This window comes from Qipengyuania polymorpha (assembly GCF_019711435.1).
Taxonomy (GTDB): domain Bacteria; phylum Pseudomonadota; class Alphaproteobacteria; order Sphingomonadales; family Sphingomonadaceae; genus Qipengyuania; species Qipengyuania polymorpha.
On record NZ_JAIGNK010000002.1, the window covers coordinates 277830 to 335500 of the forward strand.

The following is a 57671-nucleotide window of genomic DNA, read 5'->3' on the forward strand; positions in this document are numbered from 1 at the left end:
TCGGGCCTCGACTATGCCGACCCGGCGGTGTGGGAACTGGGCGACAACCTCGGCTGGGGCGGTGGTTATTGCTTCCCCGAGTTCGGCTGGCAGTGCGACAGCCAGGACGGCTTCGTCAATGAAGAGACCTCCGATGACAGCCTGACCGCGTTCAAGGCTGCTGCTCGCAAGGAACTGGAAAGCGCAATCAGCGGCGTTTCGGTCGGTGCGAAATACTCGTTCCGCGAGAAGGAACACACCCGCTTCGGCCAGTTCCTCACGCTGCGCATCTATCCCGACACGCTGCCCATCCCGGCTGAGTTCTTGCTCCCGGCCACCGACCTCGACTTCCTCGGGCTCGGCGGATCGATCAGCTACGATGCCCGCGGTATCGTGGACTCGGGTGTCTACTTCACCACGGTCGAAAACGAGCGCAATCGCCTGAGCGATGACTGGTCCGTCGACGAAGCGGTCTTCAACGCATTTGCCATGGCCGATCTCGATATGGATCTTGGCGGCATCTACCTGACCGGTAACTTCGGCGTGCAGGCGGTCCACACGGACCAGAGCTCGCTCGGCTACGCGACGACCGAATCCGGTGGCGAACTGATTGCCCAGCAGATCAACAAGGGTGACGAATACTGGGATATCCTGCCCAGCACCAACCTGATCTTCGAAGTTGCCGACAACACCAAGGTCCGCTTCGGCGCCGCGCGTGTCCTTGCCCGCGCTCCGATGGACAAGATGAATGCCAGCCGCCGCTTCGATTACAACGCGGCCAATGCCGACGAGACCGACATCCTCCAGTCGCCCTGGAGCGGGAGCGGCGGCAACCCGAACCTGCGCCCTTGGCGCGCATGGCAGTTCGACCTCTCGCTCGAACAGTATTTCGGCAGCGGCGGCTATGTGGCCATCGCACCGTTCTACAAGAAGCTGCTGAACTACACCTATGACGAGCTGACGGTTCAGGACTTCTCGGGCGTCGTCGCTCCGGGTCCGGTCCAGCCGATCCTCACGCAGGGCCTCGTCAGCACGCCGGCCAACGGCGAAGGCGGCAAGATCTACGGTATCGAGTTCTCCGCTTCGGTTCCGTTCGACACCTTCACCGAAGCGCTCGACGGTTTCGGCTTCATCGGCAGCGCCTCGCTGACCCGCAGCGAAGTCCGCAAGACCGCCGATTCCGACCCCGAGCAGCTGCCCGGCCTGTCGCGTGAAGTCATCAACGGCACGCTCTATTACGACAAGGGCGGCTTCGGCGCCCGTGTCAGCGCGCGCCACCGTTCGGCCTTCCTGGCGGAATCCTTCGCCATCGGCCTCTCGCGCCAGACTACGCAGGCAAAGGGCGAAACGATCATCGACGCACAGCTGTCGTATGACCTCACCAATGCCGGCATCGAAGGCCTGACCGTCTACCTGCAGGGTTCGAACCTGACCGACGAACCCTTCATCCAGTACTATAACGACGACCCCACCCAGTTCCGCCACTGGCACACCTATGGCCGGAACTTCCTCGCCGGGGCGACCTTCAAGTTCTGATGACGACCTGACCCGGTCCCGCTAGCCTTCGCGCTGGCGGGACCGACCGGGCTGTGGTCCGGTCGTGGGTCACCCGCACTTCTATTTCGGGAGGCAGAGATCGTGTCGACAGAACGAATCCGCAATGTGGTCATCCTCGGCGGCGGCACCGCCGGCTGGATGTGCGCTGCGCTGCTTTCCCGCACTTTCGCGAATACCGTTTCGATCACGCTGGTGGAATCCGATGCGCTGGGCACGGTCGGCGTCGGCGAAGCCACCATTCCGCCTATCCAGACCTTCAACCGCGCGCTGAAGATCGACGAAGCCGAATTCATCCGTGAAACGAATGCCACCATCAAGCTGGGCATCGAATTTCGCGACTGGGGCCGCATCGGCGACCGCTACATGCACGCCTTTGGCGAGCTCGGCCATCACCACGGCCTCTCACCCTTCATCCACTATTTCCTGCGCGGCAAGGCAGCCGGTCGCGACGAGAGCCTGTGGGATTTCTCGCTCAACGAACGTGCGGCGCTGGCTGGCAAGTTCGGCAAGCTGCCGCGCATAGACGGCACACCGCTGGCGGGCCTCAACTACGCCTATCATTTCGACGCAACGCTCTACGCTGCCTATTTGCGCAAGCTGGCCGAGGCTGGCGGAGTGGTGCGCCGCGAAGGCAAGGTCGCGAAGGTCGAGCGCCGCGCCAAGGACGGTTTCGTCGCTCGCCTCCTGCTGGAAGACGAAAGCACCATCGAGGGCGATTTGTTCGTCGATTGCAGCGGCTTTCGCAGCCTGCTCATCGGCGATGCGATGGAGGTCCCGTTCCTCGACTGGAGCCACTGGCTGCCCTGCGACCGCGCGCTCGCGGTGCAGAGCGAGAACATCGCCCAGCCCAAGCCGTTTACCGTTGCCAAGGCCCATGCGGCAGGCTGGCAATGGCGCATCCCGCTCCAGCATCGCACCGGCAACGGCCACGTCTATTGCAGCGCTGCGATGGGGGACGACGAGGCGGCGCGCGTCCTGCTCGATAATCTGGAAGGCCCCGCCATCGGCGAGCCGCGCCAGCTTCGCTTCCAGACCGGTCGACGGGAGAAATTCTGGGATCGCAACGTGGTCGCCATCGGGCTGTCGTCAGGCTTCCTCGAACCGCTCGAGAGCACCAGCATCCACCTCATCCAGTCGGCCGTCGGCAAGCTGGCCAAGCTGTTTCCGTCCGCCGATTTCGATCCGAGCCTCGAGCGCGAATTCAATCGCCAGATGGTCAGCGAATTCGAGCGCATCCGCGATTTTATCATCCTTCACTACCATGCCAACGAGCGCACCGATTCCGACTTCTGGAAAGACCGCGCGGCCATGCCGGTCCCTGAAACGCTGACCCGGCGCATGGAGCTGTTCCGCCAGTCGGGTCGCGTCTTTCGCGAGGAGGACGACCTCTTCCACGAGGTCGCCTGGAACCAGGTCCTCATCGGGCAGAACATCTGGCCGCGGACCTACGATCACATGGCCGATGCACTCGACGAGGCCGAGTTCAACGAGTTTCTCGACAATCTGAAAATCATCATGGGTGGCGCTGTCAGCAGGCTGCCCGACCATTCCCAATTTCTCGCCTCGCTGGGCGCCAAACTTCCGGAATTCGCATGACCAAGATCCAACCCAAGACATCCGGCAAGATATCCGGGCGCGTCGCCCTTTCGGCGCTGGCGCTTTCGCTCGCCGCCTGTGTTTCTGCGCAAACACCCCCGCCCGCCACATCGAGCAGCGCCTCGTTCCGCGACCGCGCGCCGGCGGAGGAAGTCGTGTATTTCGTCCTTCCCGATCGCTTCGAGAATGGCGACACCAGCAACGACACCGGCGATTTTACGGGTGACCGGCTCACCACCGGTTTCGACCCGGCACACAAGGGCTTCTTCCATGGTGGTGACCTTGCCGGCCTCACGCAGCGGCTCGATTACCTCGAAGGCCTCGGCATAACCGCGATCTGGTTCGCACCGATTTTCCAGAACAAGCCCGTGCAGGGCCCCGCTGGCGACGAAAGCGCAGGCTATCACGGTTACTGGGTGACCGACTTCACCCGTCCCGACGGCCATTTTGGCACGCGCGAAGAATTCAAAACCTTCGTCGATGCGGCCCATGCGCGCGGGATGAAGGTCTATATGGACATCATCACCAACCACACTGCCGACGTCATTCGCTACGCGGAAGGCGACGCGACGGGCTATGTCTATCGCAGCAAGGGCGACTTTCCCTACTCGCGCAAGGGCGGTGTCGATGGCCCCGCAATCAACCCCGGCTTCATGGGAGACGAGGACCGCAGCGCGGAGAATTTCGCCAAGCTGACCGACCCGACATACGCCTACACGCCGTTGGTGCCCGCGGCAGAGAAAGACGTGAAGGTCCCCGCCTGGCTCAACGATCCGATTTTCTATCACAACCGCGGCGACACCACATTTTCGGGCGAAAGCAGCCGTCAAGGCGACTTCGTTGGGCTGGACGATCTCTTCACCGAACACCCGCGCGTGGTCGAGGGCATGATCGATATCTACGCCGGATGGATCCGCGACACGGGCATCGACGGCTTCCGTGTCGATACGGCGCGCCATGTGAACCCGGAATTCTGGCAGGAATTCGTGCCCGCCATGCTCGAGACCGCGAAAGAGCGCGGCATCCCGAACTTCCACATCTTCGGCGAGGTTTACCGCGACGACCACGACAATGGCTACATCGCGCAATACACCCGCCGCGACGGCTTTCCCGCCGTACTCGACTTCGCTTTCCAGCAGGGCATCCGCGAGGTCGTGAGCATGGGCAAGGGCACCTATGTCCTCAACGAACTCTTCGACGGCGACGTGCTTTACGAAGGCGGCGAGGAAGCCGCGCTCGGCATGCCGACCTTCCTCGGCAACCACGACATGGGCCGCTTCACCACCATGCTGCGCTGGGATAATGAAGACATTGGCACCGACGAGATGCTGGCGCGCACGAAGCTGGCCCATGCCATGCTGCTCACCCTGCGCGGCTCGCCCGTTATCTACTACGGCGACGAGCAGGGCTTCGTCGGCGACGGCAACGACCAAGCCGCGCGCGAAGACATGTTCCCCAGCCGCACGGATAGCTACAACGACAACACGCTGATCGGCACGAGCGCCACCACTGCGACCAGCAATTTCGACACCGCGCATCCGCTCTACCGCCTGATTGCGGACTTCTCCGCCATCCGCCGTGCGCACCCTGCCCTCACTCGCGGCAAACAGGTGGTGCGCCATTACGGGCAGGAGGCCGGCATCTTCGCCGCCAGCCGCTTCGACCCTGCCGATGGACGCGAATACCTGTTGGTTTTCAATACAGCAGGCGAAGCCATGTCCGCCAATGTGACGCTGGGCTACGACGCGCGCAGCTTTGAAACGCTGGCCGGCACTTGCCCCTCCGCACCCAGCGCGCCGGGCAGCGCTGCCTTTACCCTTGCCGCATTTGGCTGGGCCGTCTGCCGCGTGGCGGAGACCGCCGAATGAAGCACGAAACCGCCTCCACGCTGCGTCCATGGTGGAAGGGCGCGACGATCTACCAGATCTATCCGCGCAGCTTCCGCGATTCCAATGGCGACGGCATCGGCGATCTGCCGGGCATCACCGAGCGCCTGCCGCATGTCGCCAGCCTCGGCATCGACTGCATCTGGATTTCGCCCTTCTTCAAGTCGCCGATGAAGGACTTCGGCTACGACGTCTCCGATTACCGCGATGTCGACCCCATTTTCGGCACGCTCGAGGATTTCGATACGCTGGTCGCCCGCGCGCACGAGCTTGGCCTCAAGGTCCTCATCGACCAGGTCTATTCGCACACCTCCGACGAGCACGCATGGTTCGAGGAAAGCCGGTCCAGCCGAGATAACCCTAAGCACGACTGGTATGTCTGGGCCGACGCCAAGCCGGACGGCTCGCCGCCCTCCAACTGGCAGTCGGTCTTCGGCGGCCCGGCATGGACGTGGGATGCGCGGCGCGGCCAATATTACCTGCACAATTTCCTGAGCAGCCAGCCGCAAATCAACATGCACAACCCCGATGTGCAGGACGCCATCCTCGACGTGATGCGCTTCTGGCTGGAGCGCGGGGTCGACGGCTACCGTATCGATGCACTCAATTTCGCGATGCACGACCCTGAATTGCGCGACAATCCGCCGGCGCCCGCGACCGACAAGCCGCGCACGCGTCCGTTCGATTTCCAGCTCAAGAAATACAACCAGGGCCATGCCGACATCCCGGCCTTCATCGAGCGCATCCGGTCGCTGACCGACGAATATGAAGGTATTTTCACCGTGGCCGAGGTCGGCGGCGATGATGCGATGCGCGAAATGCGGCTGTTCACCGATGGCGAGACGCATCTAAACTCGGCCTACAGCTTCAATTTTCTCTATGCCGAAAAGCTGACCCCGCAGCTGGTCTGCGCCTCGTTGCGCGATTGGCCCGACGAAGAAGGCCTTGGCTGGCCGAGCTGGGCGTTCGAGAACCACGACGCGCCCCGCGCGCTCAGCCGCTGGTGCGAGCCGGAAGAACGCGATGCCTTTGCGCGCCTGAAGACGCTGCTCCTGATGAGCCTGCGCGGCAATGCCATCCTCTATTACGGCGAGGAACTGGGGCTGACGCAGGTCGACATCCCCTTCGACCAGCTCCACGACCCCGAGGCGATTGCCAACTGGCCGCTGACGCTGAGCCGCGACGGCGCGCGCACGCCCATGCCGTGGAACTCGAGCAGTTGCGCCGGTTTCGGCAGCACCGAGCCATGGCTTCCGGTCGGCGAGGACAACCGCAACCGCCCGGTCGAGGCGCAGGACGCGGACGAGAACTCGCTGCTCGCCTTCACCCGCGCAGCCATTGGCCTGCGCAAGGCCAACCCGGCCATGCATCACGGCGCGGTCACTGACTGTCGGCACGAGGGCGACCTCCTCCTCATGACCCGCGAAGCCGAGGGACAGAAGCTGCAATTCCGCTTCAACCTCGGCAGCGAAACCATCGCCCTTGGGGATTGCCATGGCGAGACCCTGATGGCTATCAATGGCGCGAGCCACAGCGAATTGCCGCCCCACGCGGCGATTATAACGGAGATATCCGCATGAAACGCCTGGCACTTTTCCTGAGCGCCTCACTCTTGCCCATGTCCGCCGCGCAGGCAGAGACGGTCACCTCGCCCGATGGCCGCATCAAGGTCACGCTCGATGCCGATGGCGAAGGCATTCCCTATTACAAGGTCACCCGCGACGGCGTGCCCATCATCGCCAAGTCGAACATCGGCTTCAACTTCACCGATGCCGACCCGATGCGCCGCAATTTCGAAGTCGTGGCGTTTCGTGAGCAGGCGCATAATTCGACCTGGGAACAGCCCTGGGGCGAGCAACAGTGGGTGACCGACAGCCACAACGAACTGGCGCTCACCTTCCAGCAGAAGGACGCAGCCGCGCGCCAGATTACCGTGCGCCTGCGCGTCTTCGATGACGGCATCGGTTTCCGCACCGAATTTCCCGACAATCCGCAGCAGCGTTTCTACAACATCGCCGACGAGCTGACCGAGTTCAACATCGCCAGCGACGGCACGGCGTGGTCCATCCCGGCAGGCGACTGGAACCGCTACGAATATCTCTATTCCAAGACCCCCATCAGCGCGCTGTCGACCGTGCACACGCCGGTCACCATGGTGCTCGACAACGGCACACACCTCTCGTTCCACGAAGCGGCGCTGGTCGACTATTCGGGTATGTGGCTTAAGCGCATCGATGGCACGCGCTTGCGCGCCCAGCTTGCACCCTCCCCGCGTGGGCCCAAGGTCGTGCGCGAAGGCGCGTTCAATACGCCGTGGCGCACGGTGCTGATTTCGTCGAACGCCAAGGGGCTTTTCGAGAGCGACATCACGCTCAATCTGAACGAGCCGAACAAGCTAGGCGATGTGAGTTGGTTTGAGCCGCACAAATACATCGGCATCTGGTGGGGCATGCATCTCGATATCGAGAGCTGGGCCAGCGGCGAGAAGCACGGCGCAACCACCGAGAACGCCAAGAAATACATCGATTTCGCCGCCGAGCATGGCTTTCGCGGTGTGCTCATCGAAGGCTGGAACAAGGGCTGGGACGGAAACTGGTTCGGCAATGGCCGCGATTTCAGCTTCACCGAAGCCTATCCCGATTTCGATATCGCCGAAGTCGCCCGCTACGGCGAGGAGAAGGGTGTCCGCATCATCGGCCACCACGAAACCGGCGGCAATATCAAGGTCTATGAAGAGCAACTCGAAGACGCGATGGCCTTCTACGAAAGCCTCGGCATCGATGCCGTGAAGAGCGGTTATGTCGCCGATGCGGGCGGCATCATCGCTCCTGCCGGTGAAGGCGGCTGGGGCGAGACCTTCGTCTGGCACGACGGACAGGAAATGGTCCGCCACCATCTGAAGGTCGTCGAAGAGGCGGCAGAGCATCACATCGCAGTCAATCCGCACGAGCCCATCAAGGACACCGGCCTGCGCCGCACCTATCCCAACTGGGTGAGCCGCGAAGGCGCACGCGGGGCGGAATACGATGCCTGGGCCGTGCCTAAGAACGACCCGGGCCACGTCCCCGAGCTCATCTTCACGCGCTTGCTGGCCGGGCCGATGGACTACACACCGGGTGTGTTCTCGCTTGAAGGACGCGGTGCGACCGCTCCCGACCTGCCGAGTACGCTGGCACGCCAGCTGGCCTTCTACGTCACCATCTATTCGCCCATCCAAATGGTCGCCGACCTGCCCGAAAACCTCGTCAAATATCCGCGCGCGCTCGATTTCGTGAAGCGCGTGCCGGCCGACTGGGCCGAGAGCATGCTGGTCGACGGCAAGGTCGGTGAATACGCCGTCATCGCCCGCCGCGATCGCAACACGCTGAACTGGTATGTCGGCGCGGTCACCGACGAGGCCGAGCGCATGGCGAGCGTGCCATTGTCCTTCCTCGACCCGGGCAAGAGCTACAAGGCCACCATTTGGCGCGACGGCGCGACAGCCGATGGCCAGGGCGCCGACCGCCACGCGATGGAAGTCGAGACGCGCACCGTGACTGGTGAGGACACGCTCGAACTGCGCATCGCGCCTGCAGGCGGCTTTGCCATCGAATTCGTGCCGCAAGGGTGATCCGCTTCATCGCCCCGCTGGCCCTGCTGACCGGGCTTGCGGCATGCTCCCTGCCCTCGCCTGCCGAGAGCGGGCGGATGGTCGAGATTGCCAGTCTCGAGGCAGAGGGCTTGCCGCAGCAGCGCGTCACCATCTGGCTTCCGCCGGAGTATGACGCGCTGCCCGGCAGGCGCTATCCGGTACTTTACATGTGGGACGGGCAAAACCTCTTCGACCCGGCGCAGATGCATTACGGCAAGGCGTGGATGGTGCAGGACGTGCTCAAGGGCATGGTGGCCCGCGGCGAGGCAGAGCCGCATATCGTCGTCGGCATCTGGTCCCCGCCGGGCAAGGACCGATACCGTGTCTATGTGCCCCAATTTGCCCAGGATGCGCGAGGGGAGCTAGCACAGGACATCGCCGGGATGGCGGGTGGCCCGATAGCTTCGCAGCTCCAGCTCGACTGGGTGGCGGATACCCTCGTCCCACGTATCGACAGCGAATACCGCACGCGCGCCGATGCCGATGGACGGACCATCGCCGGTGCCAGCATGGGCGGGGTGATGAGCTGCTACGCCATCATCGAACGGCCCGATATCTTCGGCCGCGCCGGTTGCGTCAGCGCGCATCTGGCACTGGCGTCACCCGGCCTTGCGCCTGCCCATGCAGACCAGGTCGCAGCACTTTGGGACAATTACGTCGATGCAAAGCTAGGCAAGCCCGATGGGCGGCGCGTGTGGATGGATCACGGCACCGAGAAACTCGATAGCTATTATGCTCCGTGGCAGGTGATGGTTGCTCAGGATTTCGCCGAGCGCGGTTGGCAGGAGGGCGAAGATTACACCGCTCGCGTCTACGAAGGCGCCGAGCATGACGAAATCTTCTGGAACGCCCGCATGGCAGAGATGCTGCGCTGGCTATGGCGCGAAGACTGACTGCCCTGAACGAAAGCGGGCGGCAGGTTTTCACCTACCGCCCGCATGTTCTTACCTTACGAAAGCTCAGGGGACCGGTTGGTCGTCTTCCTCGTCCGTGTCGATGTCGGCACCTGCGGCCGCTTCGCCCTGAACGACCTCGCCCGACTGGAAGATGGGGCCTTCGGTGGGCAGCGTGGCAGTACCGTCAGCCGGGTTATCTCCCGCAATGACGATTGGCGTCTGCCCCGTCGCGGGCGGGATATCGACCGGAGCCTGCGCTTCGCCCGGTGCCGAGACCGGCGCAGTCGCGGGCATCGACCCGACCACTGTCTCGCCCGGCGCAACGGTCACGGCGGGGTCCAGCGGATTGGTATAACCCTGCACCGTCGTGGTCACGGTAGGCGGGCCGTATTGGGAATCCCAGGCGCGCAGGTCGACGCGGTATTGCTCGTAGGCGCGGAAGAAGTCCTCGAAGACGCTTTCGATGCGTGGCAGCGCCATGGAGGCGAATGTGTCGAGGTCGGTCGGCGTAATGGTCAGCAACTCGCCGCTGACCGTGTAGGCGACGTTGCAGAAATCCTTCTTCGCGGGCGGCAGCGCGAAGTAGTTGTAGACCTGCGTCATGTAGCTGTCCTGCACGTCGCGATAGGTCCCGCCGTAACGCTGGCGGAACTCGCTCTGCAGCGCGCGGTTTGCCGCCGACAGCTCGCGTGCGTTGCGCTTCAGGAAGGCGCCGTAATTGTCGACCAGCCCGGCATATTGCGGCTCGACGCAGTTCAACGCTGCGACATTGAGCGCAGAGCGCAGGTTCCATGTGGTCTGCGCAGGTGTGAGGTTCGCGTTCACCGTCTGGCGCACACCGGACGCGGCGACCATCGGGATGGTCATGCTGGTGGTCGCGCCCATGGGCGGCGTGGGCCGCGGCGGGATGACGACCGGTGCCGGCGGCGGAGGAGGAGGCGGCGGAGGCGGCGGAGGCGGTGGGGGTGTGGTGCAGGCGGCCACGACGGTCAGGGCCGCGGCAAGCGCGGCGATACGGATGGTTTGTGCTGACGTGCGGCTCATGGGTAGGCCGACCCTCCTCGATATCTTGGCTTCCATTGTCGCGCGCCATTCATTGACGGGACATGAAGCCCGTCTGTCCTAGCGCCTTGAGCAGGCAATGAAAATGCCCGGGGCGAGAGTTTCGCCCCGGGCACGATTTTCCGGTCCGCAGATGCGGCCTGCCGTTACTCGCGGTTGCCGAGGAACTGCAGGATGAAGAGGAAGAGGTTGATGAAGTCGAGATAGAGGCTGAGGGCGCCCATCACGACTGCCTTGCCGGCAAATTCGGTGCCGCGCAGGTACTGGTACTCTTCCTTCAGGCGCTGCGTGTCATAGGCGGTGAAGCCTGCGAAGATCAGCACGCCGAGGATCGAGATCACGAGGCCCATCGCACCCGACTGGAACACGAACGCGTTCAGCAGCATGGCGACGATGATGCCGATGAGGCCCATCATCAGGAAGCTGCCCCAGCCCGACAGGTTCTTCTTCGTGGTGTAGCCGTAGAGGCTCAGGCCAGCAAAGGCAGCAGCCGCAGCGAAGAAGGCCGAGGCGATCGATTCACCGGTGTAGATGGCGAAAATGGTCGAGAGCGAGAGGCCCATCAGGGTCGCAAAGCCCCAGAACATCGCCTGAAGCGTCGTCTTGCTGAAGCGCGCCACACCGCCAAAGGAAATCACGAGGATGAAGGCCAGCGGAGCCAGCTTCACCACCCAGCCGAGGCCATTGACCTGCAGCGAGCGGCCGTAAGGCGTCTGCACCACGGTGAACAGCGATTCGAACAGCGGGGTGTTGACGAACAGCATCGCGACGATGCCGGTCAACAGCACGCCCGAGGCCATCATGTTGTAGATCGACAGCATGTGCTGGCGCAGGCCAGCGTCAAAAGTGGTCCCGCGGGTAGCCGCGTCCCCAGCGCGCGGAACGGACGTGACGTCCGGACGGCGGTCGGTTTCGTTCCAATCGGCCATATTTACAAAACTCCCTTGTGCAGGGCGAACCCGTGCCCCGCTTCTGATAGCAATATCGGTGTAATAGCGCCTGATTTCAAGCGAAACCGGAAGGGATATGCCTAACGCAAAATCAAGGGTTTGCCTCAGGCTTCCCCTGCGGCATCCACCATCGCGGCCTTGAGCGCATCGCGCGGTTCCTTGTCGCCCCAAAGCACGAACTGGAAGGCGGGATAAAAGCGGTCGCATTCCTCGACCGCCATTTCCACCAGCGTCTGTGCCTGGTCGAGACCAAGCATCCCGTCGCCCCCGAGCAACGTCCCGTTGCGATAGAGCAGCACCCCGCCATTCGACCAGATGTCGAAATGGCCGAGCCACATCTGCTCGTTGGCCAGCGCCACAAGTTCCTGTGCCGCGGCCATTTTTTCGCCGCCGATGCGGACATCGGGCAGACAAAGGATTTGCAGGACGCGGTCTTCGCCGCGCCATATCCCGCGCAGCTGGTACTTGGCCCAACTGCCCTGGATTTCGCCGCAGATTTCCTCGGCATTGACCTCGCAGGGCCAGCCGCGCGCCTCGAACAGAGCGACCAGCATGTCGAGCGGCGCTGCGTCCTCTTCGACCTCGAATTGCCGTTCCACGGCGCGCATCAGTGGTTTCCCGTCCAAGCCATGTGTCCATTTGCAGAATGGTTAAGGCGCTTGGCAATCGCGGGTCTTGCCGGTGCTGGGGAGAACGCAAAGGGCTTGTGCAAAGGTTGTGAACAAGCTGCCCGATACGGATAGCGGGCGCCTCCCGCTCAATCGAGTTCTTCGATGGCCTCGCCGTCTTCGCTGGTGAAGGTGAAGCTGTCTATTCCCATCGCTTTCAGGCGGTTGACCATCTCGCGAGCCTCGGCGGGCGAATCATATGGTCCGGCAAGCAGGCGGTTGGCCTCGCCCCAGGTGACAACGAAGGGCCCCTTCCCGTCAAGCGAACCATCGGCCTTGCGGGCGATACGCCGCCAGTCGAAGCCCAGTGCATCGCGGTCGCGCCCGGTGGCGACCTGCACCCAGTTGCGCGAGGGATGTGAGGGCCTGGCCGCTTCGGGTGCGGGACTTGCGCCCGACAGCGCAAAGACTTCCTCACCCCGTGCGCTGGTGAAGGGGAAACTATCGACACCGATCGCCTTGAGGCGGTTCACCACCTCGCGTGCTTCGGCCGAACTGTCATAAGGGCCGGCAAGCAGGCGATTGGCTTCGCCCCAGGGCGCGGTGAAGGCCGATTTGCCTGCCAGCTCGCCTTGCGCATTGCGGCTGATGCGGCGCCAGTCGAAGCCAAGCGCGGAGATATCGCGCCCCGTGGCCACCTGCACCCAATGGCGCGCCGGAATGACCGGTGGCGGAGGCTCATTTCGTTCGCGCGGAGCCTCGATGGCGCGGATGTCGACCGCACCGGCGCGCGGAGCCGTCGAACCGTTGGCCGCGAGGTTGAAGTCGGCGAATGCGTCTTCGAGGTTCTCGCGCGGAGGTGGTGGCGTTGGCGGCGGCGGCGGCGGCGGCGGGGCCGGTCGGACCGGCTGAGCACCCAAGTCGATTGGCTGGGTCGCCGCATCACGCTGCACCGGAGGCAACTCGGTCGTGCGGCCTACCGGCGGCAGCTCCCCGCTGCGTGCCGGAGCGGGCGCGGAAGCCTGAGCGGGCGCGGAAGTCTGAGCGGGTGCAAGCTCGGTACGCGAAGCCTCGCGGCGCTCGCGGCGCTCCTGACGGCGTTCGCGGCGGCTGCCGCGCGTGTTGTTCGCGAGTTGCGAACCGAGCGTAGGACCGCTCGGCGCCAGGCTGGCATCCGCGCTTTGCGCCTGGGTCGGCGCGGGCGGGGAGTAGGCCGCAATCTGCGCGTCATCCTGCCCGATGGCAGCGGTGCGCGGGAACACACCCAACACGCCGGCGGCCGCTTGCTGCGCGGGCGTGAGCTGGGTCATGTATTTGAGATAGGGTTCGATGCGCGATGCCATTTGTGCCGGCATCATGTCGCGGGCAATCTTGATGGCGGCATCGGTTTCACCAAGGATGGCCAGACCGAAGGCACGCGTGCGGAAGGCGGCGTTGTCGCCCTGCTGGAGCAGCGGCAAGAGCGTGGCTTCGAAGCCTGCCTTGTCGCCCGAAATGGCATGGCTCAGCGCCAGATGGCGGCGGACCGCGTCGCCCGCTCCTCCTGCCAGCGCCATGCGGTAGAGTTCCTGCGCACTCTTGGCATCACCCACGAGGTCGAATGCGAGCGCGCGGTCGGCGGCCATGCTTTGCAGCGGAATGCCGCCTTTCTCGGCCTCGGCATAAAGACGCAGCGCTTCCACCGGACGGCGAGAGAGCGTGTAGGCGCGCGCAAGGCCCAGCGAGATGCGCGGGTTCGTCGGCGTCAGCGCCTGCGCGCGTCCGAAAAACCCGATGGCCGCGGCGACATCGCCAAGCGTAATCGCCGCATCGCCCGCATCGAGCAGCGCCGCGACATCATTGCCGTCACGCGCCAGCCGCTGCAGCGCGTTGCTCAACTCCTGCGAGCCAGGCGGCGGCAGGGCCTGCACGACCTCCTGCGCATGCGCAAAGGGGCCGCCCGCGAAGAGCGCAACTAGAGCGGCCGAGGTTGCCCAGCGTCTGGCTTTGCGAAGTGGCATGACGTTCCCCCAACGCACGGACACGCGCGTTGGTTCAGTCGGAATTACTGGTTGTTCTGGCGGCCGAGGAAACGCGGGATGTTGAGGCCGCCGCTGCCGGCTTCATCCTCGTCTTCGTCCTCGTCGTCATCGTGGCTGGCACTCGAACCGCGCGAGAGATTGGCCATGCGCTCGAACAGCGTGCTGCCCTGCGCCGAGCCGCCACCTGCGGGTGCGCCACCTCCGGCACCGCCGCCGGAACCACCAGCACCGCCACCTGCAGCGCCGCTGGAACCCATTCCGCCAGCACCGGCGTCGCCGCCGAAGTCTTCATCCGAACCACGGGTGAAGAGCGGCTTGCGCGCGGGCTTTTCGGAAAGCGGGCGTTGCTGCTCGGCAAAATGATCGCTGCCGAGTTCGAGCGCGCCGTCATCGGCAGGATCGGACAGGTCGAGCGGAGCGCCTGCGCCGCCATCAGCATCGTCGGTCCAGCCGTCGTTCTCGGTGGCGCCGTGGGCGAAGCCGCGGTCTTCGGCGGGCGGCGGAACCTGGCCGTCTTCGTCGTCATAGCGATCGAAGCGTTCGGTTTCCTCGTTGCGCATGCCGGCGAGCGGGTCGACGATGCCGTCGACATCGTCATCCTCTTCGTACTCGTCCTCATCGCCGTAATCGTTGCCGCCACCAGCAGGCGAGAGGCCGGCCGGGTTCATCAGCGGGCCTTCTTCGTCCTCGCTGTCATCATAGGCCTGCGCGGGCTCGGGCTCGTATGCGGACTCGGGCTCCTGATAGGCCACCGGCTCGGGCTCATATGCAGGTTCGGGTGCAGGCTCGGGCTCAGGCTCTGCCGAAAGGCCTTCGTTGAGTTCGAACGGCTCTTCCTCCGGCTCGCTTTCCTGCAAATCGAGCACCGGGCGCTGCGGTGCGCGCTGCGGAGCCATCGAGAAGTTGCGCGGCTGCGCGGGACGCGCGCTGCCGTCCTCGTCGATACCGGTCGCGACCACCGACACGCGGATCTGGCCGTCGAGGTCGGGATTGAAGGCGCTGCCCCAGATGATATTGGCATCTTCGTCGACCAGCTCGCGGATGTGGTTTGCGGCTTCGTCGACCTCGAGGAGCTTCATGTCCTCGCCTCCGATGATGGAGATGATGACGCCCTTCGCGCCCGCCATGCTGACACCGTCGAGCAGCGGGTTGGCGATAGCGCGTTCGGCAGCTTCGAGAGCGCGGTTGTCGCCCTCTGCCGTGCCCGTGCCCATCATCGCCTTGCCCATCTCGCTCATCACCGAACGCACGTCGGCGAAGTCGAGGTTGATGAGGCCCGGCATGACCATGAGGTCGGTAATCGAGCGAACGCCCTGCTGCAGCACTTCGTCGGCCAGCGCGAAGGCTTCCTTGAATGTGGTGTCGGCCTTGGCGACCAGGAACAGGTTCTGGTTCGGGATGACGATGAGCGTATCGACGTGCTTCTGCAGCTCGTCGATGCCCGCTTCGGCGCTGCGCATGCGGCGCGTGCCTTCGAACAGGAAGGGCTTGGTCACCACGCCCACGGTCAGCACGCCCTTGCGGCGAGCCGCCTCGGCGATGACCGGCGCAGCGCCCGTGCCCGTGCCGCCGCCCATGCCGGCAGCGATGAAGCACATGTTCACGCCGTCGAGCGCGTCTTCGATATCCTCGACCGTTTCTTCGGCCGCGGCCTTGCCCACTTCGGGACGCGCACCTGCACCGAGGCCGCCGGTAATATCGGGGCCGAGCTGGAGGCGCTTTTCAGCAGGAGAAGTTGCAAGAGCCTGCGCATCGGTGTTGGCGACGATGAAATCGACACCTTCGATTTCGCTGTCGATCATGTTGGCGATAGCGTTGCCGCCTGCCCCGCCGACACCGACCACCATGATCTTGGGGCGCATGTCGTCGCTGGAAGCGGGTCCGATATTGATGCTCATTGGGCGTTCCCTCGGGAAAGAATTCTGGCCTTGGCCGTGTTGCACACGCTTTTGGCACAAAGCGATTCACGCATGCAAAGGTTAAATCGCTTTATCCACCGTGCGTAACGGGTGAAATCGACTGTATTTGCGACCTTATCAGAAATATTCGCGCACTGCCTGGACCACGCGGTTAACCAGTCCGAGGCCTGAATAGCGCTTCGTGGGCTGGTAGCTGGGGCCGATGGTGCGGATATCGATGGGGTCTTCGGAGGCATAGAGGCAGAGCCCCGCCAGGGTGGCAAACCCGGGCGTAGCATGCGCTTCGGGCAGCCCGCGCAAGGCAGGCGCTCGCCCCCTGCGGACCGGGAGGCCGAGCGCGCCTTGCATGAATTCGGCGATACCGTGGAGTTCCGCCCCGCCGCCGGTCAGCACGACCTGCCCGCCGTTCGCGCCGGAAAAGCCCATGCCTTTCAAGCCCTTGCCGATTTCGGTGGTCATGGTGCCGAGCCTGTCGGTGACGACCGAGACCAGCTCTGCCCGCGCGATACGGTTCTGCTCGTCCGCCCCGCGCGCCAGCCGCTCGCCCGGTTCCTCGCCGGGGCCGTTGACGGGTATCATCTCGCGGTGGTCGCTGGGCGTGGCGATGGCCGAGCCGGCGACGCATTTGAGCCGCTCCGCCTGCCCGCGCCTGATGCCTAGCGAACTGGCAATCGCATCGGTGATGTCGTTCGAGCCGACCGGAATGGATCGCAGGCCCAGCAGCATCCCCCCCGCATGGACAGAGACATTCGTCACCTGCGCACCGATTTCGACCAGTGCCACGCCAAGGTCGCGCTCTTCCTGCGTCAGACAGGCATAGGCGGCGGCGAGCGGGCTGGCGACAACGCCTTCGACATCCAGATGCGCGCTCTGGACAGCCTCGATAAGGTTTCGCACCGGCGCGCCTTCGGCCAGCGTCACATGGATGTCGACGCCGAGAGATTCCGCATGGAGACCGATGGGATTGGCAATGCCATGCGCTCCGTCGAGCGTGTAATGCGCAGGCTGCGCGTGGAGGACCATGCGCCCGTCTGGCTGGATATGGTCGCGCGCGGCGAAAAGCAGGTGCTCGACATCGTCCTCGTCGATGCGGCGGCCGCCGATGGCAATCTCGACGCTGGCAATCTTGCTGGTGAGGCCTGCGCCTGCGCAGCCAATCCACACGCCCGAAACGCTGGTATTGGCGCTGCTCTCGGCCTGCTCCACCGCCGCGCGGATGGATTGCATCGCGGCGGCCATGTCGGTGACATAGCCGCGCTTGATGCCCTCGCTCTTTCGGTGCGAGGAGCCGAGCACGATCATTTCGCCGTCCTCGCTCTGGCCCATGACCATGGCCGAAATGCGGAACGAGCCGATGTTGACCGCTGCAAACACGCGGGTGATGCGCGGCATGGGTGTGTGCGGATTGCTGGCCATCATTCGGCCTCCGCCATGGCCTGCGTGCCGCGCGGGCACGGCCCGTCGGCGCAGCGCAGGAAGACCCGGTCGGGCACGCGCATGTCGATGGCGATGGCCTTGCCTCCGATGAGGCGATTGCGCCCGTCCATTTCGGCGAATTTGACCAGCGCGGCAGGCCCCTGGTCTTCGGAAGGCAGCAGCAGCAGCTGGTCGGTCTTGAAGGTGAGGTTCCACCGGCGGTTGCCGATCCACTCGGCAGCGGCAATCTGCGGGGTGAGCGCTGGCGCGGCATCAAGCAGGCGGTCCAATTCGGCCACCTGCTTCTGCGCGCCGGGGCCGGAGATGAGGAGCATCTCCTGCGCCTCCTTGGCCGAAATCGGTTCGAGATCATGCCCCGTCGCATCGACAAGGATGAGCCGGTCGGGCTTGACCACCACGGCATGCGGCTCGCGCTCGACGATGTCGATGCGCAGGAGGTCGGGGAGCTGGCGCGAGACGCGCGCGTCCTTGACCCAGGAAAGCTCCATCAGCCGTTCGCGAATGGCCTCTACATCGACCAGCGGCATGGGCCGGTCCTGCTCGCCCAGCACGCGCTCGTAGACCACCTGTTCGTTCAAACGCTCGACACCGGTCACCCGCACGCGGTCGACCTCGAAACCGGCGCGGCTGGCGGACTTCGCCAGCTCGGTCTGCGCAAGTTCGGGAAGCCCTGCATACTTCGCCACGTTCCAGGCGATAATCATGCCGATGGCGAGAATGGCGACGAGGAAGAACTTGTGCCACTGCTCCTCGGTAAAGGGCAGCGCGGACATCGCCCGATCGAGCAGGCCCGAGGTATGCTTCTTGGCCGCCCGTGCCTTCTGGCTGCGGCTGCGCGCAGCGGCGGACCGGCGGACACCGGTGGGCTTGCGGCTGACCTTAGCCATCGCGCCTCTTGTCCTCATGATAGCGCAGCGCGGCGGCAATGACGGTCTCGACCAGCTCGCCATATTCGATGCCGGCATACTTGGCCTGCTCGGGCACGAGGCTGAGCGGGGTCATACCCGGCTGGGTGTTGGTTTCGAGCACGAACAACCCGTCCTCGCCCTGCTCCTCGTCCCATCTGAAGTCCGTGCGGCTGGTGCCACGGCAACCCAGCACCTTGTGCGCCTTCAGCGCGATTTCGAGGCACAGGTCGCGGATGTGGTCGGGAATGTCGGCCGGGCAGATATGGTCGGTCATGCCGTCGGTGTATTTGGCGTCGAAATCGTAGAAGCCGCTCTTGGGCTTGAGTTCGGTGACGCCCAGCGCGCGCGAACCATCTTCGAAATCGACCACGGCGGAGGTCATCTCGCGGCCCTTGATGTAAGGCTCGGCGAGCAGTTCCTTGAAGTCTTGCCAAGGGCCCTTGGCATCGCGATTGATGGGATTGCCGTAATTGCCCTCATCGGTGACGATGGCGACGCCGACCGAGCTGCCTTCATTGACGGGCTTGAGCACATAGGGACGCGGCAGCGGGTCGCGTTCGAACAGGTCGGCGGTCTTGACGATGCGGCCACCGGGCATGGGAATGCCGTGCGGCACGAGCGCCTGCTTGGTCAGCTGCTTGTCGATGGCAATGACCGAGGTGGCGAGGCCGGAATGCGTATAGGGCACGCCCATGAGGTCGAGCATGCCCTGCACGCTGCCATCCTCGCCGGGAACACCATGGAGCGCGTTGAACACGACATCGGGCTTGGCCTCGGCGATGCGCGCGGCAACGTCGCGGTCCATGTCGATGCGCGTGACTGTGTGGCCGCGCTCTTCCAGCGCTTTGGCGACGCCTTCTCCCGACATCAGGCTGACGGGGCGTTCATTGGCCCAGCCACCCATCAGGACGGCGACGTGAAGTTTCTGCATATCAGGCATTCTTTAGTCCTTACGGTCGCCCCACACGCTGGATTTCCCATTCGAGCTCGACGCCCGAATTCTCATAGACACGGCGTTTCACTTCCTCGCCCAGCCCCTCGATATCGGCGCTGGTGGCATCCCCTGTGTTGATGAGGAAGTTGGTATGCTTCTCGCTCACCTGCGCGCCGCCCATTTTCAATCCGCGGCATCCCGCCGCATCGACCAGTTCCCACGCCTTCTTGCCCGGCGGGTTCTTGAAGGTCGATCCTCCGGTCTTGGTGCGCAGCGGCTGCGAATTTTCGCGCGCCTCGGCAATCTCGTCCATCGTCGCGCCGATGGCTTCGGGGTCCCCCGGCTCGCCCTGAAAGCGCGCGCGCACGACGACGGCCCCTTGCGGCAGGGCCGAGTGACGGTAGGAATATTGCAGGTCAGAGGCAGGCAGCGTGTGCATCGCCCCGCCCGGCATCACGACATCGCAATCGATGAGCACGTCGCTCACCTCGCGGCCATAGGCGCCGCCGTTCATGCGCACGAAACCGCCGACCGTGCCGGGGATGCCGCGCATGAATTCGAGGCCCGCCACGCCGCAATCGCGCGCCGCGCTGGCAACGAGGATGCCATGCGCCCCGCCCCCGCAATCGACAATGCAGGTCTCGTCGTCGATGGAGACATCGGCAAAGGGCTTGCCCAGCTTGATGACCACGCCCGGCACGCCGCCGTCGCGGACAATCATGTTCGAGCCGAGACCCAGCGCCATGACCGGCAATTGGCCATCGAGCCGGCGGAGGAACTCCTTGAGGTCTTCCATGTCCTCGGGCTCGAACAGCCAGTCGGCCTTGCCGCCGCTCTTGAACCACACCAGCTTGGCAAGCGGGGCTTGCGGAGTCAGCTTGCCGCGCAGGCCGTCGGTGTCGATGGGCGCGTCGATGCTGCCCTCGACCGAACAATCGGGAGCCATGCCGCTATCCCAGTTCCAGACGTCGTTTTCTTGGGGCGTCACGCAGCGCGTTCCTTCTCGACCGCTTCGGCGAGACCGGCGGCCCATTTGGTGATGTCGCCTGCGCCGAGGCAGACCACGAGGTCACCCTCCTCGATGTCGGCGGCGAGTTTCTTGGCGAGGTCGTCGCGGTCCTCGACCGTGGCGGCGTTGCGGTGGCCGCGCGACTTCAGCCCTTCGACCAGCGCCTTCGCATCGACGCCCTCGATGGGGTCTTCGCCCGCGGCATAGACGGGCGTGATGTAGACCTGGTCGGCTTCGTTGAAGCTGCTCTGGAAGTCGTCCATCAGGTCGCGCAGGCGGGTGTAGCGATGCGGCTGCATGACCGCGATGACGCGGCTGCGCGTTGCCTCGCGTGCGGCTTCGAGTACGGCGCGGATCTCGACCGGGTGGTGGCCGTAATCGTCGATGATGGTCGCCCCGCCGACACTGCCGACATTGGTGAAGCGCCGGCGCACGCCGCCGAAGCTGGAGAAGCCGTTGCAGATGACCTCGTCCGGGCAGCCCATCTCGATGGCCACGGCAATAGCTGCGAGCGCGTTCTGGACGTTGTGGCGCCCCGGCATGGGCAGGCACACGTTCTCGATGCGGCGGTCTTCCTCGCCGCGCTGGCGCACAATGACGTCGAAGCGGTTGCCGCCCTCGTGCGGCTGCACGTTCACGCCGCAGATGTCGGCCTGGAGGTTGAAGCCGTAGGTCACCACGCGGCGGTCGCGGACCTTGCCGATGACGGCCTGCACTTCGGGGTGGTCGATGCACAGCACCGCCGCGCCGTAGAAGGGCACGTTGTGGATGAACTCGACGAAGGCGTCCTTTACCCCGTCGAAATCGCCGTAATGGTCGAGATGTTCGGGGTCGATATTGGTGACCACCGCAATCGTGCCGTCGAGGCGCAGGAAGCTGCCGTCGCTCTCGTCTGCCTCGACAACCATCCAGTCGCTGTCGCCCAGCCGGGCGTTCGAGCCGTATTGCTCGATGATGCCGCCGTTGATGACGGTGGGGTCGATGGCCCCGCAATCGAGCAGGCTGGCAATCATACTGGTGGTGGTCGTCTTGCCGTGCGTGCCGGCCACCGCGATGGTGGATTTGAGGCGCATCAGCTCAGCAAGCATCTCGGCGCGACGCACGACGGGGATGCGGTTTTCGAGTGCGTGCGCGACTTCGGGATTGGTGCGCTTGACTGCCGTGGACGTGACGACAACCGCCGCGCCCTCCACATTCTCTTTCTCGTGGCCGATTTTCACCGCGATACCTTGCGAGCGCAGGCGCTCGACCGTCGGGCTTTCGCTGATGTCGGAGCCTTGCACGGTATAGCCGAGGTTGTTCATCACCTCGGCGATGCCCGACATGCCGATGCCGCCTATCCCCACGAAGTGGATAGTGCCGATATCGGTTGGTACGCCCTTCATTCCGCGCTCTCCCGTTTCGCGCCCAGAATCTTGGATGTCTGCCCTGCTGTCACGCCTTGTGTGGCGCCGCGAGCATTGTTTCCGCCCACGCGGATGACATCCATCATGTCCGCCCCGCCGAAGCTTTCGACGAGGTCGGCAAGGTCCTCTACGGCCTTGGGGCGGCCGCAGTTCCATGCGGCATGGGCGGCATTGGCGAGACCCTGCGGGTCATCGGCCAGCACGCGAATTTGCTTGGCGAGTTCCTTGCTTTCGAACTTCTCCTGCCGGATCATCCGCGCACCGCCCGCCTTGGCCATTTCGCGCGCATTGAAGGCCTGGTGGTCGTCGGTTGCGATGGGCAGCGGGATGAGGATGGCGGGGCGACCCACGGCGGTCAGTTCGGCAATCGTCGAGGCACCGGCACGCCCGATGAAGAGATGCGCATCGGCAAGGCGGCTCTGCATGTCCTCGAAATAGGTCGCCAGTTCCGCCGGGATGCCGTGGGTGCGATAGCGTTCGCGCACCGCGTCGAGGTCTTCGGGCCGACACTGCTGCGTCACCTGCAACCGCTGGCGAATGGCGGGCGGCAGCATGGCGAGGCCATCGGGCACGACTTCGGACAACACACGCGCACCCTGGCTACCGCCGGTGACGAGGACGCGCAGGAGGCCTTCTTCGCCATAAGACGGGAAGGGTTCATCGCGCAGCGCGAGGACTTCGGCGCGCACGGGATTGCCGACCAGATAGGTCTTTCCCTGATGCGCGGACTTCAGCCGCTGCACGTCGGGATAAGCGGTCGCGATCGCGTTGACGCGGCCCGAGAGCAGGCGGTTCACCCTCCCCAACACCGCGTTCTGTTCGTGCACAACGGTCGGGATGTCGGCCGAGGTCGAGGCGAGGATAGCGGGCAGCGAGGGATAGCCGCCGAAGCCGACCACCGCGCTGGGCTGGAAGCTCTCGAACAGGCGCAGCGCCATACGGCGCCCTTCCCACACGGCCTTGGCACCCTTCACCCATTGCAGCGGGTTCTTGCCGAAGCGGCCTGCGGGCAGGATGTGCGCGGGCATGAAATCGGGCTTGCCCGGTATCTGCGCGCCGCGCTCGTCGGTAATCAGCGCGACATGGTGGCCGCGCCGCTCCAGCTCGGTCGCCAGCGCGAATGCGGGCAGGATGTGGCCACCGGTTCCCCCGGCAGCCAGCACATAGTGGCGGCTCGAACCGGTCACTGGTGAATCTCGCGCGTCACGCGCGCCTCGGACGTCTTCATCGCGCCCCCCTGCCCGATGCCCAGCAGGTCGCCAAGTCCCCTTGTGGAGCTTTTGAGATAGGGATTGCGCCGCGTGATCGCGACGAGCAGCCCTACGGCAAGGCAGATGGCGATGGTGGAAGACCCGCCATAGCTCACCAGCGGCAGCGTCATACCCTTCGAGGGGAAGAGCTGGAGATTGACCAGCATGTTGATGAAAGCCTGCCCGCCGAACAGCGAGACGAGGCCCGTCCCGGCCAGCAGGGCAAACAAGTCCTCCTCGTCCACCAGCCGCATCAGCACGCGCAGGATGATGGCGAGATAGGCGAGCACGACGAAGCCGCAGACGATAAGGCCGAACTCCTCGCCGATGACGCTGAAGATATAGTCGGTATGCGCTTCGGGCAGGCTCATCTTGCGAAGGCCGAGGCCATAGCCCGCGCCTGTCCAGCCACCGGCGGTGAGAGTACGGCTCGCTAGGTCGACCTGGTCGAAGGCCACGCCGCCGCCGAAGAAGCTGTCGATACGGTGGCGCGCGTTGTCATAGAGGAAGTACGTCGCGGTCAGCAACGCGATGCTGCCTCCGGCAAGGATGCCGAGCCGCTTCCACGGCACGCCCGAAAGGATGACCATCACGAACCACACGCCGCCGAACAGGATGGTGCCGCCGAAATTGGGCTGCATCATCATCAGCGCGGCGATGAGGACGAGCAGACCGGTGGCGATAGGCAACACAGGCAGGTTCGGGTCGCGCATCCGCCACGAGAGGATCCACGCCAGCACGATGGCAAAGGCGGGTTTCAGGAACTCGGATGGCTGGAACTGCATGCCGAGATTGATCCAGCGCCGCGCCCCGTTGATCTCGACCCCGAAGAAGGGGACGAGGAAGAGCAGGCCGAGCATGCCTGCGCCCAGCAATATACCGAGCCGCCGTGCGTTCTCGCGGCTGAGCAGCGATGCACCGAACAGGACGCAGAGCGCCACCGCCTGCCAGGCGAGGTGGCGGTAGAAGAAGTACAGCGGGTCGAGCGTCTCGCTGGAGGTCGAGAGGCGGTTCGCGCTCGCCGGGCTGGCAGCCGCAACGGCGATGGTGCCGAACGCCATCAGGCCGAGGATCATGAACAGCAGCACGCGGTCGATCTCGCGCCACCAGATTTTCAACTGGCTCCAGCGCGACAGCTTGCCGCCCGGGATATGGGCAGGCTTGCGTTTGGCGCCGGGGACGAAGGGCTGCATGGCGGTCACTTCAGGCCCTCCACCAGTTCGCGGAAATGCTCGCCGCGCTTTTCGAAGTCTTGATATTGGTCGAAGCTGGCGCAGGCGGGGGAGAGGAGGACGGTGTCGCCTGCTTGCGCCGCGGCGGCAGCGGAGGTCACAGCGCGGTCGAGCGTTTCGCACTGCTCCACCGGCACGCGGCCTTCCAGCAGGGCGGCAAAGTCCGGACCAGCCTTGCCTATGGTGTAGGCGGCTTTGACGTGGCCTAGTTCGGCCTCGCACTCGCCCAGCCCCGGCTCCTTGGCGAGCCCGCCGAGGATCCAGTGGATTTTGTCGAACGCCGCGAGAGCGGGCGCGGACGCAGCGGTGTTGGTGCCCTTGCTGTCGTTGACGTAAGCGACGCCCGCGATTTCCGCGAGCCGCTCCATGCGGTGGGGGAGGCCGGAATAGGTTCGCAAGCCCGAAGCGATCTCTTCTTCAGAAAGGCCCACGGCCTCGGTGGCAGCTATGGCCATCTGGGCGTTCTCGCCATTGTGTGGTCCTTGAAGGCCCGGCCAATCTTCCTGCGATCCCAAGACGGTCGCATCGCGGTGGGTCTTTCCGTCTTCACCGAAAACACCCCAGACATCCCATGGATCGGTCATCACAAGGCGATCAAACGGCTCCAAGCGCCAGTGGTCTTCCGACTGCATTTCGAAGAGGCGCAATTTTGAGGCGCGATAACGTTCGAAATCCCCATCATACCGATCGAGATGGTCCGGCGTGATGTTCAGCAACACCGCCACGTCGCAATCGAGAGAATAGGTCAGGTCGATCTGGTAGCTCGACAGCTCCAGCACATAGACCCCGCCTTCCGGAAGCGGCTCCTGCTCGAGGATCGGGAGGCCGATATTGCCGCCCATAGTCGTCGGCACGCCTGCGGTCTTGAGGATATGGTGGACCAGCGCGGTGGTGGTCGACTTGCCATTGGTGCCGGTGATGCCGACGACCTTGTGTGGCGGCAGGTGCGGCCTCGCCTGTGCGAAGAGTTCGATATCTCCAATCACCGGCACGCCGAAGCTGTCGGCATGCGGCTTGATCGGATGGGTGTTGAGCGGGACGCCGGGGCTGACGATGACACCTGCATAGCCGGTGAGGTCCGCCTCGAGCGGGTCGCCAATGGCGCAGCGTCCATTGTAGGGCTCGCGCGCTTCCTCGCGGTCGTCCCACACCAGCACATCCGCGCCAGCCGCGAGCAGCGCCTCGACCGTCGCCCGGCCGGACCGCGCGAGGCCGAGCACCGCGTATTTCTTGTCCTTCCAGGCGGGCGAGGTGATCACGTGACCAGCCCCCTCCGACCCTCGCGATGCGAGGGCCACCTCCCCCAGTGGGGGAGGCTCTCGGCGAATGGAAACTCCCCCCTTGGGGGAGGTGGCGGCGCGCAGCGCCGACGGAGGGGGCAAGGCGCGATCATCTCAATTTGAGCGTCGCAAGCCCCAGAAGTGCGAGCACGATGGCGACGATCCAGAAGCGGATGACGACCTTGCTCTCCGACCAGCCGAGCTGCTCGAAATGGTGGTGGATTGGGGCCATACGGAAGACCCGCCGCCCGGTGCGCTTGAACCAGAAGACCTGGATGATGACCGAAAGCGCCTCGAACACAAACAGCCCGCCGACGATCGCCAGCACGACCTCGTGATGCGTCGCCACGGCAATCGCACCCAGCGCGCCGCCCAGCGCCAGCGAGCCGGTGTCACCCATGAAGACGGCGGCCGGAGGCGCGTTGAACCACAGGAAGGCAAGCCCAGCCCCCATAATGGCGGCACAGAAGATGGCCAGCTCGCCCGCGCCTTCGACATAGGGAATGCCGAGATATTCCGAATAGTCCACGCGGCCCACGAGATAGGCGATGACGGCGAAAGTGCCCGCCGCGATGATCACCGGCATGGTGGCAAGGCCATCCAGCCCGTCGGTGAGGTTCACCGCATTGCCCGCGCCGACGATGACCGTGGCAGCGAAGACGTAATAAAGCGGCCCCAGCTCGATGCCGAAATCATTGACGAAGGGCACGTAGACGAAGGTGTTGATCTGGCTGACGATGATGTAGCTCGCGATGCCCGCGACAGCGAACTCCATCAGCAGCCTGACGCGCGCCGACACGCCCTTGTGGCTGGCCTTGGTGACCTTGTCGTAATCGTCGAGGAAACCGATGATGCCGAAGCCGCCGGTCACGGCGAGGCAGGCCCAGATGAAGGGATTTGACAGGTCCATCCACAGCAGCAGCGAGATGAACAGGCTGACCAGGATCATCAATCCGCCCATCGTCGGCGTGCCGACCTTGGCGAGGTGGGTCTGCGGCCCGTCCTCGCGGATCGGCTGGCCCTTGCCCTGCCGCACGCGCAGCATGTCGATGAAGCGCGGACCGATGAACAGGCCGATGATGAGCGCCGTCAGCAGCGTCGCGCCCGCGCGCGCCGTCTGGTAGCGCACGAGGTTGAACAGCCCTTCGAAATTGAAATACTCGGCGAGGAGATAAAGCATCGGCCTCGTCGGCTCCTAACTTGCGCGGGTGAAGTGATCCACGAGCTTGCCCAGCCCGACCGAATTGGAGCCTTTGACCAGCACGGCATCGCCCGCAACGATCCCGAAATCCTCCAGCATCCCGATAGCCTCTTCGGCCGAATTGCAATGCTCCCACTCGAGCGGATTGCCAAGCGAATTGAAGGCGGGTTTCCCCAGTTCACGGGCCAGTGCGCGCATCTCGTCGCCCACCAGCAACGCATAGTCGACATCGGCTGCAATCAAGGGTTCTGACAGCGCCCCGTGAAACTTGTCGCCGAAGTCGCCCAGCTCCTTCATCGAACCCAGCACGGCGATGCGGCGGGTGGATGGTGTCTGGCCCAATTGCGCGAGCGTTGCGCGCATGCTGGCGGGATTGGCGTTGTAGCTTTCGTCGATGAGCAGGGCCTTGCCGCCGGGTACGTCGATACCATGCCGCGCGCCGCGGCCCTTCAGCCCGCCCATTTCGGCGAGCGCGAGACCGGCAGCGGCCATGTCGCCGCCTGCCGCACGGACTGCCGCCATGACGGCCAGCGAGTTGATGACCCAGTGGTCCCCCGGCTCGGCGACGGTGTAGCAGAGGCGACCGGAATCGAATTCGCAAGTCACGAGGCTGCCGCCATTGGCGCTGGGGATGGCGTCGAGCAGGCGCATGTCGGCATGCGGGGCGCGGCCGAAGCTGACGACCTTTGCATCCATCCGCAGCGCGGCGAGGCGCAGGCGCTCGAAATGCTCGCTGTCGGCAGGGATGACGGCAATGCCGCCCGGCTCCAATCCGGCAAAGATTTCGGCCTTGGCCTCGGCGATGGCCTCCATCGAGCCCAGGTTCTCGATATGCGCGGGCGCGATGGTGGTGATGACGGCGACATGCGGGCGGACCTGCGTGGTCAGGCCTTCGATTTCGCCGGCATGGTTCATGCCCATCTCAAAAATGCCGAAACGGCTGCGCGCAGGCATGCGTGCGAGGCTGAGGGGAACACCGACATGGTTGTTATAGCTGCGCGTCGAGCGATGCGCCGCGCCGCGGCTGGCGCGTTCGAGGCTGGCGAAGATGGCTTCCTTCACCCCGGTCTTGCCGACCGAGCCGGTGACGCCGATGATTTTTGCCCCGGTCCGGCTGCGGGCTGCGCGGGCGAGTGCTTTCAGCGCTTCGGTCGTGTCTTCGACGAGGATGTGCGGGTAATCCACGGGGCGGTCGACGATGGCCGCGGCTGCGCCGTTCTGGAATGCCTTGTCGAGGAAGCGATGGCCGTCCATCGCCTCGCCCTTGAGCGCGACGAAAAGGTCACCGTTCACAACGTCGCGGCTGTCCATTTCGACACCGGCGACCTGGAAATCGCAGCTCGCGGTCCCGCCGACGGCCTCGGCAATCGCCTTCGCGTCCCACAGCGTGAGCGGCAGGCGGTCGCGATCCTCGACCGGCCATTCCATATAGGCTGGGTGGCGCAGGATGGCGGCGCTCATGCGTCACCTCTGGCGATAAGCGCCGCGCATTCGCGTGCGACCTCGACGTCGTCGAAGGGATGGACCCGCATGTTTTCTCCCGATCCGATGATTTGACCCGTTTCGTGACCCTTGCCCGCGACGAGGACGATGTCGTCCTTCCCCGCCTCGGCAATGGCTGCATGGATGGCTTCGCGACGTCCGCCCACTTCGCGTGCATTCGGCGCGCCTTCAAGCACCGCGCGGCGGATTTCCGCAGCATCTTCACCGCGGGGGTTGTCGTCAGTGACAATGACGAGGTCGCTCGCCTTGGCCGCCGCCTCGCCCATGGGCGCGCGCTTGCCGTGGTCGCGGTCGCCGCCTGCACCGAAGACGGTGATGAGACGGCCTGTGACATGCGGACGCAGAGCCGCGATGGCTGCTTCCAGCGCGTCGGGCGTATGTGCGTAATCGATATAGACCGGAGCGCCGCTGGGCGCGATGACCGCGCGTTCGAGACGGCCGCGAACGGGCTGGAGCCGTGCGACGGCATCCCACACGCGGCTCGCGTCGATACCGGTGGCGAGCGCAAGACCAGCAGAGGTCAGCGCGTTGGACACCTGGTAGGCCCCGATGAGCGGCAGGTTGATGGTCCGCTCGGTCCCGTCATGCTCGACGGTTAGCGACTGGCCGAGCTGCGTCGGTTCGCGGCGGGTGAGGCGGATGTCCTCGCCCTGCTCGCCCACGGTCATGACCTTCAGCCCGCGGCTTTGCGCATGTTCGACGACGCGCTTGTTCCAGCCGCTGTCGCCCGCGCCCATCCACACGACTGCCGTCGCGCCATCCGAAACCACCTCGTCGAAGAGGCGCATCTTGGCGGCGAAATAGTCTTCCATGTCCGCGTGGTAATCGAGGTGGTCGCGGCTGAAATTTGTGAAGCCTGCCGCTTCGACCGGAATGCCCTCGTTGCGATATTGCGAGAGGCCGTGGCTCGATGCTTCGTAGGCGACATGCGTCACGCCCTCGCGAGCCAGCCCGCTCATGTTCGAGAGGAAAGTGACGATATCGGGCGTGGTGAGGCCGGTCGAAACGCTTTCGTCCGGCGTGGTGACACCCAGCGTCCCGATGCTCGCCGCGCGCTCGCCCGACATGCGCCAGATCTGCCGTGTCATTTCGACGCAGCTGGTTTTCCCGTTGGTCCCGGTGACCGCGACGATATGCTCGGGCACGGGCGTGAAGAACTGTGCGGCCATGTCGGCAAAGCACTTGCGAGGGTTGTCGCTGGCGATGTGGACTGCGCCTCCGACCTTCGCCTCGGGACGCGCGACTACGGCCACGGCACCCGCCTCGATGGCGGCGGGGATGAAGTCCTCGCCATTGACCTGCGTGCCCTGGAACGCGCCGAACACGGTGCCCGGCGCAACCTTGCGATTGTCGATGGCGAAGCCGGTCACGGTGACCTCACCGCCTTCGGGGCAAACGACGCCTGCCCTATCGCAAATCTTACTCAGCTTCATTCTGCGCCTCGGGAATAAGCGGGGTGATGGCGGAAATATCGATATCACGCGTGTCGTCGGGACGCACGCCGATGAGCGGGCCGATGCGCGGAACGAGGCGGCCCACGATGGGCGCAGCGTTCCATGCGGCGGTGCGCTGGTAGGAGCTGGCGAGCGTACCCTTGGGCTCGTCGAGCATGGCGATAACGACGTAGCGCGGACGATCCATCGGGAACGCGGCCGCGAAGGTCGAGACCAGAGCGGTGCGGCGATAACCCGCCTTGCCGCCCGGCTTTTCGGCCGAACCGGTCTTGCCGCCCACGCGGTAGCCCGGCGCATCGGCGTTGCGGCCGGTCCCGTAAATCGCGATGGCGCGCATCATCTGGCGCATGCGGCTGGAAGTCGAGGCCTTGAACACGCGGCGCCCCTTGGGCGCTTCGCCCGGGCCCAGCTTTTTGAGCGTGGCAGGACGGTAGACGCCGCCATTCACCATCGCGGCATAGGCGCTGGCGAGGTGCAGCGGAGTAACCGCGATACCGTGACCGAAGCCAACAGTCATATTGGTGAGGCGCGCCCATTTGTCGCCCGGCCACAGCGGGAAGCCCTTGGCAGGCAGTTCGATTTCCGGACGGCCGTTCATACCCAGGTCTATCATGTACTGGCGGAGGCGTTCCGGCCCCATCTCGTCGGCGATGCGCGCACTGGTCGTGTTCGACGAGTGGATGAGCGTTTCCACCGCGTTGAGATCGTCGCCCATCTCGTGGCTGTCACGGATGGTGAAACGGCCGACCTTGACCGGCGAGGCATCGAAACGCCGACCCAAATCGCGGATAACACCCGCGTCGATGGCTGCAGCCACGGTCAGCGGCTTGAAGGTCGAACCGAGTTCATAGACCTGGTTGGTCACGCGGTTAAACATCAGCTTCTGGCCTTCGGCATCGATCTTGTTGGGGTCGAACTCGGGGAGCGATGCGAGCGCGATGACCTCGCCCGTGTCGACATCGAGCACGATGCCGGCGCCGCCCTGCGCCTGCGTCAACTTCATGCCGCGGCGCAGTTCGTCTTCCAGCGCGCCCTGCACGCGGACATCGATGGACAGCGCCACCGGTGTGCCGCGGGTAAGCGGGCTGGAGAGATGCTCGTCGAACACCTGCTCCATGCCGACGCGGCCCTTGCCGTCGGCGGCGACATAGCCGAGCACGTGCGCCGCCATCTGCCCCTGCGGATAGTGGCGGTCTTCTTCCATCGGCATTTCGAGCGCGAGCTCGCCTAGTTCCTGCACCTGGTTGGCTTCTTCCGGCAGCAGGCGCTTGCGGATGTAGAATCCCTTGCCCTTGGCGAGGCGAGCAGCCGTGTCAGCCTCGTCGAGGTCGGGGAAGATGGCTTTGAGCTTCGCTGCGACCTCTTGCGGCGCGGCCACCAGCGGCGCTTCACCCTCACCCATCGCCTCGGGGTTGAACCACAGGGCATAGGCAGGGAAAGCGCGCGCCATGGGCACGCCGTTGCGGTCGACGATTTCGCCGCGGTCGGGCAGCAAGGCCGCTTCGAGCGACGTCGCCCGCGCACCTTCGCCGCCGGAGCCGAGATAGACGATACGGCTCACCGCCATCAGGGCGACGAGCGCGAAGGCCAGCGCTATCCACAAGACGCGCCAGCGCGCGAGGTCGAGCGATTTCTGGCGAATGCTGACGAGTTGCACCCGCCCGCTCGCCATCGCCATGCTAACCGCTCCCGGTCCACCGTGGAGAGCGGAGAATGCGTTCACCGGGCAGCCTCGGCGAGAGCGACGGAGGAAGCTGCGGGACGCGCAAGCCGCTGGGCAAGGCTGGAGGCAAGCTGGCGGGTCGGCTCTTCGGCGCTGACCGCAGCCACCGTTACCGTTTCGCCTGCATCATCGCTATCGAGCCAGTCGCCAAACAGGCTGTCATCCTCGAGAGGAGCTGTATCGGCCTTGGCAACCCGTATCATTTCAGGTGCATCCATGCCGCGCGGCGTGCCGAGTGCTGCAAGCTGGCGCTCGTGCTCGACATACTGGTCGGCGCGCGGGGCATCATAGCCGAACTCGACCTGGTTCCATGCCGCAAGCTGCGCCTGGCTGGCGCGAGTCTGAAATTCGGTTTCCAGCATCAGCTTCGATTTTTCCGCCGCGATAATCTGGCGCTCGAGCAGGCGCACCTCGCTCTTCACTGCGTTCACGCGGAACGTCAGCGCGAGGAAGATGGCGACACTGAAGCCCATCACCAGCAGCCAGCCGATTTGTCGGATGCGCGATGTCTGGGCCATTATGCGGCCTCCCTTGCCGGTGTCGAGGTACGGGTCGCGTGGCGCAGCACCGAGGAGCGCGCACGCGGGTTGCGGTCAATCTCTGCCGCGCCGGGCTTGATTGCCTTGGAAACTTTCGAAAAAACCGGATCGTCCTGCGCCACCATGGGGACGTGACGCGAGGCACTCGGGGTTGAGGATGCCTCGCGCAGGAAGCGCTTGACGATCCGGTCTTCGAGGCTGTGAAAGCTGACCACGGCAAGGCGGCCCCCTTCACGCAACAGGTGTTCGGCTGCCGACAACCCTTGGGACAGTTCGTCGAGTTCGCCGTTCACGTGAATTCTGATGGCCTGGAAGGTCCGCGTGGCGGGATCCTTCTTGTCATGTGGCTTATGGCCCAGTGCCTTGCGCACGACGCGGGCAAGTTCGCCGGTCGTTGCCAGCGGACGCGCCGCCACGATGGCGCGCGCGACGCGGCGCGACTGGCGCTCCTCGCCATACTGGTAAATGACGTCGGCAATCGTGCTTTCCTCGGCAGTGTTGAGGAAATCGGCCGCGCTCTCGCCGTCCTGGCTCATGCGCATGTCGAGCGGGCCGTCGGAGGAGAACGCGAAACCACGCTCCGCTTGGTCGAGCTGCATCGACGAGACACCGATATCCATCACCACCCCGTCGACACGCTCCACACCGGCGGCGCGCATGACGTCCAGCATTTCCGAAAAGCGATGCGAGTGAAGGATAAGGCGGGGCGGAGTACTCTCCGTCTCCCGCCAGTTGCGACCCGCTGCAATGGCATCGGGATCCCGGTCGAAAGCATGCACCGTCGCGCCGCGTTCGAGCAGCGCGCGCGTATAACCGCCCGCACCGAAGGTCGCGTCGATAAGGACGTCACCCGGCTGCGGGTCGAGCGCTTCGACGACTTCGTCGAGCAGGACAGGGATGTGCGGTGCGCCGGTCATTTGCCCCCACCCTTGCCGGATTTGGCCTTGGCATCGGCCAGCAGGCTTTCGCAGGCCGCCTTGGCGCTAGCCCAGTCGTCGCCCATTTCGGCGAGCTGGTCGGGGTTCCACAGCGTAAAGAAGCGGCCGCCGCCCTGAAAGTAGAGGCCATCCTCGATCTTGCCGAGGGCGCGCAGGTGTTCGGGCATGACGAAGCGGCCGCTGTCGTCGAAGGGCATTTCGATGAAGCCGAAGAGCTGGCTGGCACGGGTATCGCGGTCGAAATCCTTGCCCACGCGCACGGCGATTTCCTCTTCGCGATCGAGCTGGGCTTCCAGCTCTTCCTTGCGCGACAGGCCGAAGCCGACGAGGCAATTCCACGTGGGGTGCTTCATGAGGCAAAGGATGCGGCCGTCGGAGCTTTCCTTTACGGCCTTGCGGAACAGCGGCGGAAGCACAAAGCGGCCCTTATCGCCCGCAGGCGAGTAAGCTTGTCCGCTGTACCCTCCGAATTGCACTGCCCTGTCCCCAGTTGGCGTTTTCACCTCTTTCGCCGGACACACCTCCCCCGTCCGCAAAAGCGCGAGCTTTCGCGGCGCGCCCCACGTTGAGTGGTGCGCGCAAAGACACTGGCATGTCCGATGTCGTGATGATTTATCGCGGGAGACGCGGGGATGGAAGGGAAAATTGCGGGATTTTACGGGATTGACCTGCAAGCTGCTGATTTTTATCAGTATTTAATCTCGCAATCCTGTTGATATCCTTAACAGAGTGTAACGCTAGCCTACGGAAAACCAACGGGAATCAGCGGAGGTCCCGCGCCATCCCCGGACGAGTCCCGCGTTTTCCCGTATCGAGTCCCGTGATTTCCCGTGTGCTAGCGCGCAGCAAGCGGAACGAGCGGGTCGAGCAGCTTCCAGAGCGCTGTCTTGCGCGCTTCAGGGACTTGCTCGTCACCTTCCCAATCGAGCAAAGCAGCATCGGCGTAGAGGTAGGCCTCGCCCTCGCCGTTCACGCATTGGGCGATAAGGCCGTCTTCCAGCGCCGTGCAGCGCCGCGATGGTTCGCCTGTGTCCCGGTCCTCGAAGCGGCCTGCCAAATTGACCGGAAAATCCACGCCCGACTGGCGCAGCACGCGGTCGCCTTGTGGCTGTTCCTCATCAAACAGGAGCTCGACGCCCAGACGTTGGAAGATTGGCGAGAGAAGCACGACATCCTGCGGACGGCGACGGTCGCCGATGCCGAATTCCGAATGGCGCGTCAGCATGGGGTCGGCGAGGATCACTGCCCTCCCTCCATTCGCGAGATACTGGTCAAACGACACATTCTCCGACGGCGCGAGCGGGCGCGGCTGGGCGAGGAGCACGCGGTCCAGTCCTTCCAGCGCTTCGGGCTCGAGCGTGTCGAGCGGGACGATTTCGAACTTGGTTTCCAGTTCGGTGCGGACCCAGTCGGGCTCGGCCTCATTGTTCAGCATCTCGGTGATGTCACCCGCCTCACCCCAATAGATGGGGAGCGTGGTGAAGAGGCCGAGCTTGGGCTTGGCCACCTGCACTTCGGCAACCTCGGGCTGCTCGGGTTCCGTGCTGCCATTGCAGGCAGCGAGCAGGGCAAGCGATGCGGCGAGCAGCAGGCTATTGCTGGGGCGGAGGGGCATCTTGCGGGCCCTGTTCGGGTACGACAGCGGGAGACTGGGTGGGCGCAGGCGCATTGGGCAGGTCGGGCACCACACCTGCATCGACCAGCGGGTCCTGCTGGGTGGGCGCAACCGTAGGCTCGGTCGTCGGGGCAGCTCCCGGCACGGATGCTGCATCCACCTCGCGCGTGCGATCCTGGATGAGGCTGGCGAGCCCCACGAGCAGCACCATCAGCACCACCCCGCCGATGCCGATTTGCAGGCGCTGCACCGATTGCGCGCGCGTGCCGGCGAGCGGGACATCCGAAGCCTCGCCAATGCGGGGCGCGCTGCGACTAAGGTCGAAGGAACGTGGCATGCCGCGAAACTTGGGGCCTGCCGCGCCCTGCGTCAATCATTCTCGTCCAGCCAGTCGAACACCGGCAGGCCCTTCGAGCGCAGCCATTCTGCATTGTAGAGCGTCGAGAGATAGCGGAAACCCGTGTCGCAAAGGATGGTGACGACACGCGGGTTTTCGCGCCCCTCGGCCACCAGCTGCTTGCCCAGCTCGACCGCGCCAGCGACATTGATGCCGCTCGACAGGCCGAGGCACAGCCCTTCCTCGCGCAGCAGGCGGGCGACCCAGTTCAATCCTTCCTCGTCCGAAATGCGGAACTGCGTATCGATGGGCGCGCCTTCGAGATTGCCGGTGATGCGGCCCTGCCCGATGCCTTCGGCAACCGAAGATCCCTCGCCCTTCAGCTCGCCGTTGGCATAGTAATTGAACAGCGCAGCGCCATGCGGGTCGGTCAGCGCGATGACGACATTCTCGTCGAATTCCTTCAGGCCCATGCCGACACCGGCAATCGTGCCGCCGGTGCCCGCCGCGCAGGTGAAGCCGTCGATGCGGCCATCCATCTGCTGCCAGATTTCCTTGGCCGTGCCCTCGATATGCGCCTTGCGGTTGGCGGTATTGTCGAACTGGCCTGCCCAGATGGCGCCGTCAATTTCCTCGGCCATGCGGCGCGAGACGTGCTGGAAATGGTTGGGGTCGGCATATTTGGTCGGCGCGACCGTCACCAGCTCCGCTCCCAGCGCGCGCAGCGTTTGCATTTTCTCGCGGCTCTGGTTGTCGGGCATCACGATGATGGTGCGATAGCCCAGCGCATTGGCGACCAGCGCGATGCCGATGCCGGTGTTGCCAGCCGTCCCTTCGACGACCGTGCCGCCCGGCTTCAATTCGCCGCGCGCTTCTGCATCACGGATGATGTAAAGCGCTGCGCGGTCCTTCACGGATGCGCCCGGATTGGCGAATTCGCACTTGCCGTAGATATCGCATCCGGCCTCCGCGCTCGGCCCTTCGAGACGGACGAGCGGGGTGTTGCCGATCAGGTCGAGCGTGTGCCCGGTAACGGTATGATGAGTCATGCTGGCCGAGGTAGGCGCGAGAAATTCTTCGCGCAAACTACATGCTCTTTCACTTAGGAAAGCGGAGTCTTTGCTGCGTTCGGTGCCGGCCCACTCCCCTACCCGGCCACCCACGGGACCATCCTTATTGGGTGGCCGGGTGGGGAGTGGGCTGGTGCCGCAAGGTCAGGACGGAGGTCCTGACCGCACCCACAGGGGCGCCATCAATCTTCAGGGGCGATAGTAACCTTCAGCCCGTCGAGGTCGCCGGTGAAGGGAATCTGGCACGACAGGCGCGAGGTTTCGACGCGGTGGTCGGAAGATTCCAGCAGATCGTCCTCGTCCTCGCTCATGGCGGGCAGCTTGTCGGTGAACGCCGGGTCCACATGCACGTGGCAGGTGGCGCAAGAGCAGCAGCCGCCGCACAGCGCGAGCAGTTCGTCGAAGCCGTTGTCGCGAATGGCTTCCATCACGGTCAGGCCGTCCTCAACAGCGATTTCGGAAGTTTCGCCTTCGCGGGTGGTGACGATCAGCTTGGGCATCATTGCATCCTGTATTGCCTTGCCCGCCGCGCGGGCCCTATGCGAGGCGCTGCTATTCAATGCGGCAAAGGAAGGCAAGCCAAAGCCATGGGTCTCACCAATGCGCAGCTACGCGAGCACCTCGACGCGGTGGCGGCAGAGGACCCGGTGGTGGCCGGAGCCATTGCACGCGTCGGCTATCCCGAAGAACGCATCCGCCAGGTCGGCTACCGCACGCTGCTGCGCACCATCGTCGGCCAGCAGGTCAGCGTTGCCGCGGCCGCATCGGTATGGCGTAAGCTGGAGGCGGAACTGGGTGAGGACATGCATGCCCATGAACTGCTCGCCCGCGACTTCGACACCTTGCGCGCATGCGGCTTGTCGCGCCAGAAACAGGGCTATGCCCGTAGCCTGTGCGAGCTGGTGGACGGTGGCGAACTCGACCTCGAGAACCTGCCCGAGGACGACGAAGAAGCCATTGCCGAACTTACCCGCATCAAGGGCATCGGGCGCTGGTCAGCAGAAATCTATTTGCTCTTCGCCGAGGGCCGCCCCGACATCTGGCCCGCCGGCGACCTTGCGGTGCAAGCGGCATGCGGAAAGATGCTCGACCTCGCCGAGCGTCCGGGCGAGAAGGAAACACGCGCCTTGGCCGAAAAGTGGAGGCCCTATCGCGGGGCCATGGCCATCTTTACCTGGCATGCCTATGCCGACCCGGCATTGTAAACGGAAGAGGGAATACATGAGCACGCGCAAGGCAATCTTCGTCACCGGCGGCGCGTCGGGTATCGGCCGCGCCATCGCGCTCTATTTCGCCGGGCGCGGCTGGTTCGTCGGCATTGGCGATATCGACGAAGCGGGCATGCGCGAAACGCTCTCGCTGATGGGCGAAGGAAACGGCTTCCAATACAAGTTCGACGTGCGCGAACGCGAGGAATGGGACGAGGCGCTTGCCGCCTTTGCTGAGGCCTCCGATGGCCGTATCGACGTTCTCGCCAACAATGCAGGGATCCCCTTGGGCGGCGCGCTGGAGGAGAACAGCGTCGCCGAAATCGAACGCTGCCTCGACATCAATCTGAAAGGCGTGTTGTTCGGCGCGCAGGCTGCCTATCCGTGGCTCAAGCAGAGCGCCCCCGGCTCCTGCCTGCTCAACACCGCCAGCGCGGCAGGCATCTACGGCACGCCCGGCGCGAGCGTTTATTCGGCGACCAAGTTCGGCGTGCGCGGCATCACCGAGAGCCTGGATGGCGAATGGTGGGACGACGGGATCAAGGTCCGCTCGCTCTGCCCGAGCTTCATCGACACGCCGCTGCTCGACCACAACACCAATGCGCGCAGCAACGAAGGCATCCGGCAGCGGGTGAAGGATGCAGGTCTTGAAATCACGCCGGTCCTTGAGGTTGCGCAGGCAGCGTGGGATGCCGTGCATGGCGACAAGCTGCACACGACGGTCGGCAAGACCGCCAAGAGCCTCGCCTTCGGCGCGCGCTGGCTGCCCGGAAAAGTCCGCAAACAAACCCGCGCCTCGGCCCGTCCGCTCGGCAAATAAGGAAAACACGATGAAGACCCTGTTCGGCGCCGCCGCAGCGCTCGCGCTCGCCCTGCCCGCACCTGCATCGGCCCAGCCGCAAGGCGGCGAGCCCGTGGCTATCGGCACGACCTACACCATCCCTTCCAAGGTCTTCCAAGGCGAGCGGCGGGTGACCGTGCGGCTGCCCGCAGGCTATGCCGAGCAGCCCGACAAGCGCTTCCCTGTGGTCTATCTCATCGACGGCGGGCCCGAGCAGGACTTCCCGCACATCGCCGGCATCGCGCAGAGCGGCGACATCAACTGGAGCATCGAACGCTTCATCCTCGTCGGCATCGAGACGGTGAACCGCCGCGCCGAAATCACTCCTCCCGTCAGCGCGGCCAAGTTGGAAAGCTACACTCGCGTCTTTCGCGCAGCACCAGGCGGCGCGGGTAATTTCCGTAGCTTCATCGCTGGCGACGTGAAGCCCTGGGTCGAGGCCAATTTCCGCACCAGCGGGCAGGATGCGGTGATGGGAGAATCGCTTGCCGCGCTCTTCGTGCTCGACAGCCTCTTCGCGCAGCCCGAACTGTTCGACGACTGGATCGCCGTTTCGCCCTCGCTCTGGTACGACGACATGGCGCTCGCCCGCAAAAGCGCCGAATGGCTCGCGGCGATGCCCGCTACCGAGGAGCGCCTTTACCTGACGGTCGCCAACGAGGGCTATCGCCACGAGGAGGGCATGGAGCGGCTGGTCGACGCGCTACGCAACATCACGCCCCAAGGCTGGAAATGGGCCTATGTCCCGCTGGCCGACAGCGAAACGCACGGCACTATCTACCACACCGCCGCGCTCGACGCGCTGCGCCTGTTCTACGGCACGCCGACCCGCGAATATCGCCCCGACAGCGAAATGCTGGGCCGCCCGTCGCCGCCCGAGACGGCGGAAGAACTGGCGCTGCTGGAAGAAGAATGCACGCCGGACAACACTCTGGAACTGACGCCCGAAGCCGCAGTCATGGGCCGCGACCGGCTGTTCTACCGCTGCCTGAACCTCGACCTCGGACCGAGGGCGCGTGAGGGCAATTGGGACGACTAGTTTTCCACGAAGTCGCGGACCCGTTCACCTTCTTCGGACAGGTACGGCTCCAGATCGGACCAGCTTAGCGCGATGGGCGCAGTACAAGCGAACATGGCGTGCGGCATGGAAGGGATGAAGCGCAGCCCCTCTGCGACCAGAGAGATGGTCCAAGAACCGCCCCACCCGATGGCCTCGCGGCATTCGTCGTCCTGCTCCGGGTCGTATTCCCGCTGGAGCAGGTCTCGCAATACGTCCTGAAGCTCGAAGCCGCCATACTCGCCCGGTGTGAACGCTGCGCGATTTAGCCATGCCTCTTGCGGCGTGATCTCGACGCCCGAAGCGCGGTCGAACACACGGTAGGACCAGCTGTAGGCCGGATGTGCACCCGCGCAAAAATAGGCTTGAGTATCCTCGACCGAGAGCCAGCGGGCATTTGCAAATATCGGTTCTGCGGTAATGCTGACCGAGCCGTCGTTACCGAATGAAGAGACACTATCCATCGAGCACTGGATGTAGAGATCGTCAGAGCGTCCCGTCGGCCTTTGCTTTCCAAGCTCAATCCCGATCGCCGCATCGCCCGGCTTGTCGGCATCGAACCTGAAGCCGTCAAACTGGTTGTCATCGAAATGTGCCGGCGGTTGCCAGATCACCTTCTCATAGGTCCAGCCGCCCAATTGTGCAGGCTCGGTTACGAAAACAGGTTCGAACAGGCGCGGCGCGAAAAACTCGCGGGACGAGCAGGCGTCTTCCCAGCCCTCCTCACTCGCGGTCCATTCACGCTGTTCCAGGCGGATGGGAAGCGAACGCTTTCCGTCTGACCACTCGCCGGTCGCTCGGTCATCACCAGTTCGTGCGAGCGACCAGGCGGGACCGCCAGTCATATGCCCCTCGGTCCACCGCGCGCCATCCTTCCCGTCCCTCAGCGGAATGGGGATGAGGTATTTATCGTAATAATAGGATCCGCGACCGTTGGCGAAACATGCGGTTATCGCCGTGCGGCCCAGCGTTCCCGACCAGAGACCGTCAATGGCATCGTCGGACCGGGTGGATTTCTCGCCTCCACCCGCAAGGGCGAGCGAGAGCGCCAGCAGGCTCATACCAGCTTGTCGATCTTCTTCGCCATGTTGACGTCGCGCAGTGAAAGGCCGCCTGCGTCATGCGTGGTCAGCGTAATCTCGACCTTGTTGTAGACGTTGAACCACTCGGGATGGTGGTCGCGCTTTTCGGCGATGATGGCGATGCGCGTCATGAAAGCGAAGGCTTCGGCGAAGTCGGCGAATTCGAACTTGCGCTCGATGGCCTTGCCGTCGCGGGCCAGCGACCATTCGGGCAGCGCGCGCAGCCAGGTGTCGCGTTCTTCTTCGGTCAGTTGCTCGACGGGCATTTCTGCGAATCCTCTGTTGCGTGTCCGGCCCAGCTTGTGGGCCTGTCGCCTTTTGCCTATCGCTGCCTCCCATGCAAGCGCAGCTCACCGCGAAAGACATAGCCTGCCGCCGCGGCGAGAGACTGCTCTTCAAGGGGCTATCGCTCGATTGCGCGCCCGGCGACGCGTTGCAGATTACCGGCGCGAACGGTGTAGGAAAATCGAGCCTGCTGCGCATCCTTGCGGGGCTGCTGAGGCCCTTCGCGGGGGAGGTCTCCTCGACTGGAGCTATCGGGCTGGTCGACGAGCGACTGGCGCTCGATGCGAACCAACCGCTGGGCAAGGCGCTGGCTTTCTGGGAGCGGCTCGACGGTTGCAGTGACCCGGGCCGCGCGCTGGACGTGCTGCAGCTCGAACCCTTGCTGGATGTGCCGGTGCGCTATCTTTCGACCGGCCAGAAGAAGCGCGCCGCTCTTGCGCGCCTCCTCAATCGGAATTGCCCCATCTGGCTGCTCGACGAGCCATTGAACGGTCTCGATACACAGGCGCAGAAGAGCGTCGAGGCACTGGTGGCGCTTCATTGCGGCGGCGGCGGGATTGCCGTCGTAGCCTCGCACCAGCCCTTTGCCGTACCCGGCGGTAAGGCGCTGGCTATCGAGGATTACGCCGCATGAGCGCAGCCCTCGCCCTGCTGCGCCGTGACCTGTCGCTGCTGATGCCCGGCGGAAGCGGTGGCGGTGTCTTGCCGCTGTTGTTTTTCCTCGCCGTGGCGATGCTTTACCCCTTCGCAGTCGGGCCGGACGCGCAATTGCTGGCGCGCACCGGAGGCGGGGTTATCTGGGTAGCCGCCCTGCTCGCTGCCATCCTGCCGCTTGAGAAACTCGTGACCGGCGACCTCGAGGCTGGCGTGTTCGACCAATTGTCCCTGCGCGATGTGAGCGAGGAACTGGCCATGGCGGTACGCCTCTTTGCCCACTGGCTGGCTTTCGCGCCGCTGCTGCTGGTCGCAACGCTACCCGCCGCGGCCCTGCTGGGGCTGGACGAGAACACGACGCGCACCGTCCTTCTTGGCCTGCTTGCCGGGACACCGGGGCTTGCAGCTGTCGGCTTGGCAGTCGCAGCCCTTACGGCGAGCATGCGCGGCGGCGCAGCGCTCGCGGGCCTCATGGTCATCCCGCTTGCCGTGCCAATCCTGATATTCGGAGCGGGCGCGCTCTCGCGCCCTGACACCTCGGGCATCCTCTTCACCGCTGCCATCAGCCTCGGCCTGTGCGCGCTGGCCCCCTTCGCCGCGGCCGCCGCCATCCGCGCGGCGCAGGAAAACTGAATTCTGTCTGTCTCTTACAAGACAAGGCTTTCGCGCTGGATGACAAGCATCGCAATGTGCCGTAGAATTCGCGGGGTCGCACAGGGCTAGGGGCTTGTCCGAAATGGAAGACGACGAAGAGTTCATCGACTTTTACGCGCTGCTCGAGGTCGAGGCGAACTGCGACCGGTCGGCGGTCGAAAAATCCTATCGCCAATTGGCGCAGCTCTACCACCCGGATCATTCCGAGACGGCGGATGTGGGTAAGTTCCAGGAAGCGACCCGCGCCTACAAGGTGCTGAAGGACGCAAAGCGCCGTGCCGAATACGACCGGCAGCGCAATGCCCATCTCGGCATCGAGGAGCCAGCCCCCACCCCGCGCGACGATATCGTCATCGACGGTGCTACCGCGGTCCAGGACGCCGAAGTTCACGAGCAAATCTTGCTGGCGCTATACAAGCAGCGGCGCGAAAATGCGCGCGAACCGGGCATGATGCCCTATTACGTGCAGCGAGAACTGGATTGCTCGGACGAGAGCTTCGAGTTCCACACCTGGTATTTGAAGTCGAAGGGCTTCATCGAGATAACGCAGCAAAGCGAACTCGCCATCACCATCGAGGGCGTGGACCACGTGATTTCACAAAGCCGCGCCGCGAAGGAGAAGCTGCTGCTGGAGCAGGCCAAATCCTCGGAGGGCTAGCCTCTAATAGGGCGGCTGGTGGAGGCCTTTCGGGCTTTCGGTGAAAATCTCGACGCCATTTTCGGTGATACCAATCGAATGCTCGAACTGGGCGGAGAGCGACTTGTCGCGCGTCACGGCGGTCCAGCCGTCCTTGAGCAATTTGGCATGCGGGCGGCCCAAATTGATCATCGGCTCGATGGTGAAGAACATCCCCGGCTTCAGCAGCGGTCCCGTGCCCTTGCGGCCGGTGTGGATGACTTCGGGCGCGTCGTGGAACAGGCGGCCAAGGCCATGGCCGCAGAATTCCTGTACTACACCGTAGCGGTGCGACTTGGCATGCGCTTCGATGACCGCGCCGATATCGCCAAGCCGCGCGCCGGGCTGGCTTGCCGCTTCGATGCCGAGCATGAGGCACTCATAGGTCACGTCGACGAGCTTGCGCGCCTTCAATGCGGGTTCGCCGGCGAAGAACATGCGGCTGGTGTCGCCGTGCCAGCCGTCCAATAGCGGGGTCACGTCGATATTGACGATATCGCCATCCTTCAGCGCCTTGTCCGACGGAATGCCGTGGCAAATGACGTGATTGATGGAGGTGCAGCAGCTGTGCTGGTAACCGCGATAGCCCATGGTCGCAGGCACTGCGCCGCCGTCGAGCGTCATCTCGCGCACCTTGTCGTCGATTTGGCCGGTGGTCACGCCGGGCTTCACGAAACCGGTCAGCTCGTCGAGGATTTCGGCGGCAAGGCGTCCGGCCTTGCGCATGCCCTCGAAGCCCTCGGGCCCGTGGAGCTTGATGGTGCCGTCACGATAGACGGTCTGGTCGCTGTCGATTACCTGATATTCGGTCATGCGCGCCCATGTAATGCCTTCGGGCGATAATTGCGAGTGCGCTAACGCTTCACGCTGAAAGCATTGGCGAACTCGGGCTTCACCGCGTCGAGGATGGAGGGCGTGACCGAGAAGTTCAGTTCGTAATCACCTTCCGCATAAGAGCCTGCGACATAAGGTCCGAAGTAGATGCCGATGCGGTTGAAGGTCTCGCCATTTGAGGAGCCGACGAGCACGGTCGCCTCGTCGATGCCGGGGCAATCGTCGAAAATGTCGCCGCTGGCAGGATCGATGCTCATCCCGCGCCGCTTTTCCCGCTGCTCGTTCAAGGCTTCGCACAAACGTGCGCCGAGCGCCGTTTCCAGCGCGACGGGCGAATTAAACAGTTCCACGCCCTTCATTGCCCGCTGTCCGCGCTTGTCCCAGACGAGCGATGTCTTGCCGCTATTGCCATGCGCGCCGCCGGTATAGACGTAGAGGTCCGCCGACAGGCTCAGCCATTGCGGCAGGTCGGCGACGACCTTCCATTCCTTCTCGAACCCGCGGCTGATGCAGGAGATGCAATCCTCTGGGGCGCCGTCGAAGGATTTCTCCCACTCTGCCTTTTGCGCCGCAAGCTCGCGGTCCCGCTCTGCGGTGAAGCGTTCGACCAGCTGCGGCACTTCGCTCACCGCCTTGGGCCAGCTGTAAGAGAACTCGCGGTTGCCGCCGTTCTTCGAGGAATCGTCGTCGAAGGCCACGGCCCGTGCACCGTCCGACCCGGCCCTCGCGCTTGTCGCCGCTTCCCCCTCGCGGGCGGGCGATACGGTTTCCTCCCCGCTTTGCGAGCAGGCAGCGCTCGACAGGGCGAGGGAAATCAGGAACAGGCAGTTGCGCATCGAATTACCTTGGCACCAAGCAGATTAATCCGAGGGGAATACCATGGCCGACAAAGCCGACCTAATCCAGGCAGACCGCGGACAGGACGCTATCCCCATCCATCTGGTCAACAAGGACGGGTTCGCCGACTGGGCAAAATCGCTTTCGGCCGGCCAGCGCGCCGCCCTGGAAGCGCAGAAATTCGATGGCAGCGGTTACCAGGTCGGCATCGTGCCGGATGGCGATGGGTGGTTTGCCGTCGGCGGTGTCGCCGATCCGGACGCGCTCTCGAGCTGGTGCATGGCCAAGCTCGCCGAAGCCCTGCCCGAAGGGACCTATCGCCGCGCCAAGGGCGAACCCGGAGCCGCTCTGCACGGCTGGCAGACCGCGCAATACCATTTCGAGCGCTACAAGAAGCCCGACAAGCCGACCGGGCCGCGCATCCTTCTGACCAAGGAAGCGAAAAAAATCGACGCGGCGATGGCAGAGGCCAAGGCCGTGTGCCTCATTCGCGACCTCGTCAACACGCCCGCCGAGGACATGGGTCCCGCCGCGCTGGAGGAGCAGTGCGAGCGTCTCGCTAAGGAACATGGCGGAAAGCTGTCGGTCACCCGCGGCGACCAGCTCGAGCAGGACTATCCCATGGTCCACGCCGTGGGCCGCGCGGCAACGCGTCATCATGCCCCGCGCATCATGCACCTCACCTGGGGCAAGGAAAGCGATCCCGTCATCGCCATCGTCGGCAAGGGCGTGTGTTTCGACAGCGGCGGGCTCGATGTGAAGAGTTCTTCCGGCATGCTGCTGATGAAAAAGGACATGGGCGGCGCGGCGCATGCCATTGCGCTCGCCGGTCTCGTCATGGGCGGCAAGCTGCCCGTCCGCCTGCACCTGCTCGTGCCTGCGGTCGAGAACGCCATTTCGGGCAACAGCTTCCGCCCGGGTGATGTGCTGAAGTCGCGCAAGGGGCTGACGGTCGAAATCGGCAATACCGATGCCGAAGGTCGCCTTATTCTCGGCGATGCGCTGACCCGCGCTTCGGAAGAAAATCCCGAACTCATCCTCGATTTCGCAACTCTGACCGGCGCTGCGCGTGTGGCGTTGGGGCCCGACTTCCCGGCATTGATGGCGCGCAGGGACGAGACTGCCGATGCGCTCATCGAAGCGGGCAAGGCGCATGACGACCAGCCGTGGCGCCTGCCCCTGCCCGAAGCCTATGCCGAGTGGCTGGCCTCCGACATCGCCGACACCAACAACGCCCATGGCAATGCCTTTGCGGGCGCGAGCGTGGCGGGCCTGTTCCTCGACAAATTCGTCGGCGACGGCATCGACTGGGCGCATTTCGACACCTTTGCATGGCGTCCATCGGCCAAGCCCGGCAGACCCAAGGGCGGCGATGCCTACGGCCTGCGCGCCGCCTGGCACATGCTGCAGAACCGTTTCAAAGCGGCATAGCCCGACAGAGACGCTTGCCCCGCGCGGGCCTCGCGGTTAAGCGCCTCGCCACAAGACTAGGGAAAGTTCATTGAGCGCAGCGGCTGATTACACATTGCCCGAAGGTATCGTTGGTTTGAAAGGTCCGGTGCAGAAACCTGCGCCCGGCACCCTGCCCCTGCGCGGCGACCTTGCGCATGTCGCGCTGGCCAATGGCTATCTTGCCGCCCATTACGTCATCCCGCACGCCCGCAAGATCGGCGATGCCGACGTGACGCTGAAGCTCAATTCGCGCGACGATGCGGACGATGGCGCAACGCTGGAGGCAGGCTCCGCAGTCGAACTGCTCGATTGCGAAGGCGACTGGGTCTGGCTGACCGTCGGCCCGCAAGGCCCGAGCGGCTATGCGCACAGATCCGCGCTTGCACCCGACGTTGACGCATAAGGTCTTCATCGACGGGGCGGCGGGCACGACCGGCCTCGAAATCGCAGAGCGGCTGGCTGGCCGCAGCGAATTTTCGCTCATCAAATTGGACGATACGCAGCGCAAGGATGCCGCCGCGCGGCGCGAGGCGCTGAACGAGGCCGATGTCGCCATCCTCTGCCTGCCCGACGATGCTGCACGCGAGGCAGTCGATTTGCTCGACCCGGCCAGCGGCACGCGCGTCATCGATGCTTCGAGCGCACATCGCACTGCCGATGGCTGGTGCTACGGCTTTCCCGAACTCGTTGGTAGCGATCGCGTCGCCGATGCCCGCCGGGTGAGCAATCCGGGCTGCTATCCGACCGGCTTCCTCGGCCTTGTTGCGCCGCTGGTGAAGGCAGGGCTGTTGCCCGCGGACTGGCCGTTCACGGTCAACGCCGTCAGCGGTTATTCGGGCGGCGGGAAAGCGCTGATCGGGCGCTACGAGGATGGGGATGCGCCGGCTTTCCGCGCCTACGGGTACGACCTTGCGCACAAGCACCTGCCGGAGATGAAAACGCACGCAGGGCTCGAACACCCCGTGCTTTTCGCGCCTGCCGTGGTCCCGGCCTATCGCGGGATGCTGGTGGAAGTTCCGCTTCACTTGGGTGCGATGTCGACCGACCCGCGTGCAGACGCCCTGCGCGATGCGCTGGCGGAGTTTTATGCAGGGTCCAAAGTCGTGTCGGTCTATCGTGGCGATACGCCAGCCGAACTCTTGCTCGAGACAAAAGCCCAGCCCGATGACGGGATGGAATTGTTCGTTTTCGGCAACGCAGGCGGCTGGAATGCCCGCCTCGTCGCGCGGCTCGACAATCTCGGAAAAGGGGCCAGCGGAGCGGCGGTGCAGAACCTCAACCTGATGTGCGGCCTGCCCGAAACTGCCGGGCTCCACCTGCCCAATGCCTAATATTTAGGCAGCAGCCGTCCAAGCCTTGGGCAGCGCCGCCAGCGCCTCCCTGCCCGACCCACGCATTTCCGCCATTCCCGCACTTGGCACGTTTCTTGGAACGACGCGCGCAGAGTAACATTAGCCCTGTGTGCGCGAATTTCACGCGCAGGCAGACAACGGGACCGGCGGACACGTGAAGAAAATCGAAGCCATCATCAAACCCTTCAAGCTCGACGAGGTGAAGGAGGCGCTGCACGAAATCGGCGTGTCCGGCATCACCGTCACCGAAGCCAAGGGTTTCGGCCGCCAGAAGGGCCACACCGAACTCTATCGCGGTGCCGAATATGTCGTCGACTTCCTGCCCAAGGTGAAGCTGGAAGTCATCGTGCCGAGCGATATCGCCGAACGCACCGTCGAAGCCATTGCTGCTGCCGCCCAGACCGGGCGCATCGGCGACGGCAAGATCTTCGTCAGCCCCATCGAGAGCGCGCTGCGCATCCGCACGGGCGAGAAGGACGAAGACGCCATCTGAATTCCCTGCCCGTCACCGATAGCGGGCATCAAACGAACTACCCCAACGGAGGCAATACATGAGCACTGCAAGCGACGTCCTGAAGCGTATCAAGGACGAAGAAATCGAGTGGGTCGACCTCAGGTTCACCGACCCCAAGGGCAAGTGGCAGCACCTGACCATGGTCGCCGGCACGCTCGATGAAGACCAGCTCGAAGACGGCCTCATGTTCGACGGCTCCTCGATTGCCGGCTGGAAGGTCATCAACGAAAGCGACATGATCCTCAAGCCCGACCTCGAGCGCGTCTATGTCGACCCGTTCAGCGCCGAGCCGATGCTCATCCTGTTCTGCGACATTGTCGAACCCTCGACCGGCGAACTCTATTCGCGCGACCCGCGCTCGACCGCCAAGCGCGCCGAAAGCTTCGTGAAGAGCACCGGCCTTGGCGACACCATCTATGTCGGCATGGAAGCCGAATTCTTCATGTTCGACGACGTTCGTTTCGAAGACGGCTATGCCGGTTCGGGCTACACCATCGACGATATCGAACTGCCGACCAACACCGGCCGAGAGTACGAAAGCGGCAACCTTGCGCACCGTCCGCGCGCCAAGGGTGGCTACTTCCCCGTCGCCCCGGTCGACAGCGCCGTCGACATCCGCGGCGAGATGGTTTCGACCATGATCGAAATGGGCCTGCCCTGCGACAAGCATCACCACGAGGTGGCCGCTGCCCAGCACGAGCTCGGCGTTACCTTCGGCACGCTGGTCGAAACCGCCGACAATTTGCAGATCTACAAGTATGTCGTGCATCAGGTCGCCCACATCTACGGCAAGACCGCGACCTTCATGCCCAAGCCCATCAAGGACGATAACGGCAGCGGCATGCACACCCACATGTCGATCTGGGACGACGGCAAGCCGACTTTCGCGGGCAACCAGTATGGCGGCCTTAGCGAAAACTGCCTCTATTACATCGGCGGTGTCATCAAGCACGCCAAGGCGCTGAACGCCTTCACCAACCCGACCACCAACAGCTACAAGCGCCTGGTGCCGGGCTTCGAAGCGCCGGTCCTGCTCGCCTATTCGGCGCGCAACCGTTCGGCCGCCTGCCGCATCCCCTATGGTGCGGGCGATAAGGCGAAGCGCGTGGAATTCCGCTTCCCCGATGCAATGGCCAACCCCTACCTTGCCTATGCCGCGCTGCTGATGGCCGGCCTCGACGGGATCCAGAACAAGATCCACCCGGGCGAAGCCATGGACAAGAACCTCTACGACCTGCCCCCGGCAGAGCTCGCGGAAGTTCCGACCGTTTGCGGATCCTTGCGCGAAGCACTCGAGGCGCTCGAAGCCGACCACGAGTTCCTGCTGAAGGGCGATGTCTTCACCAAGGACCAGATCGACGCTTATGCCGAACTGAAGTGGGAAGAAGTCCTGCGCGTCGAAACCACGCCCTGCCCGGTCGAATTCGACATGTATTACAGCGCGTAACTCACGCCAACACGATGCGAGGGGGCGTCCGGCAGCAGCCAGGCGCCCCTTTTTCTTGGAGTCCCGGGAAAGCCCTATACGCTTTCTTAGGATGCAGCCCCTACCCTCCCGCGCAAACGAGCCCATCGGGAAAGCGGGACGAGCATGACATTCTGGCGGAAAGACATCGTGGCCGAACCTGCCGAGACGCGGGCCGATGTCATCATCCAGAAGAAACGGCGCAAGCAGGTTCCGAACGCCAAGGGTCTTGGCGCAGTCACCATTCCGCGCAACGGCCCGCGCGCAGTGCACCAGCGCAACGAGGACCGCCATGTCCTGCGCGGAACCAAGGCAACCGCCGATATCGCTGGCGAAATCCACGAGGTTTCCATCCTCAACCTCTCGTCCAACGGCGTGATGATTGCGTATGAAGGCGATTTGCGCATCGGCGAACAGGTCTATCTCACCATCGAGGACTGCGCGCCCATCACCACCGCCGTGCGCTGGCTGCGTGCAGGCAAGGTCGGGCTGGAGTTCATCGCCGAGACGGTCATCATCGCCGAGGCCGGCGTGCAGGACTTTATCGTCAAGACCATCCGCCGTGAGGCGGAGGCTGCAGGTACAGCCGGAACGCTGAAAATCGGCACCGAGCAGCGCGATGCCTCAAAACGCCATCCGCTGGTGTTCATGGGCAAGGTCCGCTGGGACGGGGGCGAGGCAACCGCCCGCCTGCGCAACATTTCCGCAAGCGGCGCGATGGTGGCGCTGGCGGACAATACCAACCTCTCCAAAGGCGACGCGCTGACGCTGTCGCTGGTCAATGCGGGCGCGATTCCGGCGCGCATCCGCTGGATTGTCGACCGGCAGTTCGGGCTGCAATTCGACCAGCCCTTCGACGTCTCGCTGCTGGTCAACGAAAACGCCGCCGAGCTCGCCCCTCCCGATGACTTCGGAGGACTGGCAGCGCCTTCCACGGCCGACGAACCGACCGAAGACGATTTCGACAGCCTCAAGATACGCCTCGGCAATGTGCGCAATCCGCACTGCCCGCCCGAGATGCGCTATGGCAAGCTCACGCTCGATGAAGTTTACGCGACCCTATACCCGGATGGCGTGCCGGAAGGCCTTGCAACGCAAGTGAGTGAATAAGGTTTTTCCTACACGGCTTTGAGCTGACAAATGGGAGTGCCCACCGTTTTAGACGAGGCACCTCCCCATGAACCGCAAGACCATTTTCGATACTGTCCGCCACATGCTCGGCCGAGGCTTTCGCCAGAGCGAGGTGGATGCGCTCGACAGCGCTCTCGATGGTGGCGCAGCGATTTCTCCCAAGGACCGTGTTCCACCTGTTCCATCCTGTCGGGTTTCGCCCGCGGGCCTCCAACTCATCAAGAATTTCGAGGGATGCGCCCGATTGCGGCCCGACGGGCTTTACGAGGCCTATCCCGACCCCGGGACAGGCGGCGCGCCATGGACTATCGGCTGGGGCGCGACGGGTCCTGATATCGGGCCCCGGACGGTATGGACCAAGGACCAGTGCGATGCGCGGCTCGAGGCGGATGTCGCACGCCATGCACGGGATGTCGCGCAGGCACTGGGCGATTGCGCCACCTCGCAAGGCCAGTTCGATGCCCTCGTCAGTTTCCACTACAACACCGGCGCGATCCACCGCGCCACGCTGACCCGCCTTCACCGGCAAGGCGAATTCGCCCTCGCTGCCGAGGAATTCGCGAAGTGGAAATTTGCGGGCGGGCACATCCTCAAGGGCCTCGTTCGCAGGCGCCGCGAAGAAGCAAAACTCTACCGTTCCTGCGGGTTACGAGAGTAAATCCTTGCCAGCGCATTAACCGGAACCGACTCCCCATCCTTTCCGTTGCAAGGTCCAAAGGAGTATAAACCATGCGTATTCTTATGGCAGGAGCAGCGGCAGTCGCGCTCGCGGCCAGCGGCGGTGCCTTGGCCCAGGGTCAAGGCAACGGCAACGGCAACGGCAAGGGTAACGGCAACAAGCCCGCTGCAACACAAAAGCATAACCAGGGCGGCGGCCAGAAGGCCGATCGCGGTCCCCAGCGCACAGCGCAGGCAGACCGGCGCGGCGGCAATGGCCAGGGCAACCGGGACAATCGCGGCAACGGCAACGACAAGGCCGACCGCGGCCCCGACCGCAGCTGGCAGGGCCAGCAAGGCAACCGCGGCAACGACAAGCGCGAAGATCGTCGCTATTCCGATCGCCGTGACGACCGCCGCGATGTCCGCGTCCGCTATGACGACCGCGACGACCGCCGGATCCTGCGCGGCGAGCGCGACACGCGCTGGCTCGCACAGGACCGCAGCCGCGGCCTCATCGACGGGTGCCCCCCGGGCCTCGCGAAGAAGCGCAACGGGTGTAACCCTCCGGGACAGGTCAAGGACCGCTACCAGCGCAGCATCTTTGGCTACAACTATCGCCCGAGCCTGTTCGGCCTAAGCAATTACGACCGTCGTGGCGACTACTATTACCAGGACGGCTACCTCGTGCGCTACGGCGACCGTGGCGGCATTTCGAGCTGGCTCCCGCTGCTCGGCGGTGCGCTCGGCATCGGCAATGTCTGGCCCAGCAGCTACCAGAGCTATCGCGTGCCCGACTATTACGTCGACTATTACGACCTCGGCGGCCCCGACCGCTATCGCTATGCCGACAACGTGATCTATCGCGTGGACCCGGACGATGCGGCCATCACCTCGATTGCGGCGCTCATCACCGGCGACGAGTTCACCATCGGCCAGCCGATGCCGCGCGGCTACGACGTGTACAATGTCCCCTACGCCTATCGTGACCGCTATTACGATACGCCGGACTATATGTACCGTTATTCCGACGGCTACGTGTACCAGATCGACCCCGAAACGCGTCTGGTGGCAGCCGCCATCGACCTGCTGATCTAATCCGGAGACAACGAGATGAAGACCAACTTCACGAAACCCTTCGTGCTGGCCGGTGCAATTGCCGGCCTGGCACTCCTCCCCGCCTGTTCGAGCGATGCAGACACGGCGGAACCTGACGGAACGACGCAGGAGGAAGCCACGAGAACGCTGGCGGCATCGCTTGGCGACCTGCCCGAAATGGCCACGCTCAACGGCGTGATTTCGGAGGCCGAGCTGGGGTCGATCTTCGACGGACCGGCAAGTTATACGCTGCTCGCGCCCAATGATGCGGCCTTCAATGCGCTGGGCGAGGAAGGCCAGGCCCTGATGGATGAAGAACAGCGCCCGGTCCTCATCGGCCTGCTGCGCGAACACATCCTGCCCGGTCACCTGACGCCGGAGAACATTGCGCAGGCGCTCGAAACCAAGGGTGGCGATGTCACCATGACCACGCTCGGCGGTGGTGAAGTCACCTTCGCCAAGGATGGCGACACGATCACCGTATCGAACGGCAATGGCTCGACCGCGAAGCTGGCAGCCACTGCCACGGCAGCGACAAACGGCGTCATTATCCCGCTCGATACCGTGCTGGTGCCCGAAGAAGAACCCGAGGCCTGAGCGCTACAATTCAATAGTCGCGGCTGATCTCCGCGACGACACTTTCGCGGCCGATGGTCGAGACGCTTGCGAGCAGCGACAGCCAGCTCGTGACGCGGAACTCGACCTCGGTCGCACTGTATCCGCGGCCGTCGGTTATGATTTCGATGTAGAACTTGCGGCCGATATTCTTGCCAAGAGCAACACCCGTCTCGCGCTCGAGCGCGGGGTCCGCCGAGACTATCCGCAGCCGGTCGAGTCCGATGGCAGAGCGCAGCTGGTTGATGGGATCGAGCCCGCCCCCGCCGCGCAGGCTGGCGACAGCAGCGCCCAATTGCAGCGCATCGGTGGCCGACAATTCGGTGATCGAACCACCGAACAGCAGACGGGCGAGGATTTCCTCCTCGGGCAATGCCGGGTCGGAGCTGAAGGAAATTTCGGTCTGGTCGACCGTGCCTGTCACCGTGACGATGACATCCACCCCGTCGCGCTCGGTCTCCGCACGGATGTCGAGCGTCGGATTGATGGGGACATTCTCGTCGAAATCGATCTCTCCGCGCGTGAGTTCGAAGCGCGTCCCGGCAAAGGTATAATCGCCGCGCACCACCGTGGCCGAGCCCCCGATGCGCGGATCATCGGTCGTGCCGCGCAGGATGATGTCGGCGCCCCATTCGCTGTCGAGCCCCATGCCGTCGACATCGATGCGACTGCTGCCGCGCGCGTCGATCAGGTAGCGCCACGGACGGCTGGCGGCGACACGCCGTTCGCGGTCGGCCGGCTCGTTGATTTCACGTGTGGCGATGCGCGGGAGGCGCAAGTCCTCCGCCGCCGTGCCCAGCTTCCAGCTTGCGCGGTTGATACGTAGCCGCCCGGCGATGGTCCCGCCCAGCCCGTTGGAAACGATGCGCAAGGGGCCACTGATGGTCGCGGTAAGGCCGTTGGCTTCGAGCAGGCGCGCATTGGTCGCAGAAGCGCGCAGGTCCAGCGTGGGCCCGCGTATCTCGGTGAAGCGGCCCTCGACCCGCTCGCCCAGTCCTTCGAGATCGACGATGCCGCTGCCGGTGACAGTGCCGCCATTCTCGGTCGTGCCTGCAAATCGGGTGAGGTTGAGGCGCGAGCTGGCAAATGTGCCGCGGACCGACACGTTGCGGATATCGGTGCCCGACAGTGAACTGCGCACGCGCAAGTCGTCGCTCGTCACGCGTCCCAGCACGCGCGGATTGGCGAGTGTGCCCGTTGCGTTCGCCGAGATGGCAAGGGGGCCGGTCAAATCGAACGCGTCGACGGCAGCAAGCCGCCACAGGCTCTCCGCTGCGCCTTCATACCGCAATTGCCCGTCGAGCCGCCCGGCCCTCAGGCGCTGCGTCAGGTCGCCCGATGCCGGCAAGTCGGTGATATAGGCCTGGACGCGCCCGCGGCGGATGTCCTCGTTAGCCAGCACGGCGCGCGCCTCGAGACTGTTCTCGTCGAGGCGCGCCAGCAGCGAGAGGTCAACCGGCTTGGACGTCAGCACGAGGCCCGATCGGGTGAGGTCGTCGACCTTCACCCTCGCCGTTCCGCTCGGCAACCCGCCCTTTGGTGCGCGGAAATCGATGATGCCCGAAATCGTGCCCCCCATTCCGAGGTCTGCCATGGCCACGTCGGCCAGCGACAGCGGCATGTCGGCGAGCTTCAATTCGAGTGCGGTTTCGTTCTCGCCGAACAGGCCGGATGCGATCACGCCGCCGTCGCCATAGCTCAGCTGCGTCGGCGACAGGCGCCAGCCACCTTCGACCGAAGTAAGCACCGCACGGCGCGGCATGGTGATTTCGCGTCCTGCAAACTGGCCCTTCGCTGCCACCGCGATACGCTCGGGGCGGAACTGCGCATTGAGATCGAGCGCAAAGCGGTTGCCGCGCCGTCCCGCAATCGCCGCATCGACCGACCCAATGCCGTCCTTCACCGCTCCCTTGGCGGCAAGCCGGCCGATGAAGAGCGTGCCATATTGCAAACCCTGCGCGCTCGCGGTGCCGGAGAAGTCGTAGGAGCCACCGCCGATGACCCCGCTGGCATCCACTTCCGCGCGCCCCAGGAGCAGGGGAGTATCGCCACCGAAACGGGCATTGCGTGCAGTCAGGTCGATATCGACACCCTGCCCACCTGCGCGCGGCGCGAGCGCGACCGTCCCGTCGAGACCGCCACCGGCCAGTGCCAGCGTGCCCTGCGCGCCGCCATCGACCAGCAGGAGGTCGCCCGACAGGTCGGTATCGGAAACGGACAACTGCTCGATGGATATGCGGGTCGGACTGTCTTCGGACGAGTAAAGGCCAAGCACACCCTCGAAAGGTCCGAGGACCGAGCCGCCCTCGGTGTCGATCGAGAAGCCTTCTTCGGTAGGCGCAATTGCGAGGCGCACATTGTCGAGCCCGGTGACCGGCCTTGCAAACACGAGCTCCGCCGTCGGCGCGCCATCCTCGATCCGGCCTTGCACCGTGAAGGGGCCGTAATCGGCATGTTCGCCCTGCCCTGCCAGCGTGGTGGTGGAGCCGTCGATGGCGCCGTCCATGGCGAGGGACAGCTTCTCGGCATCGATGCGCAGGTCATTGAAGTCGATAGCGGCGCCGCTGCTCGTAGCTACGCCGCCACGCACGCGGATGGCTGGGCCCGCAAGGGTGGCGAGCGTGTCATTGCTGACCGGAGAAATCCGTGCGTCGAGATTGGCCCCGAGCCGCCAGCCCGAAGGCAGGAGGTCGAAATCGACCACCGCCGTACCGCCCGCCGTGCCGACGTTGTCGAGCGCCAATCGGTCGGCTCGCACCGGTCCGCGGATCTGGTAGCGTCCTGCATCGAGGTCACCCCGCAGCGCGAGATTGGCCGCAAGGCCGCGAAAAGCGATACGCAGGTCGTCGCCTATGAGCTGGTTTCCGGCAAGGACGACCTGGCCGCGACCCGTGCCATTGACGAGCCGCGGATCGACCAGCGCATTGCCGGTTTCGATACGCGCGACCTGGAGGGTGAGGGGAACTGTCCAGCGCGCCCCGTCATACCGCGCAGTGCCTTGCTGCCTCAGCCCCGCGATCCGCGTCGTACCCGAGACGAGACGTCCGATGCGCAGGTCGTGGACGATGGTGAGGTCGTCGAAGGCACCATCCACGCTGGCCGCCAGGCGCGTATCCTCCAGCCGCAGGTCCGGACCGAACAGCGCGGGATCGCGCAGCAAGGCATCGAGTTCGTAATTCGCGACACGGTTCTCCGCGAGGTCGATAAGCCCCTCGCCTTCAAGCCGGATACCTCGCCCGACCAGCTCCGTCTCGCCATCGAACGCACGGTTGTCGATGGCGAGCTTTGCGCGGAGCGAGACATCGCTGCCCAGCGCATCGGCGAGCGTACCGGTCAAGAAATCGCTCGGGTCCACTTTTCCGAGGAGGCCGAAAGTGCCGGAATTGTTGACGATGCGCAGCGCAGCGACCCGGTCGCCGCCAGAGCGTACGAGCAGTCCGCCCTTCCAGTTCGACCATGTGCCCTCGCCCTGCAGCTTGGCGCTGTAGCTGTCGGGCAGGCCGAGCATGGCGGCGAGAGGACCTTCCGCGTCGGCCTCCAAATCGGCAAACAGGTCGAAATCGTCGCCATCGGGTTCGGCGTGGACGCGCAGCGCCAGCGTATCGCGTTCGCCCAGCTTCGCATTGCCCGCGACGAACAGGCGGCGGTCCTCGACCTGGACTTCGGCATCGAGATCGACCCGCTGCGCCGCGTCACCCGCAATCCCGGGCGCCAGCGTGAGGTTATCGATGGTGAGCTTGTCGATCGAGATATCGAAACCAGGCAGGACGGGGCCGTCGTCTTCGCTCGGCAGGAACTCCGGCAAGCGTTCGAGCGTGGCGCGGCGGGCAGCGAAGCTGTCGATATCGAGCCGGTTGTTCAGCCATGCGCGCGGGTTCCAGTCGACCTCGGCACGCGGGATGGTCATGAACACGCCCTGCGGGTCCGACAGCGTCACATCGTGCAGCACGGCATCGCCGTAGATATTGCCCTCGATACGCCCGATACGGATGACGAGGCCGTTGGGGAAGGTCTGCTTGGCAATCTGGCTGGCGAGGAAACGCTCGCCGAGGGGCGTGTTCAGCAAGACCAGCGCCGCGACGAGCAGCAGGATCGGTGCGACGATAAGGATGAGTGCCCACTTGCCGAACCGCCGCGCACGACTGCGCTTTCGCTGGGCCGGAGCGGTTTCCGCCGCGTCCTGCACTTCCGCCCCGGCCATCAGAAAGCCTGCCCCAGCGAAACATAGACCGCGACGGGTGCATCATCGGGATCGGGGTTGAGCGGGGTCGCCACATCGATGCGCAAGGGTCCGAAACCGGTCGCATAGCGCAGGCCTACGCCCGCGCCATATTTCACATATTGGAAGTCGGGCGTCGAAGAAATCGATACGGACCCTGCATCGAGAAACGGCACCACCGAAACGGCACCGTCGAACAAGCCGGTTCCGATACGGGCTTCGATCGATGCCTCGACAAGGCTCGCCCCCCCGGTCGGTTCGCCGAGGTCGTTCTGCGGACCGATTTTCTCGTAGCCATAGCCGCGAACGGAACCACCGCCGCCGGCGTAAAGTCGCCGCGAGGGCGGGACCCCGTAGAGTTCGCCCCCCTGGATGGTCGCGAAGCGGCCGCGCGTCGCCAGCACGATGCTGTCACTCACCGGCTGGTAGTAACTGCCGTCTGCCTGCAGGCGGAAATAGGTAAACTCGTCATCGACCGTGTGGGATATCTCCGGGGCCACGAATCCGCCGAGGCGGAAACCTTGGGTCGGATCGAGCAGCGAGTCGGTCGTATCGATCGTGGCGCGGCCAAAGACGGAACCGACGAAATAGGTCTGCCGCGGGCGCGGGATACCCGCGATGACGCGATTGCGCTCATCGGTCGCAAGCAATTCCACACCAACGGCCCAACTCAGCGGCTTTTGGAAGAGCAGCGTCGAAAGCTTCTCGAACGTGCCGGTAAAAGCGACCGTATTGGCATCGTAGGCGTCGGTATTGAGCGTGCGCGCATAGGTATCGAGCGTCAGGACCCTGTCGCGCCCGGTGAAGTTGTTCTTGCGGAAGGTGATGCCCGCCATCTGTTCGCGCGTGCCTACGACGCCGCGCAGGCGGAGCGAGCCTTCGGGCGGGAACAGGTTTCGATGTTCCCAGCTGGCCTGGATACGGTAGCCTTCCTCGGTACCGTAGCCGATCGCGCCCGCGATGGTGCGCAGCTTGGCGCGCTTCAGCTCGACTTCCATGTCCACGACGCCCGGCTCGTCGCCTTGCGGCGGAGTGACCTCGCGCGGGGTGATTTCAACAGAGGAGACGAGCCCCGTGGCCGTGACTGCGCGGCGCAGGT

The 57671-nt window shown here is 64.5% G+C and carries 51 protein-coding genes (2 of these 51 cut by a window edge); 21 read left to right on the forward strand and 30 right to left on the reverse strand.

Going from position 1 to position 57671, the window contains the following annotated elements:
- The 6 genes from K3152_RS06720 to K3152_RS06745 form a co-directional block, all read left to right on the forward strand.
- Positions 1-1515, forward strand: the 3' portion of a protein-coding gene (locus K3152_RS06720; RefSeq protein WP_221573348.1) for a TonB-dependent receptor. The gene continues 1245 nt to the left of window position 1, outside the view; the window shows 1515 of its 2760 coding nt (coding positions 1246-2760); its start codon lies off the left edge, out of view; it ends in the stop codon at positions 1513-1515.
- Between the two features lie 102 nt (positions 1516-1617).
- The gene (locus K3152_RS06725) at positions 1618-3132 is read left to right on the forward strand and encodes a tryptophan halogenase family protein (RefSeq protein ID WP_221573349.1); all 1515 of its coding nucleotides are present in this window, start codon (positions 1618-1620) and stop codon (positions 3130-3132) included.
- Entirely contained in the window at positions 3129-5000 is a 1872-nt protein-coding gene (locus K3152_RS06730) for an alpha-amylase family glycosyl hydrolase (protein WP_221573350.1), read from the forward strand. The genes K3152_RS06725 and K3152_RS06730 overlap by 4 nt, the downstream gene beginning before the upstream one ends.
- A complete protein-coding gene (locus K3152_RS06735; RefSeq protein ID WP_221573351.1) occupies positions 4997-6598 on the forward strand; it encodes an alpha-amylase family glycosyl hydrolase in 1602 nt (533 codons plus the stop codon). The genes K3152_RS06730 and K3152_RS06735 overlap by 4 nt, the downstream gene beginning before the upstream one ends.
- On the forward strand, positions 6595-8628 hold the full coding sequence (locus tag K3152_RS06740; protein ID WP_221573352.1) for a glycoside hydrolase family 97 protein: 2034 nt from the start codon (positions 6595-6597) through the stop codon (positions 8626-8628). The genes K3152_RS06735 and K3152_RS06740 overlap by 4 nt, the downstream gene beginning before the upstream one ends.
- Entirely contained in the window at positions 8625-9542 is a 918-nt protein-coding gene (locus K3152_RS06745; protein WP_221573353.1) for an alpha/beta hydrolase, read from the forward strand. The genes K3152_RS06740 and K3152_RS06745 overlap by 4 nt, the downstream gene beginning before the upstream one ends.
- Before the next feature lie 66 nt (positions 9543-9608).
- Here the strand turns inward: K3152_RS06745 and K3152_RS06750 are convergent, their stop codons facing one another.
- The 24 genes from K3152_RS06750 to K3152_RS06865 form a co-directional block, all read right to left on the reverse strand.
- Positions 9609-10589 (reverse strand): hypothetical protein, encoded by a 981-nt coding sequence (locus K3152_RS06750; protein WP_221573354.1) that lies wholly within the window; start codon positions 10587-10589, stop codon positions 9609-9611.
- Positions 10590-10753: 164 nt separating this feature from the next.
- Positions 10754-11536 carry a Bax inhibitor-1/YccA family protein gene (locus K3152_RS06755; RefSeq protein WP_221573355.1) on the reverse strand — a complete coding sequence of 261 codons (783 nt, stop codon included), beginning with the start codon at positions 11534-11536 and terminating at the stop codon, positions 10754-10756.
- A gap of 125 nt (positions 11537-11661) precedes the next feature.
- Positions 11662-12165, reverse strand: coding sequence for a type III secretion system chaperone family protein (locus tag K3152_RS06760; RefSeq protein ID WP_221573709.1), 504 nt, complete (start codon positions 12163-12165; stop codon positions 11662-11664).
- A 149-nt stretch (positions 12166-12314) separates the two neighbouring features.
- Entirely contained in the window at positions 12315-14165 is a 1851-nt protein-coding gene (locus K3152_RS06765) for an SPOR domain-containing protein (protein WP_221573356.1), read from the reverse strand.
- A gap of 44 nt (positions 14166-14209) precedes the next feature.
- Positions 14210-16084, reverse strand: coding sequence for a cell division protein FtsZ (gene ftsZ / locus K3152_RS06770; RefSeq protein WP_221573357.1), 1875 nt, complete (start codon positions 16082-16084; stop codon positions 14210-14212).
- A gap of 138 nt (positions 16085-16222) precedes the next feature.
- Positions 16223-17521: a cell division protein FtsA gene (gene ftsA / locus K3152_RS06775; protein WP_221573710.1), complete on the reverse strand. Its 1299-nt coding sequence runs from the start codon at positions 17519-17521 to the stop codon at positions 16223-16225.
- Positions 17521-18429, reverse strand: a complete 909-nt coding sequence (locus K3152_RS06780; RefSeq protein ID WP_221573358.1) for a cell division protein FtsQ/DivIB — start codon at positions 18427-18429, stop codon at positions 17521-17523. The genes ftsA and K3152_RS06780 overlap by 1 nt, the downstream gene beginning before the upstream one ends.
- The gene (locus K3152_RS06785) at positions 18422-19381 is read right to left on the reverse strand and encodes a D-alanine--D-alanine ligase (protein ID WP_425594670.1); all 960 of its coding nucleotides are present in this window, start codon (positions 19379-19381) and stop codon (positions 18422-18424) included. Before K3152_RS06785 ends, K3152_RS06780 begins: the two co-directional genes overlap by 8 nt.
- Positions 19382-19400: 19 nt before the next feature.
- A complete protein-coding gene (murB, locus tag K3152_RS06790; RefSeq protein WP_221573711.1) occupies positions 19401-20330 on the reverse strand; it encodes a UDP-N-acetylmuramate dehydrogenase in 930 nt (309 codons plus the stop codon).
- A gap of 38 nt (positions 20331-20368) precedes the next feature.
- A complete protein-coding gene (murC, locus tag K3152_RS06795; protein ID WP_221573360.1) occupies positions 20369-21778 on the reverse strand; it encodes a UDP-N-acetylmuramate--L-alanine ligase in 1410 nt (469 codons plus the stop codon).
- Entirely contained in the window at positions 21775-22986 is a 1212-nt protein-coding gene (murG, locus tag K3152_RS06800) for an undecaprenyldiphospho-muramoylpentapeptide beta-N-acetylglucosaminyltransferase (protein WP_221573361.1), read from the reverse strand. The genes murC and murG overlap by 4 nt, the downstream gene beginning before the upstream one ends.
- Positions 22983-24242 carry an FtsW/RodA/SpoVE family cell cycle protein gene (locus K3152_RS06805; RefSeq protein ID WP_221573712.1) on the reverse strand — a complete coding sequence of 420 codons (1260 nt, stop codon included), beginning with the start codon at positions 24240-24242 and terminating at the stop codon, positions 22983-22985. Before K3152_RS06805 ends, murG begins: the two co-directional genes overlap by 4 nt.
- A gap of 5 nt (positions 24243-24247) precedes the next feature.
- Positions 24248-25540 (reverse strand): UDP-N-acetylmuramoyl-L-alanine--D-glutamate ligase, encoded by a 1293-nt coding sequence (murD, locus tag K3152_RS06810; RefSeq protein WP_221573362.1) that lies wholly within the window; start codon positions 25538-25540, stop codon positions 24248-24250.
- Between the two features lie 130 nt (positions 25541-25670).
- Positions 25671-26741 (reverse strand): phospho-N-acetylmuramoyl-pentapeptide-transferase, encoded by a 1071-nt coding sequence (gene mraY / locus K3152_RS06815; protein ID WP_221573363.1) that lies wholly within the window; start codon positions 26739-26741, stop codon positions 25671-25673.
- 15 nt (positions 26742-26756) lie between these two features.
- A complete protein-coding gene (locus tag K3152_RS06820) occupies positions 26757-28223 on the reverse strand; it encodes a UDP-N-acetylmuramoyl-tripeptide--D-alanyl-D-alanine ligase (protein WP_221573364.1) in 1467 nt (488 codons plus the stop codon).
- Positions 28220-29698, reverse strand: a complete 1479-nt coding sequence (locus tag K3152_RS06825) for a UDP-N-acetylmuramoyl-L-alanyl-D-glutamate--2,6-diaminopimelate ligase (RefSeq protein ID WP_221573365.1) — start codon at positions 29696-29698, stop codon at positions 28220-28222. The genes K3152_RS06820 and K3152_RS06825 overlap by 4 nt, the downstream gene beginning before the upstream one ends.
- Complete coding sequence (locus K3152_RS06830) at positions 29685-31397, reverse strand: peptidoglycan D,D-transpeptidase FtsI family protein (RefSeq protein ID WP_221573366.1); 1713 nt, start codon at positions 31395-31397, stop codon at positions 29685-29687. The genes K3152_RS06825 and K3152_RS06830 overlap by 14 nt, the downstream gene beginning before the upstream one ends.
- 41 nt (positions 31398-31438) lie before the next feature.
- Entirely contained in the window at positions 31439-31960 is a 522-nt protein-coding gene (locus tag K3152_RS06835) for a hypothetical protein (RefSeq protein ID WP_221573367.1), read from the reverse strand.
- Complete coding sequence (gene rsmH / locus K3152_RS06840; RefSeq protein ID WP_221573368.1) at positions 31960-32898, reverse strand: 16S rRNA (cytosine(1402)-N(4))-methyltransferase RsmH; 939 nt, start codon at positions 32896-32898, stop codon at positions 31960-31962. The genes K3152_RS06835 and rsmH overlap by 1 nt, the downstream gene beginning before the upstream one ends.
- Positions 32895-33335, reverse strand: coding sequence for a division/cell wall cluster transcriptional repressor MraZ (locus K3152_RS06845; protein ID WP_345719773.1), 441 nt, complete (start codon positions 33333-33335; stop codon positions 32895-32897). The genes rsmH and K3152_RS06845 overlap by 4 nt, the downstream gene beginning before the upstream one ends.
- Positions 33336-33754: 419 nt before the next feature.
- The gene (locus K3152_RS06850; RefSeq protein ID WP_221573370.1) at positions 33755-34534 is read right to left on the reverse strand and encodes a GldG family protein; all 780 of its coding nucleotides are present in this window, start codon (positions 34532-34534) and stop codon (positions 33755-33757) included.
- Positions 34512-34871: a hypothetical protein gene (locus tag K3152_RS06855; protein ID WP_221573371.1), complete on the reverse strand. Its 360-nt coding sequence runs from the start codon at positions 34869-34871 to the stop codon at positions 34512-34514. Before K3152_RS06855 ends, K3152_RS06850 begins: the two co-directional genes overlap by 23 nt.
- A 32-nt stretch (positions 34872-34903) precedes the next feature.
- Positions 34904-35920 (reverse strand): cysteine synthase A, encoded by a 1017-nt coding sequence (locus K3152_RS06860; protein ID WP_221573713.1) that lies wholly within the window; start codon positions 35918-35920, stop codon positions 34904-34906.
- Between the two features lie 203 nt (positions 35921-36123).
- A complete protein-coding gene (locus K3152_RS06865) occupies positions 36124-36441 on the reverse strand; it encodes a 2Fe-2S iron-sulfur cluster-binding protein (RefSeq protein ID WP_040965346.1) in 318 nt (105 codons plus the stop codon).
- Between the two features lie 87 nt (positions 36442-36528).
- On the opposite strand from K3152_RS06865, the gene K3152_RS06870 reads away from it, so the two are divergent.
- Genes K3152_RS06870 through K3152_RS06880 form a run of 3 tightly spaced genes read left to right on the forward strand, consistent with a single transcriptional unit; the run spans position 36529 to position 39029 of the window.
- Positions 36529-37146 (forward strand): DNA-3-methyladenine glycosylase family protein, encoded by a 618-nt coding sequence (locus K3152_RS06870; RefSeq protein WP_221573372.1) that lies wholly within the window; start codon positions 36529-36531, stop codon positions 37144-37146.
- Positions 37147-37162: 16 nt separating this feature from the next.
- Positions 37163-37969 carry an SDR family oxidoreductase gene (locus K3152_RS06875; RefSeq protein ID WP_221573373.1) on the forward strand — a complete coding sequence of 269 codons (807 nt, stop codon included), beginning with the start codon at positions 37163-37165 and terminating at the stop codon, positions 37967-37969.
- Between the two features lie 10 nt (positions 37970-37979).
- Positions 37980-39029, forward strand: coding sequence for an alpha/beta hydrolase (locus K3152_RS06880; RefSeq protein ID WP_221573374.1), 1050 nt, complete (start codon positions 37980-37982; stop codon positions 39027-39029).
- On the opposite strand, the gene K3152_RS06885 is transcribed toward K3152_RS06880, so the two are convergent.
- Together K3152_RS06885 and K3152_RS06890 are read right to left on the reverse strand one after the other, a co-directional pair.
- On the reverse strand, positions 39026-40108 hold the full coding sequence (locus tag K3152_RS06885) for a hypothetical protein (RefSeq protein WP_221573375.1): 1083 nt from the start codon (positions 40106-40108) through the stop codon (positions 39026-39028). The genes K3152_RS06880 and K3152_RS06885 overlap by 4 nt on opposite strands.
- Entirely contained in the window at positions 40105-40395 is a 291-nt protein-coding gene (locus K3152_RS06890; RefSeq protein WP_221573376.1) for a 4a-hydroxytetrahydrobiopterin dehydratase, read from the reverse strand. Before K3152_RS06890 ends, K3152_RS06885 begins: the two co-directional genes overlap by 4 nt.
- Before the next feature lie 71 nt (positions 40396-40466).
- On the opposite strand from K3152_RS06890, the gene ccmA reads away from it, so the two are divergent.
- The 3 genes from ccmA to K3152_RS06905 all read left to right on the forward strand — a co-directional run bounded on the left by ccmA (position 40467) and on the right by K3152_RS06905 (position 42380).
- Positions 40467-41048, forward strand: coding sequence for a heme ABC exporter ATP-binding protein CcmA (gene ccmA / locus K3152_RS06895; protein WP_221573377.1), 582 nt, complete (start codon positions 40467-40469; stop codon positions 41046-41048).
- Positions 41045-41701 carry a heme exporter protein CcmB gene (locus K3152_RS06900; protein WP_221573378.1) on the forward strand — a complete coding sequence of 219 codons (657 nt, stop codon included), beginning with the start codon at positions 41045-41047 and terminating at the stop codon, positions 41699-41701. The genes ccmA and K3152_RS06900 overlap by 4 nt, the downstream gene beginning before the upstream one ends.
- A 103-nt stretch (positions 41702-41804) precedes the next feature.
- Entirely contained in the window at positions 41805-42380 is a 576-nt protein-coding gene (locus tag K3152_RS06905) for a J domain-containing protein (protein WP_221573379.1), read from the forward strand.
- Between the two features lie 3 nt (positions 42381-42383).
- Here the strand turns inward: K3152_RS06905 and map are convergent, their stop codons facing one another.
- Both map and K3152_RS06915 read right to left on the reverse strand, forming a co-directional pair.
- Positions 42384-43211: a type I methionyl aminopeptidase gene (gene map, locus K3152_RS06910; RefSeq protein WP_221573380.1), complete on the reverse strand. Its 828-nt coding sequence runs from the start codon at positions 43209-43211 to the stop codon at positions 42384-42386.
- Positions 43212-43252: 41 nt separating this feature from the next.
- Complete coding sequence (locus tag K3152_RS06915) at positions 43253-44068, reverse strand: PdaC/SigV domain-containing protein (RefSeq protein ID WP_221573381.1); 816 nt, start codon at positions 44066-44068, stop codon at positions 43253-43255.
- Positions 44069-44111: 43 nt separating this feature from the next.
- Here K3152_RS06915 and K3152_RS06920 point away from each other — a divergent pair, with 43 nt between their 5' ends.
- From K3152_RS06920 to K3152_RS06960, 9 genes are all read left to right on the forward strand, one after another.
- Positions 44112-45500, forward strand: a complete 1389-nt coding sequence (locus K3152_RS06920) for a leucyl aminopeptidase family protein (RefSeq protein WP_221573382.1) — start codon at positions 44112-44114, stop codon at positions 45498-45500.
- 70 nt (positions 45501-45570) lie between these two features.
- On the forward strand, positions 45571-45924 hold the full coding sequence (locus K3152_RS06925; RefSeq protein WP_221573383.1) for an SH3 domain-containing protein: 354 nt from the start codon (positions 45571-45573) through the stop codon (positions 45922-45924).
- The gene (gene argC / locus K3152_RS06930) at positions 45914-46852 is read left to right on the forward strand and encodes an N-acetyl-gamma-glutamyl-phosphate reductase (RefSeq protein ID WP_221573714.1); all 939 of its coding nucleotides are present in this window, start codon (positions 45914-45916) and stop codon (positions 46850-46852) included. The genes K3152_RS06925 and argC overlap by 11 nt, the downstream gene beginning before the upstream one ends.
- Positions 46853-47027: 175 nt before the next feature.
- The gene (locus K3152_RS06935; protein ID WP_221573384.1) at positions 47028-47366 is read left to right on the forward strand and encodes a P-II family nitrogen regulator; all 339 of its coding nucleotides are present in this window, start codon (positions 47028-47030) and stop codon (positions 47364-47366) included.
- 58 nt (positions 47367-47424) lie between these two features.
- Positions 47425-48834, forward strand: coding sequence for a type I glutamate--ammonia ligase (glnA, locus tag K3152_RS06940; RefSeq protein ID WP_221573385.1), 1410 nt, complete (start codon positions 47425-47427; stop codon positions 48832-48834).
- Between the two features lie 144 nt (positions 48835-48978).
- The gene (locus K3152_RS06945) at positions 48979-49962 is read left to right on the forward strand and encodes a PilZ domain-containing protein (RefSeq protein ID WP_221573386.1); all 984 of its coding nucleotides are present in this window, start codon (positions 48979-48981) and stop codon (positions 49960-49962) included.
- A 67-nt stretch (positions 49963-50029) separates the two neighbouring features.
- Entirely contained in the window at positions 50030-50641 is a 612-nt protein-coding gene (locus K3152_RS06950) for a lysozyme (RefSeq protein WP_221573387.1), read from the forward strand.
- A 71-nt stretch (positions 50642-50712) separates the two neighbouring features.
- Positions 50713-51738: a hypothetical protein gene (locus tag K3152_RS06955; protein ID WP_221573743.1), complete on the forward strand. Its 1026-nt coding sequence runs from the start codon at positions 50713-50715 to the stop codon at positions 51736-51738.
- 15 nt (positions 51739-51753) lie between these two features.
- A complete protein-coding gene (locus tag K3152_RS06960; RefSeq protein WP_221573388.1) occupies positions 51754-52335 on the forward strand; it encodes a fasciclin domain-containing protein in 582 nt (193 codons plus the stop codon).
- Positions 52336-52345: 10 nt separating this feature from the next.
- Here the strand turns inward: K3152_RS06960 and K3152_RS06965 are convergent, their stop codons facing one another.
- Positions 52346-56554, reverse strand: coding sequence for a translocation/assembly module TamB domain-containing protein (locus tag K3152_RS06965; protein ID WP_221573389.1), 4209 nt, complete (start codon positions 56552-56554; stop codon positions 52346-52348).
- A protein-coding gene (locus K3152_RS06970) for an autotransporter assembly complex protein TamA (RefSeq protein WP_345719774.1) crosses the window boundary here: on the reverse strand, positions 56554-57671 show its 3' portion. Its footprint extends 961 nt past the window's final position; 1118 of the gene's 2079 nt are visible here — the last part of the coding sequence; the start codon falls outside the window, past its right edge; the stop codon is at positions 56554-56556. The genes K3152_RS06965 and K3152_RS06970 overlap by 1 nt, the downstream gene beginning before the upstream one ends.

What these genes read in the sequence shown, in the direction of transcription:
- K3152_RS06730 (WP_221573350.1), top strand. Translation starts at nt 3,129, where the DNA reads ATGACCAAGATCCAACCCAAGACATCCGGCAAGATATCCGGGCGCGTC.
- K3152_RS06735 (WP_221573351.1), top strand. Translation starts at nt 4,997, where the DNA reads ATGAAGCACGAAACCGCCTCCACGCTGCGTCCATGGTGGAAGGGCGCG.
- K3152_RS06740 (WP_221573352.1), top strand. Translation starts at nt 6,595, where the DNA reads ATGAAACGCCTGGCACTTTTCCTGAGCGCCTCACTCTTGCCCATGTCC.
- K3152_RS06750 (WP_221573354.1), bottom strand. Translation starts at nt 10,589, where the DNA reads ATGAGCCGCACGTCAGCACAAACCATCCGTATCGCCGCGCTTGCCGCG.
- K3152_RS06755 (WP_221573355.1), bottom strand. Translation starts at nt 11,536, where the DNA reads ATGGCCGATTGGAACGAAACCGACCGCCGTCCGGACGTCACGTCCGTT.
- K3152_RS06760 (WP_221573709.1), bottom strand. Translation starts at nt 12,165, where the DNA reads ATGCGCGCCGTGGAACGGCAATTCGAGGTCGAAGAGGACGCAGCGCCG.
- K3152_RS06765 (WP_221573356.1), bottom strand. Translation starts at nt 14,165, where the DNA reads ATGCCACTTCGCAAAGCCAGACGCTGGGCAACCTCGGCCGCTCTAGTT.
- ftsZ (WP_221573357.1), bottom strand. Translation starts at nt 16,084, where the DNA reads ATGAGCATCAATATCGGACCCGCTTCCAGCGACGACATGCGCCCCAAG.
- ftsA (WP_221573710.1), bottom strand. Translation starts at nt 17,521, where the DNA reads ATGGCCAGCAATCCGCACACACCCATGCCGCGCATCACCCGCGTGTTT.
- K3152_RS06780 (WP_221573358.1), bottom strand. Translation starts at nt 18,429, where the DNA reads ATGGCTAAGGTCAGCCGCAAGCCCACCGGTGTCCGCCGGTCCGCCGCT.
- K3152_RS06785 (WP_425594670.1), bottom strand. Translation starts at nt 19,381, where the DNA reads ATGCAGAAACTTCACGTCGCCGTCCTGATGGGTGGCTGGGCCAATGAA.
- murB (WP_221573711.1), bottom strand. Translation starts at nt 20,330, where the DNA reads ATGGCTCCCGATTGTTCGGTCGAGGGCAGCATCGACGCGCCCATCGAC.
- murC (WP_221573360.1), bottom strand. Translation starts at nt 21,778, where the DNA reads ATGAAGGGCGTACCAACCGATATCGGCACTATCCACTTCGTGGGGATA.
- K3152_RS06805 (WP_221573712.1), bottom strand. Translation starts at nt 24,242, where the DNA reads ATGCAGCCCTTCGTCCCCGGCGCCAAACGCAAGCCTGCCCATATCCCG.
- mraY (WP_221573363.1), bottom strand. Translation starts at nt 26,741, where the DNA reads ATGCTTTATCTCCTCGCCGAGTATTTCAATTTCGAAGGGCTGTTCAAC.
- K3152_RS06820 (WP_221573364.1), bottom strand. Translation starts at nt 28,223, where the DNA reads ATGAGCGCCGCCATCCTGCGCCACCCAGCCTATATGGAATGGCCGGTC.
- K3152_RS06825 (WP_221573365.1), bottom strand. Translation starts at nt 29,698, where the DNA reads ATGAAGCTGAGTAAGATTTGCGATAGGGCAGGCGTCGTTTGCCCCGAA.
- K3152_RS06830 (WP_221573366.1), bottom strand. Translation starts at nt 31,397, where the DNA reads ATGGCGATGGCGAGCGGGCGGGTGCAACTCGTCAGCATTCGCCAGAAA.
- K3152_RS06835 (WP_221573367.1), bottom strand. Translation starts at nt 31,960, where the DNA reads ATGGCCCAGACATCGCGCATCCGACAAATCGGCTGGCTGCTGGTGATG.
- rsmH (WP_221573368.1), bottom strand. Translation starts at nt 32,898, where the DNA reads ATGACCGGCGCACCGCACATCCCTGTCCTGCTCGACGAAGTCGTCGAA.
- K3152_RS06850 (WP_221573370.1), bottom strand. Translation starts at nt 34,534, where the DNA reads ATGCCCCTCCGCCCCAGCAATAGCCTGCTGCTCGCCGCATCGCTTGCC.
- K3152_RS06855 (WP_221573371.1), bottom strand. Translation starts at nt 34,871, where the DNA reads ATGCCACGTTCCTTCGACCTTAGTCGCAGCGCGCCCCGCATTGGCGAG.
- K3152_RS06860 (WP_221573713.1), bottom strand. Translation starts at nt 35,920, where the DNA reads ATGACTCATCATACCGTTACCGGGCACACGCTCGACCTGATCGGCAAC.
- K3152_RS06865 (WP_040965346.1), bottom strand. Translation starts at nt 36,441, where the DNA reads ATGCCCAAGCTGATCGTCACCACCCGCGAAGGCGAAACTTCCGAAATC.
- K3152_RS06870 (WP_221573372.1), top strand. Translation starts at nt 36,529, where the DNA reads ATGGGTCTCACCAATGCGCAGCTACGCGAGCACCTCGACGCGGTGGCG.
- K3152_RS06875 (WP_221573373.1), top strand. Translation starts at nt 37,163, where the DNA reads ATGAGCACGCGCAAGGCAATCTTCGTCACCGGCGGCGCGTCGGGTATC.
- K3152_RS06880 (WP_221573374.1), top strand. Translation starts at nt 37,980, where the DNA reads ATGAAGACCCTGTTCGGCGCCGCCGCAGCGCTCGCGCTCGCCCTGCCC.
- K3152_RS06885 (WP_221573375.1), bottom strand. Translation starts at nt 40,108, where the DNA reads ATGAGCCTGCTGGCGCTCTCGCTCGCCCTTGCGGGTGGAGGCGAGAAA.
- K3152_RS06890 (WP_221573376.1), bottom strand. Translation starts at nt 40,395, where the DNA reads ATGCCCGTCGAGCAACTGACCGAAGAAGAACGCGACACCTGGCTGCGC.
- ccmA (WP_221573377.1), top strand. Translation starts at nt 40,467, where the DNA reads ATGCAAGCGCAGCTCACCGCGAAAGACATAGCCTGCCGCCGCGGCGAG.
- K3152_RS06900 (WP_221573378.1), top strand. Translation starts at nt 41,045, where the DNA reads ATGAGCGCAGCCCTCGCCCTGCTGCGCCGTGACCTGTCGCTGCTGATG.
- K3152_RS06905 (WP_221573379.1), top strand. Translation starts at nt 41,805, where the DNA reads ATGGAAGACGACGAAGAGTTCATCGACTTTTACGCGCTGCTCGAGGTC.
- map (WP_221573380.1), bottom strand. Translation starts at nt 43,211, where the DNA reads ATGACCGAATATCAGGTAATCGACAGCGACCAGACCGTCTATCGTGAC.
- K3152_RS06915 (WP_221573381.1), bottom strand. Translation starts at nt 44,068, where the DNA reads ATGCGCAACTGCCTGTTCCTGATTTCCCTCGCCCTGTCGAGCGCTGCC.
- K3152_RS06920 (WP_221573382.1), top strand. Translation starts at nt 44,112, where the DNA reads ATGGCCGACAAAGCCGACCTAATCCAGGCAGACCGCGGACAGGACGCT.
- glnA (WP_221573385.1), top strand. Translation starts at nt 47,425, where the DNA reads ATGAGCACTGCAAGCGACGTCCTGAAGCGTATCAAGGACGAAGAAATC.
- K3152_RS06945 (WP_221573386.1), top strand. Translation starts at nt 48,979, where the DNA reads ATGACATTCTGGCGGAAAGACATCGTGGCCGAACCTGCCGAGACGCGG.
- K3152_RS06950 (WP_221573387.1), top strand. Translation starts at nt 50,030, where the DNA reads ATGAACCGCAAGACCATTTTCGATACTGTCCGCCACATGCTCGGCCGA.
- K3152_RS06955 (WP_221573743.1), top strand. Translation starts at nt 50,713, where the DNA reads ATGCGTATTCTTATGGCAGGAGCAGCGGCAGTCGCGCTCGCGGCCAGC.
- K3152_RS06960 (WP_221573388.1), top strand. Translation starts at nt 51,754, where the DNA reads ATGAAGACCAACTTCACGAAACCCTTCGTGCTGGCCGGTGCAATTGCC.
- K3152_RS06965 (WP_221573389.1), bottom strand. Translation starts at nt 56,554, where the DNA reads ATGGCCGGGGCGGAAGTGCAGGACGCGGCGGAAACCGCTCCGGCCCAG.